The following is a 57223-nucleotide window of genomic DNA, read 5'->3' on the forward strand; positions in this document are numbered from 1 at the left end:
GATCGCCACAGCATGCGAGGCGAAGTCCGCAACCGCCGCGGCGCGATCAGCCGATCGCGCGTGCAGCACCACCCGGTGGCCCTGATCGAGCAGCGCTTGCGCCGCCGCCCGGCCAAGACCATCCGTGCTGCCTGTGATGAAGGCGATCGCCATGCGCAGCTCCCTTACTCCCTGGCAGAACGCAAGCCCGACATAGCGGCTCTCTGCGCGCCTAATCCCCTGCGATATTGTTTCGTCGCCGACCTTCTCCATCCAGTCAACGTTTTTGCCGCCGGAGGATCCCTGGATGGCGATCTGGGTCCCCTCCGTCGTCGGCGACGCCCCGTGTGACGTGAGGCATGGCCCGGCTTCGATCTCCTGGCTTCTTGCCGGTTGCCCCAAGGTCGTCATCGATGGCTGGCGAGTCGCCTCGGAACGCCGAAAAATCTCTTGATCGAAACCTCTGCGTGATCATGATTGATGCGGTTAGAGGATCATTTGAGGGTACAATGAGAAGGTTGCTACTTATTTCTTTTGTGCTTGCTGCTGATGTCATGGTCGGCCTTTGTACGGCTGCTGCACAATCAGCCGTTGACCTTTGTAACCGAGGAAGTGTCGACGAAGTGATCGCTGGTTGCAGCACAGCCATCAAACAGAATCCGAAGAGTCAAAACGTGTCGATCGCCTATCACAACCGTGGATCGGCTTGGAGCGCCAAGGGCGATTACGACAAAGCCATCGCTGATTTCGACAAAGCGCTAAGGTTGAATCCGAAGTTGGCGTCCTCTTACAGCAATCGTGGTCGAGCCTGGGCGATGAAGGGCGACTACGACAAAGCGATCCCCGATATGAACGAGTCGATTCGGCTGAACCCGAAGGATGCGGTCGCCTATCAAAATCGTGGCACGGTTTTCTACCACAAGGGCGACTACGACAAAGCAATCGCCGATTGGAACGAGTCAATTCGGTTGAACCCAAGGGAAGCGACGGCTTACAGCGGCCGTGGCTCGGCTTGGATGGGCAAGCGTGACTACGACAGAGCAATCGTTGACTTGAACGAGTCGATACGGTTGGACCCGAAGAATGCGATTGCTTACAGCAATCGTGGTCTGGCTTGGACCGGCAAGAGTGGTTACGAGAATGCGATTGCTGATTTGAACGAATCGATCCGGCTCAACCCGCGGAATGCGGTTAGCTACAGCGTTCGCGGTTTGGCTTGGAGCTTCAAGGGCGATTACGACAAGGCGATCGCCGATCTGACCGAATCGATTCGGTTAAATCCAAAGCTTGCCAATCCATACAATCATCGTGGAACGGCGTGGAGCAAGAAAGGCGATCTGGACAAAGCGATCAGTGATTACAAAGAAGCTGTTCGGCTGAACCCCGACTACGCGGTTGCACAGGAAAATCTCCAGTTAGCGTTAGACAGGAAACAACGAGCGGATTTACGCAACTCACCCGCTGAAGCAGCGGCACCAAATGATGTTGGGACGCCTCCTGCTGCGGCGCCTTCGGGCGGAAAACGTGTGGCGCTCGTTATCGGCAACAGCAAGTACAGAAATGTGCCAGCGCTCGATAACCCAACACGTGATGCAGAACTCTTCGCACGAACGCTGCGTAATGTTGGTTTTGACGAAGTGACGATCAAGCTCAATCTATCTCGGGCAGAGATGATGGCTGCGCTTAAAGATTTCCAGAAGACGGCTAAAATGTCTGACTGGGCGGCCATCTATTTCGCAGGGCACGGAATAGAGGTCGGTGGCGTCAACTATATGGTTCCGATTGACGCTCAAATGACAGACGAGAACAGCATCTCAAATCAAATGGTCAATATGGAATACCTGCTGAACGCCGCTGAAGTCAGCAAGAAACTGCGATTGGTTATTCTCGATGCATGTCGCAACAATCCATATGCAAAGCAGGTTGGTGTAGCATCGGCATCCCGGGGCATTGACGGGATTGGTTCTTCTGTCATTGGGCAGGGACTCGGTCGTATAGAGCCAGAACCCGGAACGCTGGTCGTCTACTCCGCGAAACATGGCGAATTTGCTCTTGATGGCGATGGCAAAAACAGTCCATTCGCAGAGGCGTTGGTGAAGAGAATGGAGCAGAAGCCTGCGATAGAGGTGCGAAGGCTGTTTGACTTCGTTAGAGAAGATGTCGTCGAGGTAACGCGTAAACAGCAGCAGCCATTTGCATACGGCTCCCTTTCCGCGAAAGACGATTTCTTCTTTCTCAGATGAGCTCAATGGCAGAGATCGTGGCGGCACTTGCTCGTGCCACCTCTCCGATAATCGCTAGTGAACATCCGGCAGAGCTGTCTTCAGTAGGTCGCCACCGAAGAGTTCGTAGATCAGCAGCGAGGTGACGTTGCATTGTCCTGCCGCTGGATTGTGCGCCGTCCATTGGCTGGCGGTCGACAACGACCATGCCTTGCGCAGCGCGCGTTGAATCTCGGCTGGCTCGAAGCTCATCGTCGTCACCCCAACGATCGGCGCCGTGCGCCAATTTCGGATTATGCGATGATTGCTTTCTGCCACTGTTTTGCCCGACGAGTCAAACCGGTTCGCTGCCAGGCGGAGCCCAACTCCATCCGCCCGTCATTGCGAGCGGCTTGTCCGCCGAAGCTCAAAGAGCGAAGGCGGAAGCGAAGCCATCCAGGATCTTTCCGCGGAGGGACTCTGGATTGCTTCCCGGAGCCTGTCATCGGGCCGCGCCTGGCGCGGACCCGTTGGCTCGCAATGACGGTGTCGAAGCAGATGCGCGTGACGATGTCGTTCCGGTCGCCGCCGGGCAAATCGCCGTTTTGGCGCCGGCTGCGCGACGATTGCCGCTTCCCGCTGAAATGCGCCGGCATGTCAAATTGTTAGCAGCATCCGCCGGGCAACGTGCCCTCCCCCCATTTCTACTGTGCATGGGGTTGTTTTCGACATTTCTTGTTTCGGCACCTTCGGATGCGCCCGCAGCAAAGAAAAAACCCGGCCTCGCGAAGGAGGCCGAGCTCTGTCGTCTTGCGACTTGCTCGAAAGATCAGCCGCGGGTGCGCGAGCGGATCATGAAGCTGTCGTAGGTGTATTCGGCGACCTGCCACCACAGATATTCGTCGGAGCGGTAGGCCTGCATGGCGTCGATCGACTTCTTGAAGTCGGCGTTCTTGGCCGAGATCTCCGCCCACAATTCGTTGGTCGCCTTGAGACAGGCTTCAAGCACCTCGTTGGTGAACGGACGCAGCTGGGTGCCGCCGGCAACCAGTCGCTTCAGCGCAGCCGGGTTCTGCATGTCGTAGCGCGCGGCCATCCAGCTGTTGGCGTTGGCCATCGCGTTGGTGAGGATCGCCTGGTAGTTCTTCGGCAGCGCATTCCACTTGTCGAGGTTGGTGAAGGCGTGCACCATCGGGCCGCCTTCCCAGAAGCCCGGATAGTAGTAGTACTTGGCGACCTTGGCGAAGCCGAGCTTCTCGTCATCGTAGGGGCCGACCCATTCGGCGCCGTCGATGGTGCCCTTCTCCAGCGCCGGATAGATGTCGCCGCCGGCGAGCTGCTGCGGCACCACACCGACCCTCTGAAGCACTTGGCCGGCGATGCCGCCGATGCGCATCTTCAGGCCGGAGAGATCCGCAACGGTCTTGATCTCCTTGCGGAACCAGCCGCCCATCTGGGCGCCGGTGTTGCCGCAGGCGAAGCCGATCACGTTCGACTTCTTGAAGAACTCGGTGCCGAGCTCCATGCCGCCGCCCTGGTACCACCAGGAGTTCTGCTGGCGCGCGTTGAGGCCGAAGGGCACCGAGGCGTAGATCGCAAAGGTCGGGTCCTTGCCGACATAGTAGTACGAGACGGTGTGGCACATCTCGACCGTACCGTTCGAGGTCGCGTCGAGCGCCTGGAGGCCGGGCACGATCTCGCCGGCGGCGAACACCTGGATCTGGAACTTGTTGTCAGTCATCTCGGCGACGTACTTCGCCACCTGCTCGCCGGCGCCATAGATGGTGTCGAGCGACTTCGGGAAGCTCGAGGTCAGGCGCCACTTGATCTCGGGCGAGGATTGCGCGATCGCCGGCGAGGCCACCGCGGCGGTCGCCGCCGCGCCTGCTGCCGACACTTTCAGGAAATCACGACGCTTCATCTTCAGGTCTCTCCTTGCTGGGGCGTTTCCCCGAACTTCCTCTTTGCCGCCGCTCATTCCGGCGACGCGCTTGGCCCGCGTCGAACCGAAGGGGCTTGACTGCTGTGGGCGTTTAACACGGAAGCCCCGCCTGCGGAACGCGACATTGGCATGACGGGGCTCTACGAAAGTCGCATGTCCCCAATGGATTGGCCGCGTCTCGCTCAGGCCGCCGCGATGACGCCCTTGAGCTGGTCCCGGACCTGGCCCGCAATGGCGCGGTAGATCGCCGCATGGGGACCGTCCGGCTCGCTGTCGACGACGGGATTGCCGGCGTCCGAAGTGGCGCGAATCGCCATGTGCAGGGGGATCTCGCCCAGGAACGGGACTCCGAGCTTCTCGGCCTCGTGGCGCGCCCCGCCATGGCCGAAGATGTCGGATTTCGTGCCGCAATGCGGGCACTGGAAGTAGCTCATGTTCTCGACGATGCCGAGCACGGGCACGTTGACCTTCCGGAACATCGCAAGCCCCCGCCGCGCGTCGATCAGCGACAGGTCCTGCGGGGTCGAGACGATCACGGCGCCCTTCAGCGGCACGTTCTGCGCCAGCGTCAGCTGGGCATCGCCGGTGCCGGGCGGCATGTCGACGACGAGCACGTCGAGCTCGCCCCATGCGACGTCGCGCAGCATCTGCGTCACCGCCGACATCACCATCGGACCGCGCCAGATCATCGCGGTCTCTTCCTCCACCAGGAAGCCGATCGACATGATCGCGAGGCCGAAGCGCCGGAGCGGAATCATCTTGCGCTCGGCGTTGAGCTCCGGCTTGTCGTGCAGGCCCGTCAGCCGCGGCACCGAGGGGCCGTAGATGTCCGCATCCAGAAGCCCGACCTTGAGGCCGAGGTCGCGCAGGCCCAGCGCCAGATTGAGCGCGGTGGTCGACTTGCCGACGCCGCCCTTGCCGGAGGCGACCGCGATCACCGCAGCGACGCCCGGAATCTCGGATTGCCGCGCCATCGGCGATTGACCGCCCTGCGGCGGCTTGTGGGCATGGACCGGCTGCACGCCGGGCGTGCCGCGGCTTGGGGTGGGCGGCGGAGGTGGTGCAGAGCCCGGCTTGCGCTCGGCGGTCAGCGCCACCATCACGGTGGTGACGCCGGGAATGGCGCGCACGGCGGCCTCGGCCTCGGCCCGGACGGACTCCCAGGCCCGCGCCTCCGCGGCGTCGACATTGATCGAGAAGAACACCTTGCCGTCAGAGGCGCTGATCGCGCTCAGCACATTGGCATTGGCGAGCGCGACCCCGCGCGGCGATTTGATCCGGGCGAGGCTGTCGAGAACCTGTTGCTGCGTCACGCTCAAAGCGCATCTCCATGAGTCCAAGATGTGCCCCATTAGAGCGGAAACGCCCAAAAGGCTACTGCCTGCCGATATCGTCAGCCATCTCGGCGGGCGCCGCCCCCTGCTCCATGGCCGCCTCGTAGTTCAGCTCGATCATCACCCCGTTGGGGTCGTGCACGAAGATCTGCCAGAGGTCGCCGCCGGGCACCTGGCGGGAGTCGAATTTCATCCCTTTGGACGTCAGTCGCTGCTTCATGCCCTCAAAACCGCGGCTGACGAAGGCGACGTGGTGAACAACGCCGGAATCCGGCTTTTGTGGCTCCGAGGTCGGGGAAATATCGACGAGGTGCACCACCGGCCTGCCCTCGCTGTACATCCAGGCCCCCGGGAAGGCGAAATTCGGCCGAGCGCCGTTTTCCAGGCCCAGCACGTCCTCGTAGAAGCGGACCGTCTCGGCCAGATTCCGGGTCCGGATGTTGAAATGATCGAGGACGCCAACGCTCACGCCGCCCATGCTTTCGCTCCCTTTTTTGAAGTCCTTAAGTCCCGCCATCCTAGCACAGGGGGCCGCCAAACGAAGCCGTTGCCCTCCCGGCCTAACGGTTTATGGTGCGCCTCCGATCCGCCCTCGCGGCGGAAGTTCCAGGGCGCCGATTTGGCGTCCCTCGCCCTGCAAGAACCGTAAAACCCAAACTACCGACAAGGTACCACACATGGCTAAAGTCGCTTTCCTCGGTCTTGGCGTCATGGGCTTCCCCATGGCCGGACACCTCGTGAAAAAAGGGGGCCACGAGGTCACCGTCTACAACCGCACCGCGGCCAAGGCGAAGGAATGGGCGGACAAGTTCGGCGGCAAGACCGCGGCGACCCCGAAGGCCGCCGCCGAGGGCCAGGATTTCGTGATGTGCTGCGTCGGCAACGACAATGACCTGCGCGCGGTCACGATCGGACCCGATGGCGCCTTCGCCGGCATGAAGAAGGGCGCGACCTTCGTCGACCACACCACCGCCTCCGCCGAAGTCGCGCGCGAGCTCGACGCGGCCGCCACCAAGGCCGGCTTCAAGTTCGTCGACGCTCCGGTCTCCGGCGGCCAGGCGGGCGCCGAGAACGGCGTGCTGACGGTGATGTGCGGCGGCGCCGAGGACGCCTATGCCGGCGCTGAGCCGGTGATCACCGGCGCCTATGCGCGGATGTGCAAACTGCTCGGGCCCGCCGGCTCCGGCCAGCTGACCAAGATGGTCAACCAGATCTGCATCGCGGGCCTGGTCCAGGGCCTCTCCGAGGGTATTCACTTCGCCAAGAAGAGTGGCCTCGACGTCGCCGCAGTGATCGAGACCATCTCCAAGGGGGCGGCGCAGTCGTGGCAGATGGAGAACCGCTACAAGACCATGAACGAGGGCAAGTACGATTTCGGCTTCGCGGTCGAATGGATGCGCAAGGACCTATCGATCTCGCTGGCCGAAGCCCGCCGCAACGGCGCCACCCTGCCGGTGACCGCGCTGGTCGACCAGTTCTACGCGGAAGTCGAGAAGATGGGCGGCAAACGCTGGGATACGTCCAGCCTGCTCGCGCGCCTCAACCGCTGACGCCTGACGATCTGAAACGACCTTGCTGATCGCGATCGCCGCCATCTTCGTCCTCGCCTATGCGGCGATCGCGCTCGAGCACCCGCTTCGCGTCAACAAGAGCGCCTCCGCGCTGCTCGGCGCGGGGCTGCTGTGGACCATCTATGCGGTTGCGACCGGCGACCACGCGCTGGTCGGCCGCCAGCTCGACGAGTCCGTCGGCTCCACCGCGCAGATCGTCTTCTTCCTGATCGGCGCCATGACCATCGTCGAGGTGATCGACGCCCATGACGGCTTCGAGGTCATCACCTCGCTGATCCGCACCACGAGCCAGGTGGCGCTGATCTGGCTGATCGGCTTCGTCACGTTCTTCCTGAGCGCGATCCTGGACAATCTGACGACCACCATCGTCATGATCTCGCTGATCCAGAAGCTGATCGCCCGTCGCGACGACCGCCTGCTGTTCGCCTCCCTCATCGTCATCGCCGCCAATGCGGGCGGCGCGTGGACCGTGATCGGCGACGTCACCACGACCATGCTGTGGATCGGCGGGCAGATCTCGCCGCTGAAGATCATGAGCGCGGTGTTCCTGCCCTCGCTCCTCAATCTGCTCGTGCCGCTCGTCTTCATCAGCTTCTCGCTCAAGGGCAAGACCATAGCGCCGCCGTCGAAGGACACCGGGCTGCTGGTCATCGACCGGTTCGAGCGCAACCTGATGTTCTATCTCGGGCTCGGCACCCTGATCGCGGTGCCGGTGTTCAAGGCAGTGACGCATCTGGCGCCGTTCATGGGCATCCTGTTCGGGCTCGGCGTGCTCTGGCTGGTCGGCGAGATCGTGCACCGCCACAAGGACGAGCATGTGCGCCAGCCCCTCACGCTGGTGCACGCGCTGGCACGGATCGACATGAGCTCGATCGTGTTCTTCGTCGGCATCCTGCTCGCGGTCGCCTGCCTCGATCACGCCGGCCTGCTCTCGATGCTGGCCAAATGGCTCGATGCCACCCTCGGCCGACAGGACGTCATCGTCGTCGCGCTCGGCCTGCTCAGCGCCATCATCGACAACGTGCCGCTGGTCGCCGCGACCATGGGCATGTACGACCTCGCGCATTATCCGCCGGACAGCTTCATCTGGGAGTTCATCGCCTATTGCGCCGGCACCGGCGGCTCGATCCTGATCATCGGCTCGGCCGCGGGGGTTGCCGCGATGGGGCTCGAGCGCATCGAGTTCCTCTGGTACGCCCGCCGCATCGCCGGCCCCGCGCTCGCCGGCTATCTGGCCGGTGCGGTGGTATACATCGCGCAGCACGCGGCGCTGCGTTGAGCCGTTCGGGCCGGATCCAGATTAACGCCTGGTTAACGTAATTCTTTAGCTCCTTAAGTCAGCTCTTAAGGATTTCTTGCCAGAGATAGACAATGCAGAAGGCCCGCGTCCGGCGTGGGCAGGAATCGTGTTGCTTGATGAGTAACCCCGCTGAAAAGCCTGAGGTTGTGCAGCTTCCGGCCGAGCCGGTAAGCGCTCCATCGGCGAGCAGCCGAAGGGCTGCGGCGCAGCGGGTGCGCGAGGCGCGCGATAAGTTAACGTCGACCAGCGGAACCCGGCCGGCCTTCGACGCCGAGATGCTGCGCCAATATGCCCAGACGCGGCTGTCGGCCTCCTATGTCGTGATGCTGCTGGTGGTTGCGACCGGCGTGCTGTTCGGACTGTGGATGCAGCCGATCCCTGCCGCGGCCTGGACCGCCGGCATGCTCTGCATCCACGGCGCGATGATCCGCAGCTGCCGGCGCTTCCTGACCGAGCCCGCCTCGCCGGCCGCGACGCGCGCCTGGCGGACGCGCTTCGTCGTGCTCGACCTGCTCTATGGCCTGTGCTGGATGGCGATCCTGATCCATCCCGTGCTCGACATGGTCACGGAAACACTGATGATGTTCCTGATGCTGCTGGTGATCGCAGTATCGAGCATGCTCGCCGCCAATCTGCCGATCGCCGCACTTGCCGCCACCGCACCGGTCGCAGTCGCCATGGCGCTGAGCTTTGCGGTGACCGGCTCGCTCGACAATTACATCCTGGCCGCGCTCGCGCTCGGCGCCGAAGGCTATTTCGTGCTGCTGGCGCATCGGCTGCATTCCTCGACCTTCGCCACGCTCGAGGCGCGCGCCGAGAAGGACGCGCTGATCGGCGAGCTCGAACAGGCCAAGGCGATCTCGGACGAAGCGCGCCACCGCGCCGAATCCGCCAATGTCGCCAAGTCGCGCTTCCTCGCGCAGATGAGCCACGAGCTGCGCACGCCGCTGAACGCCATCCTCGGCTTCTCCGAGGTCATGAAGAGCGAGATTTTTGGCGCGCACGCGGTGCCGGTCTACAAGGAGTACTCGGCCGACATCCACAATTCCGGCGTGCACCTGCTCAATCTCATCAACGAGATTCTCGATCTGTCGCGGATCGAGGCCGGCCGCTACGAGCTGAACGAGGAAGCCGTGTCGCTGGTCGGCATCGTCGCCGACTGTCACCATTTGATGAAGCTGCGCGCATCGAGCCGCGGCATTACCATCCACGAGGTGTTCGAGCAGGCCATGCCGCGGCTCTGGGCCGACGAGCGCGCGATCCGCCAGGTCGTGCTCAACCTGCTCTCCAACTCGATCAAGTTCACGCCGCAGGGCGGCGAGATCTGGCTCAAGGCCGGCTGGACCGCTTCGGGCGGACAATATCTCTCGGTGAGGGATACCGGCTCCGGCATCCCCGAGGACGAGATTCCGGTCGTGCTCGCTTCCTTCGGCCAGGGCTCCAACTCGATCAAATCGGCCGAACAGGGCGCGGGTCTTGGCCTGCCCATCGCCAAGAACCTGATCGACCTGCATGGCGGCACGTTCACGCTGAAATCGAAGCTGCGCATCGGCACCGAGGTGATTGTCACCTTCCCGCCGGAGCGCGTGATGAGCGCGCTCGCGCCGCTGTCGGATGATTCTCCACCGCTCCAGCCGGAGGGCTCCCTCGTGCCTGACGAGAAGCGCCGGCCGCGCCACAAGCCAATCATGAGCGCAGGCACGGGCTCTTAACGATATGCTTGCAGAAATGCCCGACGATCCCTCACTATATCCGAATGAGCAAAGAAACGCCGTGCGTCGCCGTCTGCATGATCGATCCCAAGACCAAGCTGTGCTTCGGCTGCGGCCGCACCTTGCCGGAGATCGCGCGCTGGCACGCCATGGAAAGCGCGGAGCGGCTCTCGGTTATGGCGCTGCTGCCGGCGCGCATGGCGGAGGCCGGCCTTGCGCCGATCGCGGGATCGCAGAAACGCGCCTGACCGGCCCGCGCGCATATGGAGGTGCGCGATGATCCGCTTCCTGCTCGTTCTCGTCATGCTCGCCGGCACCGCAGGTGCCGTCGTCGCCTATGGCGATCCCGATCAGATCGCGCGTGCGAGCCACAAGGTTTCGCACATCTTCCGCGCCCAGACCGCCGCGCCGGCCCCCGCCGTGCAGATCCACCGCGGCCAGGGCGGCGAATTCGCGCTGCGCGCGAAGATCAACGGCGTCGCCGCACCGATGGTGATCGACACCGGTGCGACCTCCGTGGTGCTGACCTGGGAAACCGCGAAAGCCATCGGGCTGCCGCTCGAGATGCTTGAATATGACGTCGACCTGGAGACCGCGGGCGGCCACACCAAGGCGGCCCGGCTGACGCTCGACCGCCTTGCCGTCGGCCACCTCGTCGAGAAATCGGTGCCGGCCCTCGTCGTGCAGCGCGGACAGATGAAGACCAATCTGCTCGGCATGAGCTTCCTCGACCGCCTGGAGAGCTGGGGCGTGCGCGCCGACAAGCTGATGCTCACCGGCTATCCCGAGCTCCAGAGCAGCCCCCGCCGCGCGCGGATGGCGGTCGACTAGATCGCCCACGCGAGCCGCCGCCCGCCTGCCGACAGGCTCGATTGCGCGGGGCTGCGCCCCATCCAGAACACGACTTCAGTCGGTGCGCCGCGAAAGCGCTCCGGGGTGGCATTTGCGCTATTTACAAACCGCCCAGTCGGTTTATACCCATCACATTCCCGGATCAGGGTGGACAGGCGCTGCTCCCGAAGGGACGCGGCCAAGTGGGAGACTGTGAATTATGACTGCAAGAGCCGCCTTACGCCGCACGATGCGCACCCTGCCCTTTACCGCTGTGTTCGCCGCAGGCAGCGCCTGCGCTGCCGACCTGTCGCCGCGCTATGCAGCGCCCGCCTCCGCCTATACGGCACCGCAGCCGGTATATTCGTGGACGGGTCTCTATGCGGGATTCAACGCCGGCTATGCCGAGAGCGGCGACGATGCCTTCAACAATCTCGTCGGCGCGAGTGGCGGCAAGGTCAAGGGCGCCGTCGGCGGCGTGCAAATCGGTTATAACTACCAGCTCTCGCCGATGTTCGTGGTCGGCATCGAGAACGACTTCGAAGGCGGAGACATCAAGAACCACGACGCGCTCAACAGCGCCGCAGTCAGCCTGCCCTGGTACATGACCGGCCGCGCCCGCGCCGGTATCGCGACGATGGATTCACGCCTGCTGTTCTTCGGGACCGCCGGTCTTGCCGCCGGCGAATTGAAGGACGGGCCGATCAACAAGATGAAGATGGGCTGGACGGCAGGCGGCGGCGTCGAATGGGCGTTCCTGCCGAAATGGTCGGCCAAGGCCGAATATCTCTACACCGAGTTCAAGCACGACGACCTGCCGGACTGGAACGCCGCGAAATTCCACTCTTTCCGCGTCGGCGTGAATTATCACTTCGACCTGTTCCGCTGAGACCGATCGATCGACGAAGAGCCGGATGTTGCGATCCGGCTCTTCACCTGGCGGCAGTTAGGCGGCCGCCTCAACCGGCGCACGCACACCGACGCGCGCGATCGCATCGCGCAGCACGTCGAGACCGGCGCCCGGCTTTACCCCCTGTTCGGCAAGATGGCGGCGGAAAGCGCGCGCGCCGGGCACGGCGTGGAATGCGCCGACGAAATGCCGTGTGATGGCGTGCAGGCGCGTGCCGCGCGCGAGCTGCGCCTCGATATAAGGCATCATCGCTTCGAGCGCGTCCTGCATCGTCGCATGCGGCGCCGCTTCGCCGAAGATATCGGAATCGACGGAGAGCAGCCGCCAGGGATCCTGATAGGCGGCGCGGCCGAGCATCACGCCATCGACATGTTCGAGATGTGCTACCGCCTCGTCGATGCCTGGGATGCCGCCATTGATGATGACGGGCACATCAGGCATCGCACGCTTGAACCGATAGACGCGCTCGTAGTCGAGCGGCGGGATGTCGCGGTTCTCCTTCGGTGACAGGCCGTTGAGCCAGGCTTTCCGGGCATGCACGATCAGCGCATCGCACCCCGTTGCGACCACCGCGCGCGCAAGCGTATCGAGCGCCGCTTCAGGGTCCTGGTCGTCGATCCCGATGCGGCATTTCACCGTGACGGGAACGCCGATCGCCTGCTTCATCGCATCGACACACCTCGCCACCAGCTCCGGCTCCGCCATGAGACAGGCGCCAAAGCGGCCATCCTTTACGCGATCGGACGGGCAACCGACATTGAGATTGATCTCGTCATAGCCGAACGCCTCGCCGATCCGCGCCGCCTGCGCGAGCTCGCGCGGATCCGAGCCGCCGAGCTGAAGCGCCACCGGGTGCTCCGACGCATCGAACCCGAGCAGCCGCTCCCGGTCGCCATGGATGACGGCGCCAGTGGTCAGCATCTCCGTATAGAGCAGCGCCCGCCGCGTGAGATGACGGTGGAACACCCGGCAATGCCGGTCGGTCCAGTCCATCATCGGGGCCACGGCGAATTTCCAGCGCAAGTCGTTCATTTCGTCGATCTATTTTGTACCCACTCGATCCTATAGGGGATTGGACCGACTGGGAAATCCAGCGCAAAGAAGCCTTGATATATTTTGCTTTTTTCCAGAATCATATCCCCCAGTTGGAAGCCAAAAAGCCCAATCTGCATTCTCAGTGCACACATGGTGCACACGAAAGCTCGAGTGCACACGCACGGCGGCGTTCACTCAGTGCCTCGCGAAATTGGCCCTTTGTTGCTGGTATCATTCCTTTCCTCCATTCACTTTGCAGCGCGAACGACACAAAGTAAGCGACAAGAACCACGCACATTCAACCGAACTCAGGAATCAGCTTTGGCAATGAAGTCAGCGTTGATCCAACGCTTCGAGGAGTAAATCACATGCGCCGCAACGTGAGCGCAGTTGAGGAAACGCCTCAATAAAGCGTGAGGGGCCTAACTAGATTGGATCACACAGCCTTACAACGACGTCGGACGCGAGCATTCCGTGACTGCGTTCGATTCCGCGCCCGCTCGGTCTGGATACGTCCTGAAAGCATTTAGTTATACTCATTTTGCGAAATGAGTATAACTCCACGGTTCGCGCATCGACGAATCTGGCCAGACAACGAGGCGCCGGCCCGGACATGGTCCGCAGCAGCGTGGTCTTACCCATGCCATTCTTGCCGAGCAGCGCCAGGATGCTGCCCGCGGGAATGCGCAGCGAGATGTCGCGCAGGAACGTCCCTCCGCCTGGCCCGGGATCGGCACCCAATTGGTCGGCACGCAGACGATGACGGCATCATGTCCGCGCTCGGGCATGCCGGACAGCGGATCGACGTATTTCGGAAGGAAGAGTTGATTGTCGTGACGCTTGGGGCTTTTCCTGAACCGGCCTACGCTGTGCTAAAGGAGCACCATCGTCGCAACGAGGTGGTTGCGTTCACTCGGCTGGTCCGGAACGCAGTGACCTGACGCTCCTGATCACGCCAGGAGACCCCGCATGAAGGCACTGACGTGCCCGCGACAGTATCCGCGCCTTCGGGCTTGCCGCATCTCGGGGGCCGCTCGGTTACGTGATCCGAACCCAGGCGCCATTGCTTGCTGATGACCTCACCGCAGCATCCATGAATTTCACGCCAGCGAGGCCGTCCTCGATGGTCGGGAAGATCACCGTCGGATCCTGGTTCTTTCCGGCCTCCGCTGCACGAATAGCCCGCGCCGCCTCGGCATAGATTGTTGCGAAACCTTCAAGGTAACCCTCGGGGTGGCCGGAGGGGATGCGGGTGACGCGGCCCGCCTCGACCAAGGCGCCGGCCCCGCCGCGGGTCAGAAGCTGCTTGGGCCGGCCGTAGGGCGTGAACCAGAGATGATTCGGATTTTCCTGCGCCCATTCGAGGCCGCCTTTGCTGCCGTAGACGCGCAGCGTGAGGCAGTTCTCGTTTCCGACGGCGACCTGACTCGCCCACAGCATGCCCTTGGCGCCGCCCTTCCACTTGAGGAGGATCTGGACGTCGTCATCGAGGCGCCGCCCCTCGACGAAGGTCGACAGCTGGGCGAACAGTTCGTCGAGCTCAAGCCCGGTGACGAAGCAGGCGAGATTGTAGGCGTGGGTGCCGATGTCGCCGATGCACCCGCCGGCGCCGGACCGGGTCGGGTCCGTACGCCACGCCGCCTGCTTGTGGCCGCTTGCCTCCAATCGCTCGGTCAGCCAATCCTGCAGATATTCGGCATGGACCAGCCGGATCTCGCCGAGGTCGCCATTTGCGACCATGGCGCGGGCCTGCCGGACCATGGGATAGCCCGTGTAGTTGTGCGTCACCACGAACACCTTGCCGCTCTTCCCGACGAGCGCCACCAGCTCCTCAGCCTCGGCGACGGTTGTCGTCAGCGGCTTGTCGCAGATGACATGAATGCCGGCTTCAAGGAAGGCCTTCGCGACCGGGCTGTGCATGTGGTTGGGGGTCACGATCGAGACCGCCTCGATGCCGTCCGCTCGCGCGGCTTCCGCCTTCGCCATCTCCTCGAAGGAGCCATAGGCGCGGTCGTCGGCGATACCGAGCTCCTTCGCGGAGGCTCTGGCGCGGACCGGATCTGAGGCGAGTGCGCCGGCAACGAGCTCGAACTGGTCGTCGATACGGGCCGCGATGCGGTGTACGGAACCGATAAAGGCTCCTTGGCCGCCACCGACCATGCCGAGCCGGATACGTCGATGACCGCCAGCTTCATTGCTTGCTTCGATAGCCATATTGTTCCCCTCGCTCAGGAGATGCCCAGCATCTTGCGGTTCGCCTGCTGGTCCGTGCCGGAACCTGCGAAATCGTCGAACGCTTTTTCGGTGACGCGGATGATATGGTTTTTGATGAACTCCGCGCCCTCGCGCGCACCTTGCTCAGGATGCTTCAGCGCGCATTCCCATTCGAGCACCGCCCAGCTCCCGTAATCGTATTGCGTGAGCTTCGCGAAGATGGCGCCGAAATCGACTTGGCCATCGCCCAGCGAGCGGAAGCGGCCGGCACGGTCGACCCAGCTTTGGAACCCGCCGTAGACACCCTGGCGGCCGGTCGGGTTGAACTCGGCGTCCTTGACATGGAAGGCTTTGATGCGCGCGTGGTAGATGTCGATGTAGTCGAGGTAGTCGAGCTGCTGCAGCACGAAGTGCGATGGGTCGTAGAGCAGGTTCGCGCGCTTATGGTTATTCACCCGATCGAGGAACATCTCGTAGGAGACACCGTCGTGCAAATCCTCGCCCGGGTGGATCTCGTAGGCGAGATCAACGCCGTGCTCGTCTGCATAGTCAAGGATCGGCCGCCAGCGCTTCGCGAGCTCGTCGAAGGCGGCCTCGACGAGGCCGGCCGGACGCTGTGGCCATGGATAGATGTAGGGCCAGGCAAGTGCGCCTGAGAAGGTCGCGTGCACCGTGAGCCCGAGACGCTTGGAGGCTAAGATCGCGCGCTTGACCTGGTCGACGGCCCATTCGGTGCGCGCCTTCGGATTGCCGCGGACCTCAGGTGCGGCGAAGCCGTCGAACGCCGTGTCATAGGCCGGATGAACGGCGACGAGCTGGCCCTGGAGATGGGTCGAGAGCTCAGTGATGGAAAGGCCGTGACGAGCTGCGATACCTTTCACCTCGTCGGCGTAGGTCTGCGACTCCGAGGCCTTCTTCAGATCGAACAGCCGCCCGTCCCAGCTCGGAATCTGAACCCCCTTGTAGCCAAGCGAGGCGGCCCAACCGCAGATCGAGTCGAAGGAGTTGAACGGCTCCGCGTCGGCAGCGAACTGAGCGAGGAATATCGCTGGTCCCTTGATCATCTTCATCGAATGCTTCCTTCTACCCTGGACGCGCCAGCAGCACGCGTCCGCTGAGTTCGATACCCCACCAAAACTCGCCTCTCCTTGCTGGTTCCAGGAGACAGAGCGGGCATTTCACCCCAATGCCCAGACCGGGCAATCGCATCTGGGGGACTGTCCCGCTTCAGAAGATCTCCCCGGCCCACAACGCCATCGCATCGACGTCGGACAGCGATGCCGGTCGCTCGACGCGCGAGCGCACTGCGATCTCCCCGCCTTCGACGCTGGCCTTGAGGATCGCGTGCTTCACCTCCAGCGCGTGGCTCGCCAGCGCGCCGGAGGAGCGGTGTGGCGTGCCACGCAGCACCGCACTTGCGAGTTCGGCGACGCCCAGGCAACGATAGTTGGCTTGGTTCGGCATGTGATCGGCCCAATTCGGCGAGCGCCAGTTGGGCTTGCCGAACGGCCGGTCGTCTGCAGGGACCGAGATCCAGTCGCCACCCTTCTCGGTGTATTGCACCGCGCCGCCGAAGAAGTTGGGGTCCGGCACGCGCAGCGAGCCTTCGGTGCCGTAAAGCTCGATCGGCGGATGTCCATGTTTCCAGACGTCCCAGCTCATCGCAAAGATGATGTCGGCGCCTGACTCGAAATGCAGCAGCGACATGACCGTTGTCGGAGTTTCAACCGCGACGGTCTTGCCGTTCATCGGCCCCTTCGAGGTGACGAGCCGCGTGGCGAAGCCGGCGCTCGCACGCCCCTGAACTAGTGCAACGGGACCCAACAGGTTGATGAGGGCCGCAAGGTAATAGGGCCCCATGTCGAGGATCGGTCCGCCGCCCGGCTTGAAGAAGAAGGTTGGATCGGGGTGCCAGTGCTCCATGCCATGCGACATCAGAAAGCAGGTGCCGTAGAGCACTTTGCCGATCCGACCCGTATCGACGAACTCGCGTGCTATCCGTCCGCCGCCGCCAAGGAAAGTATCCGGCGCGCAGCCGAGCTTCAAGCCGCGACGCGCCGCCTCCGCGACCAAGGTCGCGGCGTCGTTGGCCTCCACCGTGATCGGCTTTTCGCCGAACACGTGCTTGCCGGCGTCAAACGCCGCGCGGCTGACGCCGTAGTGCGCGTTCGGCGTGGTGAGATTGACGATGATCTGGATATCAGGACGTGCCAGCAGCGCCTCGATCGACAACGCCTCGATGCCGAACTGCGCCGCCTGGGCTTGCGCGGCCTCGGGCCGCAGGTCGGCACAGGCGATCAGCTCAAGATCGCGGAATTTCGGCAAGTTGTGCATGTAGATCATCGAGATGTTACCGCAACCGACGATGCCGACTCCGAGCTTGCTCATGATCTCCTCCCCGTTACGTCCAAGCGGCCACGGTCTCGCGCGCCCGGCGCGCGAACCGGGCGACGTCGCTCGGCTTGTCGTGTTCGGCGACGAACAGGGAGACCCCGGCCTCCGTCATCGCCGCGCGCAGCGCCGGCCAGTCCATGATGCCATGGCCGGGATCGGCCCATCCGTCCTCGTCGGCGCATTGTCCCGATGGCGCGAGATCCTTGATGTGGCAGGCGACCAGGCGCTGCGCATGCTTCTTGATCTCGGCGACCGGATCGCCGCCGCCGCGCACGATCCAAGCGAGATCGGCCTCCCAGACGAGGTCGGGGGCCTCCTCGAACAGGCATTCGAGATAGGTCTTGCCGCTACCGCTACGGCCATATTCCCAATGATGGTTGTGCCAGCCGAATTTGAGCCCCTCGCCGGTCACCGCCTTTCCGATGTCAGCAAGCTCGCGCCCAATGCTGCGCCATTCCTTTTCTCCGCCCTCGCGCTCGCCCAATGGTGGGGCCGGCGCAAAGATGGTCTCGATGCCGAGTCCCTTGCACATCCTCGCCGTGCCGACCGCGTCCGCGCGCAGCCGGTCGAGCCCGACATGGGCGCTCGGCGCAGTCATCCCGTGGACATCGAGGAGCCTCTTCAGCGTCTCGGGATCGTTGAACAGTCCGCCCCAGGGCTCCACCATCGTGTAGCCGAGGCTGGACAGCAGGGCGAACTGCGCCTCGAGCGGGGTGATGGAGCGGGCAGAATACAGCTGGATAGAAAATCGGTCGATCGGCTTGGTCATGTCTCGCTTTCGGCAGGTGGGGGATCTAGAGGCGCTGTCCGCTTGTCTCGTCGAACAGCGACAGTGCTTCGGCGGGAAACCGCAGCGCGAGCGTGTCGCCCTCGCGCATTTTCGCATCGGCGTCATGGCGGAAGGAGAAGGCGGTGCCATCGGCGAGGCGGCACCAGATCAGCGTGTCGGCGCCCATCGGCTCGACCATCTCGACGCGGGCGGATACTGCGGACGGATCGTCGGACGCAGCCAGCTCGATATGCTCGGGGCGGATGCCGAGAACGGCCGGCGCGTCGGTCGGTAAGCCGCGGAAGGCGTAGCCGTTCAGCTTGAGCCGGTTTGCTCCGGCGATGAATCCGGTCTCGCCGTCACACGCGATCCGGCCGGGAATGAAATTCATCGCGGGCGAGCCAACGAAAGAGGCGACAAACCGGTTGACGGGTTCGCGATAGATCTTCTTCGGCGTGTCGAGCTGCTGGATCACGCCACCCTGCATCACCGCGATCCGGTCCGCGAGCGTCAGCGCCTCGATCTGATCGTGCGTCACGTAGATCATCGTGGCGCCGAGCCGTGCATGCAGCCGCTTGATCTCGACCCTGAGCTCGGCGCGCAGCTGGGCGTCCAGATTGGAGAGCGGCTCGTCGAACAAATAGACGCCGGCATGGCGCACCAGCGCCCGTCCGATCGCGACACGCTGGCGCTGGCCGCCGGAGAGCTCGCTGGGACGGCGGTCGAGGAGGCTGTTGAGCTGCAGCATCCGCGCGGCCTCTCCGACGCGGCGCTCGATCTCGTCTCGCGGCGTGCCCGCGACCGTCAGCCCGAACGACATGTTCCGGCGCACGCTCATGCGCGGATACAGCGCGTAGCTCTGGAACACCATCGCGATGCCGCGATCCTTCGGTTCTGCCCAGGTGACATCGCGGCCGCCGATATGGATCTCGCCACCCCTGACGTCGATCAGCCCCGCGATCGCGTTGAGCAATGTCGACTTGCCGCAGCCGGACGGCCCAAGCAGCACGAGAAACTCGGACGCCTCGACATGGAGATTGAGGTTCTCCAGCACCTTCAGGCCGCCAAAGCCGATCTGCAGGCTCCTGATGTCGACATTCGATTTCTGCATGCTGTGTCAGCCTTTCACTGCGCCGGCGGCGATGCCGCGCACGAACCAGCGGCCAGAGCCGAAATAGACGGCGAGCGGCAACAGCGCGGTCAATAGTGTTGCCGCCATGTCGACATTGTAGGCGCGCTCGCCTTGCGTCGAATTGACGATGTTATTGAGCTGCACCGTCATTGGCAGATTGTCGCGGCCGGCGAAGACGAGCCCCAGGATGAAATCGTTCCAGATGCCGGTGGTCTGCAAGATCACCGCGACCACGATCATGGGGGTGGCCATCGGCATCATGATCCGCGCATAGATCTGGTAGAAGCCGGCGCCGTCGACGCGGGCGGCCTTGAACAACTCGACCGGCAGCGACGCGAAATAATTGCGAAACAGCAGGGTCATCGTGGGAAGGCCGAAGATCGTGTGAATGATCACGATGGTTGAGAGCGACTGTCCGAGCCCGGTGAAGGAGAACACGCGAACCAAGGGATAGATGAACACCTGATAGGGGATGAACGCGACCACCATCATTGTGCCGAACAGGATGTTGGCGCCGCGCACACGCCACAGCGACAGCGCATAGCCGGTGAGCGAGCCGACCAGGATAGAGATGACCACCGACGGCACCAGGATGCGCAGCGAGTTGAGAAAACCGATCTTAATGCCTTGGCAGGTCAGGCCGGTACAGGCCGACGTCCAGGCCTTGACCCACGCGTCGATGCTGGGAGCTACGGGCAAGGCCAGCAGATTGCCCTGTCGGATCTCCGCCATCGGCTTCAGCGAGGTGACGACCATCACATAGAGCGGCAGCAGGAAGTAGAGCGCGGTAATGAAGATGAAGGCATAGAGGCCCCAGCGCGCCGGGGTCATGCGCTTCGGCCGGCGAGCGGCGGGCAAGGGCTGAGCCGCCGCGGTCATCGCATTTCTCCCTTGCGCGTGCGCCAGTAGAGATAGGGCGCGACCACCGCGATCACCGTGAACAGCATGGTGGTGGCCGCCGCCGTCGCAAGACCGATATTGGCGCGTTCGAACAGATGATCCATGACGAATTTGGCGGGCACCTCCGAGGCGATGCCCGGCCCGCCATTGGTCATCGCGACCGAGAGGTCGTAAAGGCGCACCACAGCGGTCGACAGCAGCACCGCGGCGGTCGCAAAGCTTGCACCCATCATCGGAACGATGATCGACACATAGACCCGCCATTTCGGCAGGCCGTCGACTCGCGCCGCCTTCCAGATCTCCTCGTCGACGCCGCGTAGACCTGCGAGCATGATCGCCATCACCAGCCCCGAAGCCTGCCAGACGCCCGCAATGACCAGGCAATAGATTGCGGTCTCCTGCCGCACGATCCAGTCAAACGTCGCACCTTCGAAGCCCCAGCTGCGCAGCACATGCTGGATGCCCAGCGTCGGGTTGAGCAACCACTGCCAGACCAGGCCCGTTACGACGAAGGACATCGAATAGGGATAGAGATAGATCGAGCGGATCGTGTCCTCCGCACGCACCCGCTGATCGATCGCAACCGCCAGCAGGAAGCCGATCAAGAGCGCGAGCGACACGAACAGCACACCGTAGATAACGATGTTGTGGACCGAGGTGATCCAGCGGTCGTTGCTGAGCAACATCTCATATTGCCGAAGCCCGACGAAATTGTTGTTCGGCAGCATGCGCGAGTTGGTCAGCGACATCCAGACGGTCCAGCCGGTGGCGCCGATATAGACGACGAGCATCACCAACAGCGCCGGCAAGAGCGCGGAGATCGCGGAAAGTCGGGAGTTCAGCGAAAGACGCATCGGGTCGCCGGATTGAAGAGAGGTCGACGGGTAGGAAAGGCGGCCGACCGTTCGTCAGCCGCCTCTTGTGATGCATCACTCCTGGGACTTCAGCACCGCAGCGACCTTGGCGGAGAATTCATCGGCGCTCATATTGGTGTTCCAATATTGCGAGATGGCATCCTGCAGCGCACCCATCAGCGCCGGCGGCGCCAGCATGTCGCCGGACGGCATTTGCTGGGCCTTGTCTGCGACATAGCGCATGCCCTTTTGGGCACAAGCGTCGAGTGCGGACGTATCGACATCGCTACGCACCGGGATCGAGCCCTTCTTCAGCGCGAACTGTATCTGGGTCTCGGGCGTCAGCATCAGTCTTGCCAACGTCATCTGCGCCTTGGTGGTGGACGGGTCCTTCGCCTTCGGGAATACGAACACGTCGCCGCCCATCACATAACCGCCGCTGCCATTGGACAGCACCGTGCAGCCATAGTCCTTGTCGGCGACCTTGCCCGCCGCGACGAATTCGCCCTTGGCCCAGTCGCCCATGATCTGCATTCCGGCCTTGCCCTGGATGACGAGGTTGGTCGCGTCATTCCAGTTGCGGCCGGGCGCGCCGGCATCGACATAGTCCTTGAGCTTCTTGTAAGTGACGGCGACCGCCTTGAACTCGGGGCTCCGCGCCAGCGACGTGTCGCGCTTGCCGAGGATGCCGGTCCACATCTGTGCGCCGCCGACGCCGATCATGACCGAGTTGAACAGGTTTTGCTCCCAGTTCTTCTGGCCCGAGAAAGCCAGCGGGATCACCTTGCCGTCGGCCTTAAGCTTGTCGAGAATGGTGAGAGCGTCATTCCAGGTCTTCGGCTCGGCTGCGCCGACGGAGGCGAGCACAGCCTTGTTGTACCAGAGCCAATTCTGACCGTGGATATTGATCGGCACCGCATACATCTTGCCGTTGCGGGTCGCCGCGGCAACGATCGCGGCGGGCATCACGCCTTTCCAGTTGCCTTCGGTTGCGATCGCATCGATGTCGGCGAGCAGGCCGCCTTCCACCAACTCGTCGAACTGCTTGCCGGTGTTGAGCTGCATGGCGGTCGGCGGATTGCCGGCGACGGTGCGGCTGATCGCGGCATTTCGCGCGTTGGCGGCACCGGCCACGGCGCTATCGACCCAAGTCCCGCCGGCCTTGGTGAACTGATCGGCAAACACCTTCACCGCCGCGGCCTCACCGCCGGAGGTCCACCAGTGGATGACTTCGGCCTTCATCTCTTCTGCGGAGACCGGCACCGAGGCCCAGGCCGTGGCGACAATCGCCACCGATGCGAACAGCGTGCGCTTCATCATTCCCTCCCGGATCTGCCTTTGCAGGCTTGTGTTATTCGGCTTGCGGCCCTTGGGGCTCGTTATTGCTTTACGTGCCGAATGTAATCGATTACATTCTTATCGTAGCAGGATTCAAAGATTTTGCAAGTGCCGTTGTGACGATGAGATTGCGAGTCTCGATATGGCCAAGCGAACCAGGGTGACACGCCAAGGAGCGGTCAGGATCGCTGACGTTGCGCGGCTGGCAGGAGTCTCGGTTGCGACCGTCAGCCGGACGCTGGCGCGCCCGGAGGTCGTGATTGAGGAAACCCGCACACGCGTGCTCGCAGCGGTGCGCGACACCGGCTACATGCCGAACATTTCCGCAAGGAACCTGCGCGTCCGGAAGACCATGGTTGTGCTGGTGGCGGTGCCGGACATCGCCAACCCGTTCTTCGCTGAGGTTCTCCAGGGCATCGACGATACCCTGTCGGCCGCCGGCTACGGACTCATCATCGCCAATCTGGCCGGCTCGCCGGAGAAGGAGGCGCGCTACGTCGATCTGGTGTGCGCCGGCCAAGCCGACGGCGTGCTGCTCTTGTGCGGCCATGTGATGCGCAGCCCCGACCGCGACTTGCGCGACGCGCGCGTGCCGCTGGTTGCCGCCTGCGAGTACATCCCGCGAGAAAGCTTCCCGCAGGTCACAATCGATAATGTCGGCACGGCGCGCGAGGCGGTGCGACACCTGGTCGAGCTAGGCCACACAAGCATCGCCTATTTGTCGGGGCCGAACGCCAACATCCTGGAGCAGCAGCGTCTCGAAGGTTATCGGCAGGCCTTGCGCGAGGCGGGAATTGCGGTCGATCCGAGCTTGATCCTGCCCGGCGATTTCACCTTCCGCACCGGTGTCGAGGCCGGCCGGGCGCTGCTGGCGCTCGAGCCCGCGGCGCGTCCCACAGCGCTTTTTGCGGCCAATGACGAAATGGCGATCGGCCTGATCAAGACCGTGCACGCCGCCGGCCTCCAGATCCCGGACGATCTCTCCGTCGTCGGCTTCGACGGCATTGCCTATGCCGACTATTGCGAGCCGACCCTGACGACCATCGTCCAGCCCCGTCGCGACCTCGGAGCCACTGCCGCGGCCGAACTGATCGCGCTGATGACGACCGGCAAGGCCGGGCCGCGGAAGGACATTAAGCTTCCCGCCACGCTGATGCTGCGCGACAGCACGCGCTCGCCGCGGAAGAGTCCCGGCCATTCGTCCCGAGGCGCGAGGTCCGGCTAGGACGGCTACAATTCCCCTAGACCCAGCCAGAACACGCGGCAGATCACTGCCGACCGGACAGTGCTTATCGTCGCCCACCGGCCTTTCCACCGTTCGCACCGCCGACCGGATCATCACCATCGAACGCGGTCGTCTGGCGGAAGACGGTTCACACGAGCAATTGATCGGAAGCGGCGGTCGCCACGCGACCCTGCACCGTGCCAGACTGGAATCCATGACGTTCGCTAGACGGCTCAACACCCTCCCTGCGCAGGCCGGTCCGCAGATCTGACGAGCTGGCGTTTCTGCCGGCGGCGCTCGAGATCGTGGACCCCGCCATCTCCCGCCGATCCGCGATCTCTGCATCCATCGCGGCCGTCTTCCTGGGCGCAGATATGGGCGAGCGTCGAGACCATCGACATCATTGCTGTCGCGAATCCCCGACACCAATTTTGGTCCTCACTGGTATTCGCTACCTATTCGCAATCGGGCGAACAAAGAGCTCTACTCGAGAGGAGCGCGATCAACTCCTCGGTCGTACGACGATCACCCTGCCCTTGCGACCCAACTCTCTAGACGGCCCACGGATGGCAGATCACACCAAAGGACGTCCGCTCACACTTGCCCTCAATGGATTTTTCTGGATCTCCCGGTGCACATGTCGTGCACACGCCGTCCTCTAACCGCTTGAAAAACTTGAAGTCTCGTTCCAATCCATCATGGGCCAATTTCAGCAAACAACAGCCTAGAACCGCGCGACCAATCAAATATAGCCCGCTTTGCGCCAAGAGCGGCCCTGGCCGTCAACTCAAGTTCTCGTTGATCTACAAGCACAAATCTTCAAGTTCGACGGACTAATCCCGACGGTATACCCGCCGTATTTTTTTTGGTCTTGAATTCACAGGAAAATTTGGATGGCTCTGAGGGTTGGTACCTTCAGCAAGTATCGGAATCAATCGGGGCACTAGACGGACCTCAAGCTCGGAACGGCTCGCTCTTGTGCTTTCCCCGACTTGCAGCAGATACCGTCATCGGTCAATCGGACCGGCTTTCAATCTCAGGTTTGCGCCAACAGCGGCCACTCCTTCTCAGCTGGATAGAGCGTCGCCCTCCGAAGGCGCTCACGCCAAATGAAGCACTATGGAACGCGGTGAACAACCGCGACCTACTCTTGCGTGGGTAGGCCTCCAAGTCTTTATCGCTTTAGAAGTCTGGTGGCGCCGGTCGGCGCGTCGAAGACCTTGATGTACAATTCGCGCACCGCGCGGAGGACCTCTATTTCCTTGACGCCGGTGACGCTCATGATGGCGTCGTGCAAGACACCGTCAGTCCCGTGGTAAAGCAGGCGCGCCATAAGTTCTGGCTCTGAAAGTTTGATCTGACCGCTGTCGACGCCGTCGCGGACCGCAGCCGCGATCCGTGTAATAACTTTCTCATTGATCCGACGACAAAACTCCAGGGCCTGCGCATCGGCCGACCTGTAGATGACGCGATGGAGTTCCGCATGTTGAAGGGCGTGTCCGACAAGCTGTTCGAAGATTTTCCATAGGACGGCGTGCCAGTCGCGTTGCTTCCCGTCGTCGGCAAGCGCTGTCTCGGTAATTTCGAGGAAGCCTTCGACGTATTGCTCCCAGAGACTGCCAACGATCTGGTCCTTCGACTTGAAGTATAGATAGAACGTGCCCTTCGATACGCCTGCGCGCGCCGTGATGTCATCGACCGTCGTATTCGAGATGCCTTTTTTTGCAAATACACCGCGCGCTGCTTCCAGCAGTTCGCCTTTTCGCTCCTTCGGACGCTTGGTCGGTCTGGTTGATCGCGCTGCCACTTCTCAGCTTCCTTCCTGCACATGCAAATAGATCATACTGACCGTAAGTCATAATCTCTTGACTCGAACTGACCGTCGGTCATAATCCGGGGCGAGTACAAACTGACGATCAGTCATAATCCATTGCAGCAACGAATCCAACAGCCTGACGGCTGTGGGGAGCGCCGGCTGCTGGCCGACGCAAACGGATAGGGAAACGCATGAACGTGGACAGCTGGATTTGGGTTGCAGCCGGAATCGCCGGTGTCGGTGCCGTTCTGGCGCTGGTTGGTTACCTCAAGCGCGAACCTCTCCCGATGAACGACACTACGCGGAAGCGGGCACGCGGGTCATTCCTGCGGTTGTCGCAGGGGACGACGCACTATCTGGAAGAAGGCCCAGCTGATGGGGACGCCGTCATTCTGGTCCCGGGTGCAACGCTATCTCTTTGGATTTGGGATGGGCTGGCCGAGCGCCTTGCCGCCGCCGGATACCGGGTCATTCGCTATGACCTGCTTGGCCGTGGTTATTCCGATCGACCGAAGATCGTCTACGGACCGGATACATTTGATCGTCAGCTCGAAGATCTTCTCGCCGCGCTAAACGTGAAGGCGCCGGTCCATCTGGTCGGGCTCGCATTCGGTTGCCCGATTATTGCTGAGTTCACACGCCGGCATCCATCGGTAGTCAAGCAACTCTGCCTTCTCGCGCCAGATGGATTTGGCGTGGCGCTATCCTCCTCAAAGCGCCTCGTGCATCTGCCCCTTATCGGACCGTATTTCTTCAGGCTTGTTGGTGACAAAATGTTGGAGCAACGGCTGGCGGCATATTCACCGGATCCTGCGGTGATTGAGCGCGTGCGCGCACAATATTTGCCCGAACTGAAGTTCAAGGGATTCAAGCGCGCGCTGCTGTCGTCGATCCGCAACATGCCCATTCACGATGCGCGGTCGCTTTACCGCAAGGTGGATGCGCTTCTCAAAACGACATTGATTTGGGGCAAAGCAGACCGGGTGACACCAATGCCCGACAGCTCCGAACTCCTGAACGTATTTCCCAGGGCCGACCGTCATTTTCTCGACGGCATGGGCCATCTACCGCACCACGAGCAGCCGGATTTGACGGCGAAGCTGGTTCTGACAGCGCTTCGCGGCGACGCGGCAGTTACAGCATCGAGCAAACAAGCATTCGCATAGGAGGGAAGCGTGGTCCAATCAGATACCCAGACGACGCGCCAGTGCGACACGGAGCACCCGGAACATCTGAAGATTTCCGCCGCGTGTGAGCACATCGCCAGGGTCAAAGCGGGGCACCTAAATTCCGGGCAGGCTGCTGCCGCTGCACTCCACCGTGCCAGATCAGCAGTACAACTGAACGCTTTCATCTCGCTGGCCGAGCTGTCTGACATTTCTGTCGCGGCAGATTCGGCGAAAGACCTGCCGCTCGCCGGGTTGCCGATCGCGGTCAAAGACAATATCGACGTCGCCGGTCTTCCCTGTAGCGACGGCACCCCCGCGCTCAAGGACTGGCGGCCGCAGGCCGACGCCGCGGTCATCACGCGTCTGCGCGAAGCCGGAGCCGTCGTCATCGGCAAGGCGAACATGCATGAGTTAGCCGCCGGGATAACCTCCAACAATCAGTTTTTCGGTGCCGTTCGCAATCCCCATACGCCCGATCTGATCGCGGGCGGCAGCAGCGGTGGCAGCGCTGCGGCCGTGGCCTCCGGTATGGTTGCGGCGGCGCTCGGCACCGACACCGCCGGCTCATGCCGGATTCCAGCCTCGCTGTGCGGATGTGTCGGCTTTCGCCCCTCCATCGGCCGTTATCCGATGAGGGGCGTCATCCCGCTATCGACGACGCGCGACACCGTCGGGCTATTTACCCGCTCGGTTGCGGACACGCGGCTGCTCGATCGCGCGATCGCCGGTGATGCCATCGCGCCCAGGTCCGGCGATCTCACCGGTCGCCGCATTGGCGTCCCGAGAGCCTATTTCTTCGATAACCTTGATCCGACAACTGCGGCCGTGATCGAGAACGCTCTGGCGCTGCTGAAAGACGCCGGAGCTGTTCTTGTCGAGACTGAAGTGAAGAATGTCGCCCAGCTCAGCGGCCCGATTTCACTTCCGATTATCGCCTATGAAGCGTTGCGCGATATCGCGATGTATCTTAATCGTCATCGGTCGCCGATCACAGCATGGCAGATCGCTGAACAGGTCGCCGGATCGCTGGAGAAGTCGCTGCTCGCAAATGAGTTGTTCGGCGAACCTGTTCGCGACGAAGTCTATCGCGATATCCTCGCGACCGCTCGGCCAGCGTTGATCCACGCCTATCATGCCTGCTTCAACGAAAGCCGCATCGAGGCCCTCGTCCTCCCAACGACCGCGATTCCGGCGCGTCCGATCGGCGAGGATGAGACCGTGGAACTTTCGGGAGCACGTGTCCCGACGCTGCCAATCTATCTCCAGAACACCGATCCGTCGTCCGTCGCGGGGCTACCAAGCATTTCCGTGCCGGCAGGCCTGACAGCCTCCGGGCTACCGGTCGGAATCAGCTTTGACGCCCTTCCGGGACAAGACGAGACGCTGCTCGCGCTCGCGGAGGCATTTGACACCCTGCGACCAGCACTTCCCGCACCTGGAGTATTCTTCCGATGACCATCGATGCGTTGAAGCAGGAAGCCTGTGGTCTGATCGAAGGTCTAAAGACCGATCTCCTCGGCGTGAGCCATAAAATTCATGCCACCCCCGAAATCGCTTTCGAGGAGCGTTTCGCGTCACAACTGCTGTGCTCGGTCGCGGAGTCCGAGGGCATCCAGATGACGCGGGGCGCCTATGGCATCGAAACAGCCTTTGCCGGAGAATTCGGCAAAAGTGATGTACCGCGGGTCGCACTGATATCCGAGTACGACGCGCTCCCCGGGCTCGGGCATGCCTGCGGTCACAACGTCATCGCAACGGCAGGGCTCGGCGCCGTCCTCGCGCTTCACCGCATGCGGGAACGATTGCCCGGCGCGGTCAGATATTTGGGGACGCCCGCCGAGGAACGAGGCTGCGGCAAGGAAATCATGGCGCGCAACGGTGCATTCGAAGGCGTTGAAGCCGCGATGATGGTTCATCCTGCAGGCATCAACGTCAAAGCCCTCCGCTGCATCTGCATATCGGAGGCGACAGTTGTCTACACGGGACGCGCCGCGCATGCCGCGGTGTTTCCCGAAATGGGCCTGAACGCGCTCGATGCCATCACATTGTCCTATCAAGCGATCGCGCAACTGCGACAGCACATCCGTTCCTCGGAGCGCATCCACGGCGTCATCACCGCGGGCGGCGTCGCCCCGAATACCGTTCCCGATTCGACGACCGCCATCTATTTCGTGCGCGCTGCGGATGCTGAGGCGCTGGCGAAACTGAAGCCGCGCGTTCAGGCCTGCTTTGATGCTGGGGCGCTGGCCTCGGGCTGCACCGTTGACGTTCAATGGTCGCCGGTCGATTACCTCGACATGGTCGTCAATGAACCTTTGGCTGATGCCTATGTCAGCAATGCGACTAGACTTGGCCGCTGCGGATTCGTGCCTTACGAGCGGCTTCCGCTCGCCGGCTCCGATATGGCGAATGTGAGCCATCGGGTGCCGGTGCTGCACCCGCTCATCTCCATGTCCCCCCCGAACGTCATGCTACACGATCCCGAGTTTGCGATGTGGGCTCGTTCCGAGGAGGGCGACAAGGCAGCCATTGATGGTGCGAAAGCTCTCGCTATGACGGCGATCGACTATTTTTGTAGGCTTGAGCTCCGCGAAGATGTTTCTAACGCGTTCAAGCAGACGGCTTCTCATCGGCAACAAACCCTCGAGATCGCTTGCGGGGTTCCGGCAGCATACCTAAAGAGACGAACTTAGGTCAGCCGCCTGCTCAAGCTCACGACAAGAACTATTCTACTGCCGGCTGTGCTTCCGGCGGTACGAAAATGATTCGTCCCTGGCTCGACAATGCTAGGCTGGCGCCCCATGCCGCGTTATTGTTTTACCACGGACGATGCTATGGCGTCTGGTATTTTATCGGAGTGGGACTGCTTGAACCATCCTCCTACCCCACGGCGGCAACTACAGCTTTCGCGAGGAATTAGCGCAACGTCGCGGAATTCTTCGGTGGATCGGCGATAGATTCGTCCAATCGGATACTGGGGAGAGCTGTGGCGTAGGAATGGCGGAGAGAGTGTCAGTCAATCTCCGTTGAATATAAGCCGCTTTTCATGTCAGCAAAGGGCAAGCTACGGTCTGCAGCCCGGCGAACGGGCGGCGCCCCACTTCGCGCACGAGGCCGCGATAGATAAAGCCATCCGATTGCTACTCTCAAATTCCGTAGACGTCGCTATGAAGGTGTTCGACACCCGCTGCAAGCTGCCGACATGGTGGTAATTTGGCATTGTTGTCTTCGGAATGCCCTCTCAACGGCAGCCAATGCGGCACAAACCCGCAGAAGATCACCCGATACCAATCGGGAGCTGAGCATGTCCCAGTCAGTACACGTTCGAGCCTTTCGCGACCTTGTAGGCGACGGAGGCATCGTTGACGACCCAGAGCGGATCGCCACCTACACGTCGGACCAACGTCAGCTCTTCACTGGGGCGACGTTTGCCGTTCTGAAGCCGGCGACGACACAGCAAGTCGCCGACATCGTACGGCTGGCGACGCACCACGGTATCGGAATCGTTCCGCAAGGCGGCAACACCAGCTACTGCGGAGGCGCGACGCCCGACGCCTCCGGACGCCAAATCATCGTGAGCCTCGAGCGGATCGACAGGATTCGCGAACTCGATCCCGTCTCCATGAGCATCTCTGTCGATGCCGGCGTCATCCTGAAACACGTACAGGACGCCGCGGCGGCTGCCGGACTTCTGTTGCCGCTCAGCCTCGGCGCGGAAGGCAGTTGCCGGATCGGCGGCAACATCGGCACGAACGCCGGCGGACTGTCGGTGGTCAGGTACGGGATGACGCGCGATCTGCTGCTCGGGATCGAGGCGGTGCTGGCGGACGGCACGGTGGTCTCCGACATGCGCAAGCTGCGGAAGAACAATACCGGCTACGACGTCAAGCAGTGCTTCGTCGGAAGCGAGGGAACTCTCGGCATCGTCACCGGCGCAGTGTTGCGTCTCGCGCCTTTGCCGACGCGCCGCGCCACGGCCTGGCTGAAGCTCGCAAACGGCGCGCCGCTTGCCGCGCTTCTCGCCCTGGTCCGTCGCGAATCCTCAGACCTGCTGACCACGTTCGAATTCATGGCGGCCCGATCCATCGCGCTCGCAAGCGAAGCAATGACCGACCCGCCCTCCCTTCGAGCAGGCCCAGCAGGCGCCGTCCTCGTCGAGCTCGCCTCTTCCTCACGCCATCTCGATCTCGACGAACTGATGGAAGCCATTCTGGCCGAGGCGATCGAGTCCGGCTGGATCGAGGACGCATTGCTGGCGCAGAGCGGATCACAGCGGACCGCGATGTGGCGGCTCCGCGAGACCATCCCCGAGGGCGAGAAGCGCCGGAACGGATCGGTCAAGCACGACATCTCGGTACCGCTTTCCTCCATTCAGCACTTCCTCGATCAGGCCGGCTCGCAGGTGCGATCGTATGACGCCGACCTTAAACTGTCCGTCTACGGCCATGTCGGGGATGGCAATCTGCACTACAACGTGCTCGTTCCTCCCGACGTCGACCGGCTGGAGTTCACCAAGCGGATCGAAGGCAGCCTGTCGTTGCAACTCTACGACACCGCCGCGGCGCTCGGCGGCACGTTCAGCGCGGAACACGGCGTCGGTCGTTTCAAGAAGCACCTTCTGGAGCGGTACGGCGATCCTGGACGTATCGCGGCCATGCGCCGGATCAAGACCGCGTTTGATCCGGCGGACATCATGAACGCCGGCGCGGTCGTTTGCCCATTGGGAGAGAAGTCTGGCCGTTGAACGATCGGCCGGCGAGTTGCCGATGCTTTCCGAACGTCGGGCTTCGGCCGATGCACTCCGGCCTCTTGTCCATAAAGAAAGAGCCACTCCGAAGGAGTGGCTCAAGTTGGGGAGGAAACGCTCCTTAGGGATTGCAGGGCCTGATTTCCGGCTCGATGTTCAGATGGCGGCGATGTCCAGCTTCGAGCCGTCGACCAGACGCGACAGTCGGAACGGTGTGGGATCGACGCAAGGCGTGTCGTTGACGACGAGCTCTGCGGCCAGATAGCCGAGCCCCGGACCCAAACCGAAGCCGTGACCCGAGCAGCCCGCGGCAAGGACCAGGCCTTTCACCCCGTCCACCCGCGACACCACAGGCACTGCGTCCGGCGTGCAATCGACGAAGCCGCCCCAGGCGCTATCGATCTTGATTTCGCCGAGTTGGGGGAAGGTCTTCCGGACGCTCTCCACCACTTGGCTCACCAGCCATTTCAAGGGCGGAGGATCCAGCACGCGATTCTGTTCGAAGATCCGATCGTCGTTGGTCAGCAGCGCCGCCATCGAATCCGGCCCCGAAACGAACGATTGGCCGACACCAAGCCTGACGTTCTTCAGACGACGCATGAACTGCGGCATGAATTCCCGGCTGTACCGGATAGCCTGTGGCGTGATTTCGAGGTTCGCCTTGCCGCTGATCGCAAGCGTATAGCTGCCGTCCAGTCGGCGCGTGATCGTGCAATAGGGTGTGGAGACCGCCTCGCCTATGTTGGTTGTCGGGGTGGAACGCAGCGCGGTCTGCCGGATGCTCGCTTGGGGGAAACTGATCCCGAGCGGCCGAAGGAAGCGCGAGGACCAGGCGCCCGCGGCGCACAGCACCGCGCTGGTTCTGATATAGCCCTTCTCCGTGTGCACGCCCGCAATTCTGCCATTGGCCAGGTCGAGCCCCCGCGCGGCGCATCCCTGGTGGATCGTGGCGCCCAGAGTTCTGGCCCCCTCCGCGATAGCCGGCGCGGCGAGCGCAGGTTCGGCCTTGCCGTCCCGCTCCGAATAGGTCCCGCCGACCCATTTGTCGCGCGCTTCGGGGACGCGCTCGGCCACCTCTGCCCGGCTCAGCACGCGGGTGTCGACGTCGTACTCCCTGGCGACCTCGCGCCACTTTTCCCAGCCGGCGAGCACGGCCTCGTCATGGGTCGCATAGACGAGACCGCAGCGCCGAAATCCGAGGTCCCGATTGATATCGCGCGTGAGCTCGTCCCACAGCCGCATGGAGATCACCGAGAGCGGCAGTTCGCGCCGGTCGCGGTTCTGCTGGCGGCACCAACCCCAGTTTCGGCTCGATTGTTCACAGGCGACGTGGCCCTTCTCGAGCAGCGCCACCGAGAGTCCGCGCTTCGCCAGGTAATAGGCGGCCGTAGAGCCGAGGATGCCGCCGCCGACGATGACGACGTCGGCCTCGGCCGGGAGGCGCTCATCGCTGTGAATGCGCTCGACGTGGGGCGACATGTTTCAACGAACCTCGGCTGCCGGGAATGCGGAAGCAAAGTTCCGATCAGCCCTTCATCGCATCGGACGCTCGATAGAATGTGCTGAAATCATCCAAGACTTCGCAACATGTTCGGATTTTTGACCGCTTGAGTGATACGAACTGCTCAAGCGTGACCGAGTCCCAGTTCGGCGGAGGGCGTGCGAGCTGCTCGTCCGGTGGATTGCACTCGACGGCGTTGAAAATTCCCGTTTGCGGCGCGTGGTCGGCGGATACAGATAAATCAAAGCCGCTGCCATAATAGCCTCGTTTGAGAAGCCAGCAGAATGAGTCGTTCCTTGTACCTGTGCTGCTCCGAGACACTAAGCATGAACTCGGAAAGGATCCGTGCCTGCGTCAGGACGCTTCCTCGTCAATCGACCGATCATCGAAGCGACGAAAAAGGCGTAGCCACCCTCCCACGGAATTGCGCCTCCCACGGCTACCGCCAAACGCCATCAGCAAGCTTCGTTGCAAGCAGTACCATGTCCTGCTCGTTCCGACCCAAGCCATGGAGGACGATCACGTGCGGGCGGACGGGATCAGTGCCGATGATCAACTAACGGGTGTTGCACGCCAAACAATTCCTCATGCGTGTCTCACGGGCCGCGAAGCATGGCAAAGGCCGAGATGAAGCAGAGAAGACCGATTCCGGTTCCGACGGCCGGTCCCCAGAACCAAAAGCGGAGCGAAAGCACGACATACGCAGCGGCGACGACGATCGCTGTCAGTTGGAGGGATGGGCTGCGCGCGAAGGCGCGAAAGTGCATCTAGGCAATGGCGATCAAGCCGCCGCCAAACATCATGAGTGCAAGGCTGTGACTCAAGTTGAAGCCCATCCACGCATCCCAGAGATTGACCGATTCGTTAAGGGCCAGCCGCGCCTCCCGCATCGCCATGCGCACGCCGTCGTCAGTCGGTGTGAAGGTGCGGGGAACCCGCAAGTCCATCAACGTGAGCACCGCGTGATAGGTGCCGAGGGCGACGAAGACGGCAGCGCCGCTGAAGAGAAATGCTTGTGCCATGCTGTCAGCCTCCCGGCTCGTTTTGACGTGTCGCGGTGCCCGTCTCATCAGCCACCAACTTCGCACGGTCGACTGCAGCAAAGCGTCTTTACCGAGCGCCGGGGCGGTGCTAAGTAGTGCACGATCGTGCACTTTCCCATCCGGGTTGCACGATCGTGCAACGTTTGTCAAGTAGGTCATGTCCAAAGCCGATCAGACGCGAGAGCGCATTCTCAGCGAGGCGTTGCACCAAGGGACGATCCACGGCTTCTCGGTCGTCAGCCTAGCTGATGTGGCCGAGGCCATCGGGCTTTCAAAGAGCGCCGTCTTCAAACACTTCGGCGCCAAGGACGCGCTGCAGATGGCCGTCCTGGAGAAGCTCGCGGACGATTTTACCCGCATGGTGTGGGATCCGTCAGAGCGACTTCGGCCGGGCCGGCAACGTCTTGACCTCATATTCCAGCTTTGGCTGACTTGGGTCGACGGGAGCGCTGGCGGTGGAGGATGCGGGCTTATCCAGGCGCAGATCGAGTTCGACGATCAACCTGGCGAGCTCCGGGCATACCTGAAGAAACAGCAGCTTCGCTGGAATCGCGTCCTCGTTCGCGAATTTGGCGCCTTGGCCTCTCTCAGCCGCGAACAGGCCCAACAAGCCGCTTTTGAGTTCAGGAGCCTAGTGCTTGGCTATCACCAGTCCCGTCGACTGCTCAACGACGATGCCTCCCCCAAGCTCGCTCACCGCGCCTACCAGGCCTTGATTGCCCGTTCAGTTGGCGCAGGGCCCAGAAGAGCGAGGTAGACGATGAGCCCTGTGCCGCCCCCCCTCATGAATGAGCGGAATCCGGTTGCCGAACTCCTACTCGAGCGCCGAGCCAAAAAGAGCAAACCCAACGAGCGCGTAGACGGTCGCAAAGTGGCTCTCGCCATTGAAGGCGGCGGCATGCGGGCCATCGTCTCGGGGGCGATGGTCGCAGCTTTGGAAGAGCTCGATCTGCTTAACTCATTCGATGCGGTCTATGGATGTTCGGGTGGCGGGATCGCCGGGGCGTATTTTCTTGCACAGCAGGCGCGCCAGGCCACCACGATGTTCTACGACAACCTGAACGATCGTCGCTTCATCAATTTCCCTCGGCTTTGGGTCGGCAGACCCGTCATATCCCTGGAGTACTTGTTCGATCACGTTTGCATCCATGACCGCCCTCTCGCTGTCGGTCGGGTGCTGAACTCCCCAATTCCGCTGGTGCTCATAGGCGCGTCCCTGACAAAGCGGACGAGTGTCGCACTTCGGGACTTCGAGAACCCGCAATCGCTCTTTGGTGCACTGCGATCCAGCACCAGCATTCCGGTCTTTGCAGGCCCGCCTGTCGAATACCGAGGAGATCGTTTTGTTGACGGCTCCCTCTACGAGTCCATTCCATTCGGATCCGCCATCAGAAATGGCGCGACGGATGTTGTGGTGCTGCTGACGAGGCCTCGGGGAAATCTGCGAAACAAACCAGGGTTTCTGGAACGAAAACTTGTGGCACCGCATCTTGGACGAATCCATCCGACGATTGCGGAGCAATACCTTTCACGAGCTCAACACTATCAGTCGGAACTCGATGAGATCGAACAACGGAGCAAGGGTATCGGACCCGTCAGCCTCTTGCCAATTCAACTCGACGATACTGGCCCCATCATCCGTCAGCTGGAAAAATCCCGCCCGAGGCTAGTGCGCGGAGCCATGGCAGGCTTCCGAGCGGTTTATCGCGCTCTCAATATTCCTGTGCTAGAGATCACCTCACCAATTGCGTACATGCGCTCGCGGCGCCGCATTTTCGCAGCAAAAGTGAACGAGGACGTTTGAACCCAAAAAAGCCAACCAAGAAGATTGGCGTCCGGGCGGCCCGGCAGGGTCTTGGAGTGCTTGGGCTCGCGGGTGGGGTCGAGGTCGAGCTTGATGAAAAGAGACATAGCGACAGCCTTTCTTTCGTGGGGAACGGGACGGCGACGAGTAACCGCGCCTGGGTCAACGAGGCCCGACCCGCGAAGGCCGATCGACGGCGACAAGCGTCTGTTCCGATCGCAGGGAGACGGTCTAGCCTTCGACGTCGTGAGCGGTGCCGGCGCCCATGGATGTTCCGGGTTCGAGCAGCACGACCTCACAGATGTCGTCCAGCGCGACAGGGCAATGCTCGACCCCATGGGGGACCACGATGAACTCGCCTTGCTCGATGATCTCGTCCCGATCGCGGAATTTCATCAGCAGGCGGCCCTTGTGCACCAAAAAGAGTTCATCACTGCTCCTATGAAAGCGCCAGGCGAACTCGCCCGCGAACTTGGCGAGCTTGATCTGCATGTCGTTGATCTGACCGGCGATCTTCGGAGACCAGGTCTCCTTGAACTGCCCGAACGAGCTGGCCAGGTTCTTCTTGTGGAGCGGCGAGAGATGCCGATTGAGCGCGGCCACGTCGCGAATGATGGCCCCGAGCTGGCGAGCGACGTCCTTGTCGCCCGCCGGATACTTGCCGTCCAACGCGGCCGTGCCGATGGTGAAGCCGGCGGCGCCTGCCTCCTTCAGGGTGGCGATCCGCTCCGGCGTATCAATCGAGCCGGCCACATAGACGGGCTTGGACACCGCCGCGCACACCGTTTTGATGAGGGCCGGGACGTCTTCCCTGGAGCGATAGGCGAGCAGGTCGAGGCCGTGCACGCCCTCCCGCGCGGCAAGCGCCTTTGCGCTCTCGACGATCTCCTCGATGCTCCCTTCGAGAACGCTCGGGTGACCCGTGATCCGACCCGGGAAGGGACAGTATTGAATGTCCGTGCCCGCAAGGATCGGCAGGACGTCGTCAACGCGTGTGCCGCCGAGCAAGACGTCAACGCCGATTTCGACCGCCGCCTTCGCCGAAACGATTTCACTCTGCAGGTCGAGTGAAACGACTTCGAGGTAGGAGGTCGCGCCGTCTGCCTTGATGGCCTGGTTGAGATCTTTGAGCCGATCGATCGTCAGGCCAATGTCCTTGAAGCCAATGTGACGAACGCCGAGGCTCAGGGCGGTCTTGAGCTGTTCGGAGGCGTCCTCGACCGTGCGATCGTTGCGCGTCAGCATGAAGATGAAGCGAAGGCCCATTAGACTACCCCTTCTTTGGTCTTGATTTGCGCGGCGATGAGCCGTCGCGCGTAAGCCAGCGCGGTCTCGAGACTTCCGGTGTCGGCGATGCCTCGGCCTGCAATGTCGAACGCCGTGCCGTGGTCAGGGCTCGTACGGACGAACGGCAGGCCGAGCGTGATGTTCACACCCTTTTCGAGGCCGAGATATTTCACGGGGATCAGGCCCTGATCGTGATATTGGGCCACGACCACATCGAAGCGGCCCTTGCGCGCCTGCATGTAGACGGTGTCGCCGGGCCACGGGCCGCTGGCGTCGATGCCCTCTGCGCGCGCAGCCTCGATCGCGGGACCAATGATCCGGATTTCCTCGTCGCCGAAGAGACCACCCTCCCCGGCATGGGGGTTGAGCCCTGCGACCGCAACGCGCGGCGCCGCGATCCCGAGCGCCTTTCCGCCCTGGTTTGCAAGCCGGATCGCCGACATCTGCGCTTCGAAATCCGCTTCGTCGATGGCCTTGCGCAGCGACGTGTGGATGGTGACTAAAACAGTGCGGATATCGTCGTTGGCCAGCATCATCGCTACGCGCTTCGCACCGCCATATTCGGCGAGGATTTCGGTGTGCCCGGGATAGCGAATGCCCGCGCTTGCCATTGCCTCTTTGTTGATTGGCGCCGTGACGATGCCGCTGACTTTGCCGGTTTTGGCTGCCGCGATGGCGGCGACGACGGCGTCGAAGGAAGCTTGGCCGGACATCGCGCTGACGCTCCCGAGCGGAGGCGGCGCGATGATTTGCGTCGCCTCGACGACCTCGATGGACCGCGGCTCAGAGCGCGCTTCTTGAGGTTCGGCGATGCGCTTGACCTTGAGGCCGAGGCCCAGACGACGGACGATATTTTCCATCACGACCGAGCTGCCGAAGACGACCACGCTTTCAGCGCCTTTTGCCAATGTCTTCGCCACGATCTCCGGGCCGATGCCTGAGGCATCGCCCATGGTGATGGCGAGGGGAGCGATTTGGGTCATTACAGAACCTTTTCTGATACCGAGGCGCGGGCGCGGAGCCGCGCGACCGCACGACGTAGCGTATCGTCGTCGCCAAACCCGCCTGCCTTCATGGCGATGAGCAGCTCTCGTCCATTCTCGAGGGACGCGCGGCCAAGCGGAAACCCTGGCTCGAGCTCTTGCAGAATCTCGAGCGCAGAGATGTCCAGGCCATCGAGGATCGCTTCCATCGTATCCCCGCCAGTGGCCATCACCACGTCGCAAGGCTCATCGACGACCCTTCGAGCCGCGGCCTGCGCAATGTCGCGCAGGATGGAATTGGGGTGGTCGATACGTTCCACCGGAGCTCGTAACACAGCAACACCGCGCTCGATCCCGATCCGATCGGCCTGACGATGGCTGCGCGGGTTCGCGCTGCCGACAACAACAAGAATCTCGCTGCCCCCGGTCAGCGTCACGTCAGAGGCAACCTGAACCGGCGCAAGCCGCTTCGCCAAAGCCAGGGCCATGCCCGGAGAACCCACCCACAGGATCGACTCCGGATCCGGGAATGCCGCAATCTTTACGTCGAGTTCGTCCTGTGTCGCAGCATCAAGGATGACGACATTGCAGATTGAGGACGGGACGAGTTCAACCAGCCGCGAGTGGCGCGCCGGATGGACGGGATCGCGACCATAGCCGGTCTCCGCGACCGGGATGCCATCGACAAGCTGAACGCCGCTGACGGTCGTACGCCCTGCACCCGGGAACGCAGGTGCGAAGACCAGCATCTTGCGGCCGCTTGCGGTGAAGGCCGCTTCCATCTCGGCCCTGACGTGGCCGCGAAGGGTCGAGTCCACGGTCTTGTAGAGGACATCCCGTGAAGCGAGTTGCTCGGCAAGGTCCGACACTCGCCCTGCGGCTTGCAGGGCAGAGGCGGATCGCGATCCGCTATCGACCGCGACGATCGCCGCCTCCTCTGGCGGTAGCCGGCGTCGGCCGACAACGGCGCGCAGGCCCCGCTCGACAAACGGACCGGCCCCATCCGCGGCGCTGGTCAGGTCGTCGGCAAGAATACCGATTGTGTATTGGCCATTGGTTCGCATGGGTCAATTATGCGAACCAAGTCCAGCATGAAAAGCGATAGTTTCTGCTCATGATTGGTGATATTATATCACCAATGAAGCGGTCAGAAGTACCTTCCTTGGACGACTTACGTGCGTTCGAAACCACGGCGCGCCTCGGGTCTGTCCGCTTGGCCGCAGACAGCCTCGCCTTGACCCACGGAGCCGTGAGCCGCCGCATCACCAAGCTGTCCGAAGACCTTGGCTTCAAACTCTTCGAAAAAAGCGGACGTGGCTTGCGCCTCACTGCCGCAGGAGAGGCGCTCAACCTCACGCTCGGCCGGTTCTTCACCGAGTTGGCGACAACCGTTGTGAGCTTGCGTGCTGCCAACGCTCGGCAGAATTCCCTCGTTCTCTCATGCGAGCCTTCGGTGGCAATGCGCTGGCTTATTCCACGACTTGCGAACTTTCAGGCCGTCCATCCCGACATCGCTCTCCACCTTTCCGTCGCCGGCGGCCCTGTCGAGTTTCGCCGCGACCGGATCGATCTCGCCATACGCCGGCTCGACTTTGCGCTTCCAGATGTCTGGCATGTCCGGCGCCTTTTTCCCGAAAAGGTTGGACCGGTCATGAGTCCTCAACTCGCGTCGGCGTTTGCTTCCGGGGAGTACATCGCCTTGGGATCAAAGACCCGGCCGGACGCCTGGTCGCGCTGGCTTTCCAGCCACCCGTCAGGGCGGCGCCCCACGGAGATTCGCTTTTACGACCACCACTTCCTGATCGTTGAAGCCGCATCCGCCGGGCTGGGTGTTGCGCTCAGCCCTTGGGTCCTTGCTACCGACGACGTCGATAGAGGGCGGCTCATCGCACCTGCCGGTTTCGATGCCGACGAAAGCCACTACGGGCTCATCTGGACAGGAGAACCTGAACTGTCAGGGACAGCACACCATCTTGCTCAATGGCTGCAAGAACAGGTGCAAAATTTCGTTTAAAGCCGTGATGGCATCGGGTTTGATAGTCCAGCCCCGATGACGTCTGTGATCTAGTTTAGCCTGCGATCTTGATGAGCGCCCGCTCCATGGTTGCTAGGAAGAGGTCAACATGCTCGGCGTGGCAAACGAGCGGAGGGCGCACTTTAAGGGTATCTTCATTGGCACCGGTCGTGCTGATAAGCACGCCGTCATCCCGCATTGTGTTGACCAGGTCCAAAGCCATCGCACGCCGACCTGCCGGCGGGGTCCCCTCAGCCCCTATGTCGACGCCGAAGAAAAGACCAGCATTTCGTATGGCGCGAATTTCATGTTGCTGCTTTGCGAGCTTCTCCAGTCCGCTGCGGAGGCGCGCGCTCATCGCAAGGGCCCTTTGCGGAATTTGGTCGCGCTGCAAGATCGTTAGCACGGCGTCCGCTGTTGCCATCCCGACTGTGTTTCCGGCGAATGTGTTCGAGTAGCGAGAGGTGGCACCAAATTGGTCCATCCATGTTCTGCGACCAACGACAGCGCCAATCGGGAATCCGTTGCCCATCGGCTTGCCGAGGGTAACAAGATCCGGAACGATCCCATGTCGCTCGAAGCCCCACATACCGGCGCCAGTTCGTCCGAAGCCTGGTTGAACTTCGTCGGCAATGACGAGACCACCGGCCTCGTGCACCGCCGCAACTCCGCTCGCGATGAATCCAGGAGGATCTACCCATACGCCATCGCTGGAGAAAATGCTGTCGATGAGCAGGGCCGCAACGCCCATGCCACGACGGTTCAGATCCATTATGGCCGAACGAATCTGGCTCTCGAAGAACTCCGCAGCCTGGGCTTCCGGTATGCCCGCCGGCCCGGGTAAAGACACCATCCGCACGAACGGGCTGAGCTTGACTGCGTCACCCAGGTTCGGCGAAACCGCGGCGGTCGCAGCACTAGTGCCGTGATACGCATAGGTGGAAACGATCACGCCTTCATTGCCGCTCGCACATCGCGCAATGCGAAGCGCCAGATCGTTGGATTCACTCCCCGTGCAGGTAAACACCACGCGGTCGAGCTCGTTCGGGAAAGTACCGACGAGCCGCTCGGCATAGTCGACAAGCTTTGGCTCGAGATAGCGCGTATTGGCGCTTATTCGGCCCGCCTGCTCAGCCATTGCAGCATTTACTTCCGGGTGGCAATGGCCGAGACACGGCACGTTGTTGTAGAAGTCGAGATAAGCCCGCTCGTCGGGATCGTACAGCCACATACCTTCGCCGCGAACGAAGTGCACGGGCCGGCGGTACTGGAGCCGATAAGAAGCGCCCAGAACCTTGTCACGACGAGCAATGAGCTCGGATTCGCGGCTGGGAAGGTTTGATTCGCCAGGTCTGTAGCGGTTGGGCATGAGATCTGTGGACATGTGCTGCTACCTGTTTGAAAGAGTACTACGGTTACTTCGCAATTTTACGCCCCTGTCGCTCGAGCGAACCGAAGCGGCGTTACGGTAAGGACGACGATACCGCCGCCAGGACTGCCGCCTCGCCCAATGCGACATCAAGAGGCGCCAGGATAGAAAGGCCGTGCTCGGCACGCGCGACGTTCTTTTTGATGTAGGGGGCGTCGGCCGGAAAAAGGTGGGCGCGCCAGTGATTGACCAGGATCAATGCACTTTGTCGCGCCCGCATCAGTCCGATGAGGAGCCTTGCTTCCAGTCTTGAAAGCGCAATGACAGAGGCATAGCCGGCAATGAGATGTTCCGCGCCACCAAGAGGAAGAGTCGGATCTGAGACGACATGACTTGCCGCGATCGCCAGATCCTGGATCCTGGGGTTCCAGCAGCCATCACCAAAATCGATGAAGCCCAGTCCCGGGCCAGTCACAATCGTATTGAACGGGCTGGGATCGTTATGAGTGACCTGCCAGACGACGTTGGAGATTTGTGGCTCAACAAACTCCAGATACTCCGCCATGGCGGCGCGAACGCTATCGGCAACGCTCCCGCTTGGTAGGTACTGCTCTAGTTCCATCAGCCGCGACCAGCATCCGACATGCCAAAGAACGGGCCGATGGGCTGCAAGCACGTCGACTTGCGCAAGCGCCAAATCAAGCCGAGCGAGGGCGCAGCCAGTCCGAAAAAGCAGCTCGGGAGTGGGCACCACCTGGTGCAGCGGAATGCCCTCGATCCGGGTCTGCAGGTACCCGCATATCCCCTCTTCCTCAAACATCAATGCGCCGCTGCTCGTGCGCAGCACTGCGGGTGCAACGAAGCCCGCGGCCTCCTGCAATCCTGCCATGGCCGAGGTCTGAAAACGAAAGCTGTCGACCGCCTCCGGTCTGGTCGACGTCTTCAGGATGCACCGCCCGCCGTCCGGGACGTCGACTTCAACGGTGCGCTCGACCTCGGAGGACAACGTCGCGATTGATCCGGTCACTCCGTAGTGACGCTTCAGCAGTGTCGCCGACATGTCCGGTCCGGAGGAGTCGGACCGCATAGCCAGGGCTGCGGCAGCCGCGCGAAAATAGGTTTCGGTTGACGTTGACGCGCTGGAAAGATGGCCTGCTCTCGCAGCCACCGGTCCAGTGTACGGACCGGGTTCTCCATTGGGCACCAGCTCACTATGAGCATCCAATCGGAGAAGTCCTGATCTGATCGTGTTCTTCATGCTGGGCATGGTGGAGCGCTCCAATCGCGAAGCCTCGCTGTTTCTATGCCTGGTCTTGAAGGCGGCCTCTGACGGCAGTTCGCACAAGAATGGATTGGAAATTGACCAGTGTGCGGTGGCAATCAAAGGTCACGTATTTCGGCTGGAAGCGATCCATGTCCTTGGCTCCTATCCATCTGGCTTCTTGACCCGAGCATAGCCGCGGGCATCTGGCAGGATGTGCCGCAATAAAAGGTCATTTGGCAGAAGGCCCCGGCGTCTACCGCAAACCCAGCACGACGTTCCGCGGGACCGTTCGGCCAGCATCGGGCATCTCATTCGGGACGGCTACGATCTCGCTGCCCCTTGGCGGCACAGACTTTGCGGCAGCGTTCACCGGTAAAACCCGAGGACGGCCTTGGTCTCCAGATACTCCTCCATGCCCTCACGGCCGTATTCCCGGCCGTTGCCGGAGCGCTTGTAGCCGCCAAAAGGTGCGTTGGGGTCCCAGTCAGGATAGTTGAGATGCACTTGACCCGACTGGATCCGCCTGGCGACGGTCCGCACCTTCTCAGTATCGGTGCCCTGCACATGGGCGCCGAGGCCGTAGACGGTGTCGTTGGCGATCGCGATCGCCTCGTCCACGGTGTCGTAGGGAATGATCGACAGCACCGGGCCGAAGATCTCCTCCTGCGCGATCCTCATGTCGCGACGGACGTCCGAGAAGATGGTGGGCCGCGCATAGAGGCCAATCTCAAGTTCGCCGGGCCGCCCCGGCCCGCCGATGACGAGCTTGGCGCCTTGCTCCAGGCCGACATCGATCATGGTCTGCACGCGCTCGAACTGCGGCCGATTGGCGATCGGGCCATGGGTCGTGCTTTCCGCAAGGGGATCGCCGACCACCAGCTCTGAAGTAGCTGCCGCCGCCAACGTCTCGACCTTTTCCATGTGTGAGCGAGGCACGAGCATGCGGGTCGGTGCGCTGCAGGATTGGCCGAGATTGCGGAAGGCGGCACTGATGCCGAGCGGAACAGCACGGCTGAGATCGGCATCCGGCAAGATGATGTTTGGCGACTTGCCGCCGAGTTCCTGGGCGACGCGCTTGACGGTGGGCGCTGCCGCTTGCGCGACGAGAACGCCAGCGCGTGTCGAGCCGGTGATCGAGATCATGTCCACCTGCGGATGCGCCGCCAGACGAGCGCCGACGATCGGACCTGTTCCATTGACGAGGTTGAAGACGCCGGGCGGACAACCGGCATCGTCCATCAGCTCGGCGAACAGCAAGGCACTCAGCGGCGATAATTCGCTCGGCTTCAACACCACCGTGCAACCCGCCGCTAGCGCGGGGCCGACCTTGGCGGTGATCTGGTAGAGAGGCCAGTTCCAGGGGGTGATGAGACCGCACACCCCAATGGCCTCGCGCATGATCGCGGTGCTGCCGCGCGGGGTGACGAACGGATAGTTCGCAAGATTGTCGCGTGCGACGCGGATATGTTCGGCGGCCAGCGGCACCTGGGCGCGACGCGCATAGGTGATGGCAGCTCCCATCTCGCACGTAAGCGCCTGCGCGAACAGCTCCAGCCGCTGCAGCAGCAAAGCGTGAATCCGGTCGAGCAGTGCCGCTCTCTCAGCAGGCGGCGTCGTGGACCAGCCGGCGAAGGCTCGTCTTGCGGCTGCGATGGCGCAGTCCACATCATCGTCATCGCCGAGCGCGACCTCAGCAATCGGCTGCTCCGTCGCCGGATTGACGACGGTTGCTGCTGCCGCGACTGATCCGATCGGCTTCCGCCATTCTCCGTCGATGTAGAATTTTCCGGGGAAGCCGGCTTCCGTCAGGTGTCGAAGGGGAGAGGTCATTGGAAGCGATCCTTGATCCGGTAATAGGCGCCGATAAGCGGCAGGAACCAGGGGGCCGAGGTGGCCGGGAATGGCCGGCCAGCCCTACCAGCCGCGCATGCGCGGCCACCGCGCTTCGATTACGTCGCTGCCGGCGGAGACGACGTTGTACAACTCGTGTTGCGACGCCGTCGCACAGGCGTGATTGGGCAGGATGCGGACCTTCGCGCCGATCGGAAGATTGGGCAAAGCGTGCGCCGACCCGGGCCTGATGGCGAGGATCCCGTGCTCCTGGCTCGCTTGCGAAACGATCAGGTCGGGATAGATCTTGCCGGCCACGTCGCAAACCAGACCGTATCCCTGATCGACCCGCTGCGCCGCGGTGCCGCGGTCGCGCGACAGCGCCATCCACCCCGCATCGACCAAAATCGAGCCCCTCTCGGGTTTCGTGCCGATCACGGTGGCGAGCACCGAGACGGCGATGTCATCGGTCGTGCAGACGCCGACGCCGTGCATCACCAGATCGAAGAACATGTAGACGCCGGCCCGCATTTCCGTGACGCCGGTCAGGTCTTCGGCAAAATGGGCGGTCGGCGTCGAGCCGACGCTGATGACAGGGCACTCATGCCCCGCCGCGCGCAACCTCTCCGCCGCAGCGACGGCCACGGCCCTTTCGTTCTCCGCAGCCGCCACGAGGGTTTCAGGCGCGCAGAGACCATAGGATTCGCCGGCATGGGTGAGAATGCCTACAAGGTCGGCGCCGGCATCGGCCACGGCGGCTGCGACGGCGATGAGCTTGGAATCCTCAGCGGTCAGCCCGCCACGGTGACCATCGCAGTCGATCTCGATGAAGGCGGATGGTGTCACACCAGCGGTACGACCGGCTGCGCCAAGCATGGCCGCCTGCTCCGGCGAATCGAGCAGAACCTTGAGATCGACGCCTGCTTTCCGCAGACGCATCGCTCTTTCAGCTGTGTGGGGCGCCAGACCCACGGCATAAGTCATGTCGCGAAAGCCGTGCTGCGCGAAGTACTCTGCCTCGGCCAAGGTGGAGACAGTGATTGGTCCTGGTCCGGACGGATAGGCGCATTGGGCGACGTCAATGGATTTCGCGGTTTTCATATGGGGACGCAGCACGACGCCACGCGCAGCCATGCGAGACGACAGGCGGTCGAGATTGCGATGCAGCCGGTCCTTGTCGAGCAGGAGGGCCGGTGTTGCCAGCGCACCGACCGCTGCGGCCGTCTCGCCGTTCCGGATGTCCGTTGCGCGCATCTCCGGCTGTGGCATTTCGATCTCTCCTAGCCGAACGATTGATTGGCGAGCGCGAAGGTGCGCGCCGGCCCGAGTGCCGGCGGCTGCGCTCCCAGGATCATTGTTGTTGCATCACTGACCCGCTGCAGGCCGATGCTCTCGAGCCACTCCCCAAATTGCGATGTAGCGGAGGTGTCTATGCGGGCGAAACGACGTCCGAGATCTGCCAGCGCGGCCTCGATCAGCGCGCGTGCATCGGCCGGACATTCGGCTACGACAGGCCCAATGACATGCCCACGGCCGAAAAGCCGAGAGATGGCGTAGCCGCGAGCTATGCCATCACGCTGCAGGAGATAGCCGTCACCGCTCCGGATGAGCCGATCCAGCATCCGTCGCCTCTCCAAACCGGTAGCCGCGCGATCAAGCTGCGCGACTGCCTCGAAATCCGATGTCGCCATTGACCTGACGAGGCCCGACCGCAGCGACTCGTGGCTTCCACTTGGAATTCCCTGGTGCTGATGGATGATCCCTGTCGGCACAAAGCCGCGGCGGCGATAAAGCGTGACGCCTTCGGCCGTCGAATTCAGTGCGATGGTCCGTGGATGGGCCCACGCCAGCAACGCGTCCATGAGCCGGGCCCCATAGCCACGGCCCTGAGCGGCTTTTGCGACGATGATCATGCCGGCGGAGGCATGAGTCTCGCCGTACGGCCACCAGGCCGCGGTCCCGATCACCGTCCCAGCGCGCTCCAGAACAAAGCCATGGCCCAGCTGCAGCGCGACGTCCCAATCCTCGATCCGGTAGGGCCAGGACATCTCTTGCGAGAGATTCAGGGCGCCTTCCAGATGCGATCTGGCGAAGGGAAGCAGGACCACATCCTCATTGTCGCGGTGCCCGACTGGATAAGCTGCGGCTGTCATGATCGGTCGACGTCTCTTACTCCGGTTGCCAGCCCATCGCCAGCGCGGGACAGCGTGAGGCCATCTCATGAGCCCCGCGCAGTTAACAGCGTAACTTGGGTCCGACAGCATTACGCAGCCGGACTGGCGCAAAATTCGGCATAGAATTTCATTGATGATGCGGCAGCAGGATCAATCTGCTGCCAGCGGCAGGCGCCCTCTCGGAGGGCGCAATCACGCTTTCCAGTCCAGAACGATCTTGCCGCAATTGCCACTCCGCATGATCTCAAATCCGGTCCTGAACTCTGCGACCGGCAAGCGGTGCGTTATGATCTTTCGGATGTCGAGACCGCTTTCGAGCATTGCGAGCATCTTGTGCCAGGTCTCGAACATCTCTCGACCGTAGATGCCCTTGACGGTAAGCATCTTGAAGACAAGCTTGGTCCAGTCGACCGTCGCGGGCCGAGCGGGGATGCCGAGCATGGCAATCTTGCCGCCCATCACAAGATTTTCGACCAATTGATCGAAGGCAGCGGGAGCACCACTCATCTCGAGCCCCACATCGAAGCCTTCCTTCATGCCCAGGCGCTGCGTCACGGACCGAAGATCTTCCTTCGTCACGTCGATGGGAACAACGTCAGCGACATCCGATGCCAATGCCAAGCGGCGCGGATTGACATCGGTGATCACGACGTGCCGCGCACCGACGTGCCGGGCAACTGCAGCGCTCATGATACCGATAGGACCTGCTCCGGTGATGAGCACATCCTCGCCCACGAGGTCGAACGACAGCGCGGTGTGGACGGCGTTGCCCAGCGGATCGAGGATAGCCCCGATCTCGTCGTCGATCGCGTCTGGGAGCGGCACGACATTGAAGGCGGGCAAACGCAGATATTCGGCAAAGGCTCCGGGAATGTTGACGCCGATTCCCTTGGTTTCAGGATCCAGGTGAAACCGCCCTCCACGCGCAGCTCTGCTGCTCGTGCCGACGACATGGCCCTCACCCGAAACGCGCTGCCCAATCGCGAACTTCGTGACGTTCGCGCCGACCTCGGCGATCTCGCCTGCATACTCATGGCCGACGACCATCGGGACAGGGACGGTACGCTGCGCCCACTCATCCCAAGCGTAGATATGGATATCCGTGCCGCAGATCCCGGTCTTGTTGACCTTGATGAGAACGTCATTCGGTCCGATCTGCGGGATCCCCCGTTCGTCGAGCCAGAGCCCCGGTTCGGCGGCTGCTTTGACAATAGCTTTCATGAGAGCACCTTTGTAACCATCAAATCACGCCAAGCGCTTTGCCGGCGTCGGTGAAGGCGTCGACGGCCAGTTCAACGTCCTCTTCGGTCAGGGCGGCGGACATCTGTGTCCTGATCCGCGCCTTTCCTTTGGGGACGACGGGATAGAAGAACGCGGCGACGTAGATGCCGCGCTCATCCAGCGCTGCTGCCATCTCCTGCGCCAGGCGTGCGTCCTGCAGCATGACTGGAATGATTGGCGTTTCTCCGGCGAGCAGCTCGAATCCGGCCTTCTCCAATCCCGACCGAAAGCGCCGCGTATGCGCAGCAAGAAGCTGCCGTCGGTCGTCGGCTGTTTCCGCGATCTGGATCGCCTTGATCGATCCCGCTGCCACTACCGGGGCGAGGCTGTTGGAGAAGAGATATGGACGCGCTCGCTGCCGAAGCAGATCGACGACGGGTTGCGACGCCGCAACAAAGCCGCCCATCGCGCCACCCAGGCTCTTGCCGAGCGTTCCCGTGACGATATCGACCTGCTCGCTTGTGCCTGTCAGCGTCGGCGTGCCGCGGCCGGCTTCGCCGAGATGACCGGTGGCATGGCAGTCATCGACCATGACGACGGCGCCGTACCTCTCGGCCAAGGCGCAAATGGCGGGGAGCTTGGCCACGTATCCGTCCATCGAGAACACGCCGTCCGTGGCGATCAATTTGAACCGGGCTCCGTCCCTGTCCGCCTCCTTGAGCCGATCCTCGAGCTCGTTTATGTCGCCGTTGCCGAAGCGGTAGCGCCTCGCCTTGCAAAGACGCACTCCGTCGATAATGGAAGCGTGATTGAGAGAGTCTGAAATGATGGCGTCGTCGGCCTCAAGAAGCGGCTCGAAGACCCCGCCATTGGCGTCGAAGCAGGCCGCGAACAGGATGGCGTCATCCTTGTCCAGATAGCGAGCGATCATGCGCTCGAGTTCGCGGTGCAGCGTTTGCGTACCGCAGATGAAGCGCACGGATGCCATGCCAAACCCGAACTCATCCAGGCCTCGCTTTGCGGCTGCGATGACTTCGGGATGATCGGCGAGACCCAGATAGTTGTTGGCGCAAAGATTGACGAGTTCGCGCTCAGAGGACTGCGAAACGACACGGATTCGGCCGGCCTGGGCGCTTGTGATGACCCGCTCGCGCTTGTAGAGGCCCTCCGCTTGGATTTGCGAAACAAGCTCGCGAATCCGGCCTTCTAGGGTCGGCGCCATAGTACCCCCATCCTCGCTGCCGCAAATTGGACGATCATGATAATGCAAACTCTCCCCGGAGCATGAGCAAGATGCGCTCGAAGTGGCTGGGATCATGTGGCTTGAGGAGCGCAGCCTGCCGAGGCAGGTGTACATCCCAGAGGCGCGACAGCCAAAACCGGAATGCCGCAGCGCGCTGCATCGCAGGAAGGAGCTTCTGTTCGGAGGAAGTCAGCGGCCGGGCGCTCTCATAAGCACCCAGAAAAGCGGCGGCTCGCTCCACATTGTGGCGGCGGGTGAGGCCATCGACGCACCAGTCGTTGAGGCACACCGCTATATCGAACAGAAACGTGTCGCATCCGGCGAAATAGAAATCAATGACGCCGGACAGGCGCCCCCTCTCGAACAACACGTTGTCGCGAAACAGATCGGCGTGGATCGGCCCCCTGGGGAGTTGCCTGTAGGTCGAGGACAAAGCGAGCTCGTTCTGAAAGGCCAATTCAGTCGAGAGCAGCGAGCGCGGTCCGGCAGATACGCGGCGGCGGAGCACCGACACGACCTCGTTCCACCATTGAAGACCGCGCGGATTGGCTTGGCGTCGTGGGTAATCACTCCCGGCCAAGTGCAGGCGCGCAAGGCACTCCCCGACGGAACTGCAATGGGCGGCGGTAGGTTCTGCCGCGCTTGCACCAGGAAGCCTGTTGACAACCACGGCGGGCCGCTCCCTCAGAGAGTGAAGCATAACGCCATGTGCATCATCAACCGGATCCGGGACGGGCATGCCTCGAACCGCGAGATGCTTCATCAAGTGCAGGTAAAAAGGCAATTGCTCGAATGTGAGACGCTCAAACAAGGTGAGCACATACCTTGCGCCATCCGTTTCGACGAAATAGTTCGTGTTCTCAATTCCGCTGGTGACGCCGCGAACGGCAAGCGGCGCGCCAAGACCCAGCGCTCGAAAGAACGCAGCAACCTCGTCGAACGACAACTCGGTAAAAACGGCCATCGTGCAGCAGCTCCCGGTCCGGACTCGTCTGTTCAGCTGCCCTGCACGACGTCGGCGATGTAGTTCTTGACCGCCTCTGCATTTGCCGGAAGGACTCTGACCCGTTTCGGCAAATCTTCGATGCCATCGAAACGTTGCGGGCGATCCGGATCGCGGCCTAACGCTTCCCTGATCGTCGCGGCGAATTTGATTGGCAGCGCAGTTTCGAGCACGATCATCGGCTCCTCGGGGGAGCCGTGCATACGCGCGACCGTCACACCATCTGCAGTGTGGGGGTCGATCATAGTGTCATAGCGCTCCCACGTGTCACGGATCGTCGCCAGCCGATCGGCATGGGTGCTCCTGCCGCTCCGAAAGCCGAAACGCGTTGCCGCGTCGGCGAAGTAGGGATCTCCGCTTAGATCGAACGCCCCGCGTTCCCTGAGTTGATCTTCAAACAGTAGTTTGGTCCGACTGGCGTCGCGACCGAGCAGGTCGAACACGAAACGCTCGAGATTGGAGGCCTTGGAAATATCCATCGAGGGGCTCGATGTTTCAAGCGTGTCAGCCCGGCTTCGAACGCGATACACGCCGGTGCGGAAAAACTCGTCAAGCACGTCGTTCTCGTTGGTCGCAAGGACGAGGCGGGATATTGGAAGGCCCATCATGCGCCCGACGTGACCGGCGCAGATGTTTCCGAAGTTTCCTGATGGCACGGCAAAGCTTGCACCCGCCGACTGCGGCTCGGTCGCCTGCAGATACCCATAAAAGTAATAGACGACCTGCGCCAGCAGCCTCGCCCAGTTGATCGAATTCACCGCGCCGATCTTGTATCGCTGCTTGAATTCCAGATCGCCGGACACGCGCTTGACGATGTCCTGGCAGTCATCGAACACACCATCGATGGCGATGTTGTGGATATTGTCATCCTGGAGGCTGAACATCTGAGCTTGCTGAAATGCGCTCATCCGCGCGCGGGGTGACAGCATGAAGACACGCACCCCCTTCTTGCCACGCATGGCGTATTCTGCAGCGCTGCCGGTGTCGCCGCTGGTCGCGCCCAGAATGTTCAACTCCTCATGCCGACGCGCCAGTTCGTACTCGAGCAGATTGCCGAGCAACTGCATGGCCATGTCCTTGAACGCCAGCGTCGGACCGTTCGACAAGCCCTGGAGGTAAAGGCCGTTCTCCAGCTTTCGCAGCGGCGCGATCTTCGAGCTTCCAAAGACCTCCGGCGTATAGGTCCTCTCGCAAATGGCTTTCAGGTCAGCGGGCGGGATATCGCTGATGTAGAGCGACAGAACCTCGAAAGCCAGGCTCGGGTAGGACAAGGTACGCCACGCATCCAGCGTCGCGTCATCCACACGAGGGTAGGTCTGGGGTATGTACAGCCCGCCATCCGCGGCGAGGCCTTCAAGCAAGGTCTCAGAGAACTGCATGCGGCCCGAATGGCCGCGTGTGGAGACGTAGTGCATCGATTCTTTTCTTTCGAGAGGCGGCGGCGCCCCTAATTTGGACGATATGCTGCTGGCCCTCAGCGGCTGGCACGCCACAGCGCAATGCGATCACGCATGCGATAGCTTTGGATGAAGGCAGGCATGAACCAGGGATTGCCTCGATAGAACGGGATGAAGGTCGGAGGGCGGAAGTCAAAGGCCGTGCGTGCCCGCTCCTCATGCCCCATCAGCTTGTGGGCCGCGTGCATACCGACCCATGGCGCCCAGACCACGCCAGAGCCGCAGAAGCCAGTAGCGTAGACGACATTGTCCTTCTCGAAGATGCGGGGAATCATGTCGCGGTTCATTGCGACATTGCCGAACCAGCTGTGCGAGAGGCGAACACTCTCCAGTTCCGGAAACAGATTGACCAGGCCCTTGCGCAGAAGCAGCTTCGGAGCCACGGGATCGCCGACGCGGGAACTGTCGCGGCCACCGAGCAGAATGCGTTTGCCGTCCGGCGAAGGCCGGTAATAGAAGCCAACCTCCCGATTTTCGATAATCATCATCCGTTTCGGCATCAGCCGCGCCATGACCTCGGGCGCAAGCTCCTCGGTCGCAATGATCCGGCTGCGAACCGGCACCAGCCTGCGGCGCAGGAAGGGCACGGCAGCATCGGTATAACCGTTCGTGCAGACCAGCACCTGACGTGCCTGCACCGAGCCGGCCGAAGTGACGACGCGGAATCCGGCGCTATCTCTTTCGATCGAGATCACGGGCGTGCGCGCGTGGACTGTCAATCCGGAAGCGAGCGCGACCCGCAGGAGCTCGGCGTGGAATTTGGCCGGATGCAGTCCGCCGATGTCCATCCGAACCGTGCCGCCGCGATAGACATCCGTGCCGATGTACTTTCGCTGCTCGGCATAGGGCACTGTGTAAGCCTCGATCCCCAGCCTCTTCGCGAGCCTCTCCGCGGTCCGCGCCATGGATTCGTATTGTTCATAGCCGAATGCCCCCTTGAACTGTCCCACCGGCTGGAAGTCGCAGGCAAGTCCTTCCGTCTTGATGAAATCGTACAGGAATTCGCGCGCGCTCTTGCCTTCGGCCTCGATCGCCAGCGCCCGGTCCTCCCCGAACCGCCGCGTAAGCGTCGCGAAATCCGGCCGAATGGATCCGCTGGTGATGCCGCCGTTGCGCGTAGAAGCTCCCTCTCCCGGATCCATTGCATCGAACGCCGCGACGGAGCGTCCTCCGCGCGCCAGCACCAGACCAGCCGAGAGTCCGGCATAGCCCGCGCCCACGATCAGCACGTCGAGTTTCTTGGACAGTGGCTGTCGAGGCAGCGGTTTGAGCGGGGCGGCCTCCCACCAATAGGGCGTCGCCTTCTCGTCAACTCTCGGCGCATGCATGGCGTTTGCTTCTCTTATGACATCTATGTTCAGCCGCGGCTTGGTTCACATTGATCAAAAATTGTCGTTTCGCACGTCGAGGGCATCTCGCAAGCCATCGCCGATGAAGTTGAAGCTCGTCACGGCGATCGTGATCGCGGCACCGGGAATGATCGCAAGCCACGGAGCGCTCGCCAGATATTGCTGCGCGCCATTGAGCATGTTGCCCCAGCTCGGCAGCGGCGGCTGGATGCCGTAGCCCAGGAAGCTGATATAGGCTTCAAGAAGGATCGCGCGGGCGACCGCGAGGCTTGCGGCGACGATGATCGGGCCCATCGCATTGGGCAGGACCTCGCGGAACATGATATGCCCTCGGCTCAGTCCCACCATACGCGCCGCCTGGACAAACTCGCGCTCGCGCAGCGAGCGGACCTCGGCCTCGACGATGCGCGCAGTCTCCATCCAGCTCGTGACGGCAATGATCACGGTAATCATCACCGGACTCGGCCGCAGCGTCGCGGCCAGCGCCAGCACGAGGAAGATCGAGGGATAAGAGAGGAAGCCGTCCACCATGCGCATCAGCGCCGCCCCGACCCAGCCGCCGCGATAGCCGGCCGTCACGCCGACGAGTGTTCCGATGAGTGTTGACAGCAACATCGCCGAGAATCCCACCAGCAGCGAAACCCGCCCGGCCATCAACAGCCGCACAGCCAGATCACGCCCCAACGGATCCGTGCCGAGGTAATGCTGACCGGTGAGCGGCGGAGCAAAGCGGGCACGCAGGTCGATGTGGAGCGAGTCGTAGGGCAGAGCATAGGGCCCAATGGCGCACGCCAGCACGAGCAGGGTGATCATCGCGATCCCGATGAGCGCCAGATGATGTCGCATGAAGCGATAGACCGCGCGGCTGTGCCACCAGCGGGTCGGAGCTGCGTCGGCTACGATGGCGGTCATATCTGCTAGCTCCTCTAGTCTGTCGTGAGTCCGCAGGCTCAGGCCAGGCGAATGCGCGGATCGACGGTGGCGATCACGATGTCTGCGATCAGATTGCCCAGCACGACCAGGATGGCCGAGAAGATCAACAGCCCCATCACGACCGGATAGTCACTGTAACCGAGACTATCGAGAAACAGCCGGCCCATTCCGGGCCACGTAAAGATCGTCTCCGTAACCAATGCGCCGGTCAGAATGCTGGGCAGCTGCATTCCTGCCAGCGTGATCATCGGTAGCAATGCGTTGCCGACGACATGCTTCAGCAGGATGCGGCGCTCGCTGACGCCCTTGGCGCGCGCGGTCTTGACGAAATCCTGACTTAGCGCATCCAGTGTCGCCGTCCGCATGTAGCGGCTCCAGACCGCGACATGAACCAGCGACAGCACCAGGCTCGGCAAAATCAGGTGGTGCAGATAGTCCAGCACCGAGCCGTCGCCGATCGTGTACATGTTGCCTGCAGGAACCCACCCGAGCTTCAGGGTGAAGATATAGATGCCGATGAGACCGAACCAGAAAGTCGGGACCGACAAGGCGACCATGGCGCCGACGGTCGCGCAGTAGTCAAACAGGGAATAGCGGTGGGTGGCGCCTCGGATTCCGATCCAGGCACCGACCGCGATCGCAAATGCGGTGGATGTCCCCATGAGCAGCAGCGTCGCCAGCAGGTGCCGACCAATCACCGCCAGCACCGAGGAGCCGTCGCGGAACGAGTGTCCCCAATCGCCCTGGAGCAGCCGCCAGGCCCAATCGAGATACTGGATCCATAGCGGCCGGTTCAACCCGAGCTGCGCTGCGAGCCGCTCCACGTCCTTCTGCGTCATGCCCGGATCGAGCCCGAACTGCGCCAGAGGACCACCCGGCATGAGGTTGAGAACCGTAAAGCCGATGATCGAGACGATCACCAGCAGCACGATGCTCTGCGAGAAACGATTGAGCAGGAACCCGGACATTGGAGTCACCATGTTGGCTTTGCAGCATCACTCCAGCGCCGGCCTCGGCCTCCCGGGCCTAGGCCGGCAGCACATCAGCTCGCCCAATACCAGGCCAGCGCATTCCAGGATTCCGTGCGCGTATTGCCGTTCGGCACGAAACCGTTGATCCCCTTCTTGAGGCCTTCGACCGCATTGGTCTGATACAGCGGCAGGAAAGGCAGGTCGCGACGCACGAGTTCCTGTACCCGGAAGTAGATCGCGCGCCGCGCTTCCGGATCGAAGGTGCGTGCGCCCTTGTCGAGCAGGGCATCGACCTCCGGGTTTGTAAATTGTGCATTGTTCGAGCCGCGGCCGCCCTTCGCGGCGATCGACCGCGAGTGCAAGCGGTTGGTCACGTCGGGGTCTGCGCCGATCAAATAGGTGCTGCCGACGATGACGGAATCGAATTTCGATTGCCCCCAGAACTCGCCCCACATCACCGCGGCGGGCAGGTTCGATATCTTCATCTCGACCCCCAGCTGAGCAAACGTTTGCTGCAGATACTGCTGCACCTGTTCGCGGAGGGGATCGCCCGACGTGGTCGAATTGGTAAAGGACAGGCGAACGCCGTTCTTGGCACGAATGCCGTCCGCGCCTTTTGCCCAGCCGGCTTGATCGAGGATCTTGCCCGCGCGATTCACATCAAATTGGTGCAGGGGCAGATTGGGGTTGAAGAAGAAGGACTGCCTCGGCATGAACGTCTCGGTCGGACTAGGCACCCCGTAATACAGCCCCTGAATGATCGCCTCCTTGTCGATCGCCGCGTAGAGCGCCTCGCGAACGGCAAGCTCCTTGAACTGCGGGCGCTCGAGATTCAGATAGAAGGATTCGAACGCGGTCCTTGGAACGAGCGTCACCGTGCGGTTCGGCAACGTCTTGGCTTCCCCGTAATGATCGGGCGTGATGTAAGGCTGACCTACGAGATCAATGTCGCCGCTCTTGAACTGGGTGTAGAGGACGGTGAGATCGGGAATGTATTTGAAGACCAGCTTTTCGATGTGCGGGCCTTCACCGAAATAGTCGGGGTTCGCCACGAGCTCGAGATGATCGCCGGCGACCCGCTGCCCCCACTTGAACGGACCGGTGCCGACCGGCGCCTGATTGAAGGCGGCGTTGTTCGGATTGGACTCCTTCCCGAGGATGTGCTTGGGGACGATGAAGGTTTCGGTCAGGAAGGACAAATACGGCGCAAAGGCCTCTTCCATCCGCCACGAGATCTCCGTCGGCGAGATCACGGTGATGTCGCGCACGAGAGCATGGCCGGCCGTGCGCCAGCTGCGGAAGTTGGGATTCATGATCAGCTCGAGCGTGAACTTCACGTCCTCGGAGCTGAACGGCGTGCCGTCGTGCCAGCGCGCATCATCACGCAAACGAATGCGCCAGTTGAGACCGTCCTGCGAAATGCCGCCGTTCTTCTGATCCGGCACCTCCAGGGCAAGGTTGGGGCGGATGACGCCCTGAGGATCGATGCGGAACAGCGCGTCGAAGACCGAGAAATGCACGCCGTCATCGACTTCAATATGTGCCATCAGCGGATTGAAGACGGTCGGCTCTTGTCCAAGCCCGACGACCACGCGGCCGGTCGGTTTCGCCGTAGTAGTACGTGCGAAGGCAGGCTGGCCCAGCAAATTTGATCCCGCGAGGCCAGTTGCCCCCGCGATCATCAACTGGAGTGCGCTACGCCGCGAATAGATCGGTGCAGTCTTTGCTTCAGTCATGACCCCTCCTCATTTGTGGCTGTGTCCGGCCAATGTCGATTGGCTTCCGATGGCGCGGGCGCTGCTTTGCTGCTCGCCGGGGATGGCAGCGACCAGTTCCCGTGTGTAGGCGGATATCGGGCTCAGGAAGATCTGCGACGGCGGCCCATGCTCGACGATCTGCCCTCGATGCATGACCGCGATTTCATCGCAGATCTGGCTGGCCACGCGCAGATCGTGCGTGATGAAGATCATCGATACGCCGGTCTCCCGCTGGATCTGGTCCAACAGCTTCAAGATCTGCGCCTGGATCGATACGTCGAGCGCTGAAACGGCCTCGTCAGCGATCAGCAGCTTCGGCTTGAACATCAGCGCCCGAGCGATTCCGATGCGCTGACGTTGGCCGCCCGAGAACTCGTGGGGATAACGATCGAAGGTTCCCGCATCCAGGCCGACATGGGCCAGAAGCTCTCGTGCCTGCTCACATGCGTCCTTGCGCGGCACTCCATGCGCGATCGGACCAACCGTCAGTATTTGCCCGACCGTTGATCGCGGATTGAGCGAGGCAAATGGATCCTGGAAAATCATCTGGATCTTTGGCCGAAGCGGCCGAAACTGGGCTTCGGATAGCCGGGCAACGTCGCCTCCCTCGAACAGGATAGAGCCGCTGTCACTGTCGAGGAGCTTGA

52 protein-coding genes and 1 pseudogene (2 of these 53 running past the window's edge) are annotated in these 57223 nt (G+C 62.2%); 18 read left to right on the plus strand and 35 right to left on the minus strand.

The genetic code is table 11. The features are described 5' to 3' along the window. A protein-coding gene (locus A3M7_RS0114260) for an SDR family NAD(P)-dependent oxidoreductase (protein ID WP_027544551.1) crosses the window boundary here: on the minus strand, positions 1 to 153 show its 5' end (the start). 621 nt of this gene lie to the left of the window's left edge; the window shows 153 of its 774 coding nt (coding positions 1-153); its start codon is at positions 151 to 153; its stop codon lies off the left edge, out of view. A gap of 299 nt (positions 154 to 452) precedes the next feature. Between A3M7_RS0114260 and A3M7_RS44110 the strand changes: the two genes are divergently transcribed. Continuing rightward, positions 453 to 2222 carry a tetratricopeptide repeat protein gene (locus A3M7_RS44110; RefSeq protein ID WP_245284248.1) on the plus strand — a complete coding sequence of 590 codons (1770 nt, stop codon included), beginning with the start codon at positions 453 to 455 and terminating at the stop codon, positions 2220 to 2222. 54 nt (positions 2223 to 2276) lie between these two features. On the opposite strand, the gene A3M7_RS48510 is transcribed toward A3M7_RS44110, so the two are convergent. After that, positions 2277 to 2453, minus strand: coding sequence for a hypothetical protein (locus A3M7_RS48510; RefSeq protein ID WP_156936874.1), 177 nt, complete (start codon positions 2451 to 2453; stop codon positions 2277 to 2279). Positions 2454 to 2710: 257 nt separating this feature from the next. Between A3M7_RS48510 and A3M7_RS48515 the strand changes: the two genes are divergently transcribed. Continuing rightward, positions 2711 to 3049, plus strand: coding sequence for a hypothetical protein (locus tag A3M7_RS48515; protein WP_156936875.1), 339 nt, complete (start codon positions 2711 to 2713; stop codon positions 3047 to 3049). Here A3M7_RS48515 and A3M7_RS0114280 read toward each other — a convergent pair. From A3M7_RS0114280 to A3M7_RS0114290, 3 genes are all read right to left on the minus strand, one after another. Continuing rightward, the gene (locus tag A3M7_RS0114280) at positions 3010 to 4101 is read right to left on the minus strand and encodes a TRAP transporter substrate-binding protein (protein WP_027544552.1); all 1092 of its coding nucleotides are present in this window, start codon (positions 4099 to 4101) and stop codon (positions 3010 to 3012) included. The two genes, A3M7_RS48515 and A3M7_RS0114280, sit on opposite strands and share 40 nt — an antisense overlap. A 203-nt stretch (positions 4102 to 4304) precedes the next feature. Continuing rightward, positions 4305 to 5441, minus strand: a complete 1137-nt coding sequence (locus A3M7_RS0114285) for an Mrp/NBP35 family ATP-binding protein (RefSeq protein ID WP_027544553.1) — start codon at positions 5439 to 5441, stop codon at positions 4305 to 4307. A gap of 55 nt (positions 5442 to 5496) precedes the next feature. Beyond that, positions 5497 to 5934, minus strand: a complete 438-nt coding sequence (locus A3M7_RS0114290; protein WP_027544554.1) for a VOC family protein — start codon at positions 5932 to 5934, stop codon at positions 5497 to 5499. Between the two features lie 199 nt (positions 5935 to 6133). Here A3M7_RS0114290 and A3M7_RS0114295 point away from each other — a divergent pair, with 199 nt between their 5' ends. The 6 genes from A3M7_RS0114295 (at position 6134) to A3M7_RS0114320 (ending at position 11759) form a co-directional block, all read left to right on the plus strand. Further along, positions 6134 to 7006 carry an NAD(P)-dependent oxidoreductase gene (locus tag A3M7_RS0114295; protein WP_027544555.1) on the plus strand — a complete coding sequence of 291 codons (873 nt, stop codon included), beginning with the start codon at positions 6134 to 6136 and terminating at the stop codon, positions 7004 to 7006. Between the two features lie 22 nt (positions 7007 to 7028). Continuing rightward, positions 7029 to 8306: a sodium:proton antiporter NhaD gene (nhaD, locus tag A3M7_RS0114300; RefSeq protein ID WP_027544556.1), complete on the plus strand. Its 1278-nt coding sequence runs from the start codon at positions 7029 to 7031 to the stop codon at positions 8304 to 8306. Positions 8307 to 8443: 137 nt separating this feature from the next. After that, entirely contained in the window at positions 8444 to 10039 is a 1596-nt protein-coding gene (locus tag A3M7_RS0114305; protein ID WP_027544557.1) for a HAMP domain-containing sensor histidine kinase, read from the plus strand. Positions 10040 to 10083: 44 nt separating this feature from the next. Then, positions 10084 to 10287 (plus strand): DUF1289 domain-containing protein, encoded by a 204-nt coding sequence (locus A3M7_RS0114310; protein WP_027544558.1) that lies wholly within the window; start codon positions 10084 to 10086, stop codon positions 10285 to 10287. Positions 10288 to 10315: 28 nt separating this feature from the next. Beyond that, complete coding sequence (locus A3M7_RS0114315) at positions 10316 to 10870, plus strand: TIGR02281 family clan AA aspartic protease (protein ID WP_025576432.1); 555 nt, start codon at positions 10316 to 10318, stop codon at positions 10868 to 10870. A 220-nt stretch (positions 10871 to 11090) separates the two neighbouring features. Beyond that, entirely contained in the window at positions 11091 to 11759 is a 669-nt protein-coding gene (locus A3M7_RS0114320; protein ID WP_027544559.1) for an outer membrane protein, read from the plus strand. 57 nt (positions 11760 to 11816) lie between these two features. Here the strand turns inward: A3M7_RS0114320 and dusA are convergent, their stop codons facing one another. The 10 genes from dusA to A3M7_RS0114375 all read right to left on the minus strand — a co-directional run bounded on the left by dusA (position 11817) and on the right by A3M7_RS0114375 (position 22395). After that, the gene (gene dusA, locus A3M7_RS0114325) at positions 11817 to 12812 is read right to left on the minus strand and encodes a tRNA dihydrouridine(20/20a) synthase DusA (RefSeq protein ID WP_084302151.1); all 996 of its coding nucleotides are present in this window, start codon (positions 12810 to 12812) and stop codon (positions 11817 to 11819) included. A gap of 429 nt (positions 12813 to 13241) precedes the next feature. Next, on the minus strand, positions 13242 to 13556 hold the full coding sequence (locus tag A3M7_RS51235; protein ID WP_371090187.1) for an ATP-binding cassette domain-containing protein: 315 nt from the start codon (positions 13554 to 13556) through the stop codon (positions 13242 to 13244). Positions 13557 to 13853: 297 nt separating this feature from the next. Beyond that, positions 13854 to 15029, minus strand: coding sequence for a Gfo/Idh/MocA family protein (locus tag A3M7_RS0114340; protein WP_027544561.1), 1176 nt, complete (start codon positions 15027 to 15029; stop codon positions 13854 to 13856). 14 nt (positions 15030 to 15043) lie between these two features. Beyond that, a complete protein-coding gene (locus A3M7_RS0114345) occupies positions 15044 to 16099 on the minus strand; it encodes a sugar phosphate isomerase/epimerase (RefSeq protein WP_027544562.1) in 1056 nt (351 codons plus the stop codon). 157 nt (positions 16100 to 16256) lie between these two features. Beyond that, positions 16257 to 17417, minus strand: a complete 1161-nt coding sequence (locus A3M7_RS0114350; RefSeq protein ID WP_027544563.1) for a Gfo/Idh/MocA family protein — start codon at positions 17415 to 17417, stop codon at positions 16257 to 16259. Between the two features lie 13 nt (positions 17418 to 17430). Further along, complete coding sequence (locus A3M7_RS0114355) at positions 17431 to 18192, minus strand: sugar phosphate isomerase/epimerase (RefSeq protein ID WP_049823400.1); 762 nt, start codon at positions 18190 to 18192, stop codon at positions 17431 to 17433. 25 nt (positions 18193 to 18217) lie between these two features. Further along, on the minus strand, positions 18218 to 19303 hold the full coding sequence (locus A3M7_RS0114360; RefSeq protein ID WP_027544565.1) for an ABC transporter ATP-binding protein: 1086 nt from the start codon (positions 19301 to 19303) through the stop codon (positions 18218 to 18220). A 6-nt stretch (positions 19304 to 19309) separates the two neighbouring features. Further along, the gene (locus A3M7_RS0114365) at positions 19310 to 20203 is read right to left on the minus strand and encodes a carbohydrate ABC transporter permease (protein ID WP_027544566.1); all 894 of its coding nucleotides are present in this window, start codon (positions 20201 to 20203) and stop codon (positions 19310 to 19312) included. Continuing rightward, the gene (locus A3M7_RS0114370; RefSeq protein WP_049823401.1) at positions 20200 to 21078 is read right to left on the minus strand and encodes a carbohydrate ABC transporter permease; all 879 of its coding nucleotides are present in this window, start codon (positions 21076 to 21078) and stop codon (positions 20200 to 20202) included. The genes A3M7_RS0114365 and A3M7_RS0114370 overlap by 4 nt, the downstream gene beginning before the upstream one ends. A 75-nt stretch (positions 21079 to 21153) precedes the next feature. Next, entirely contained in the window at positions 21154 to 22395 is a 1242-nt protein-coding gene (locus A3M7_RS0114375; protein ID WP_198033746.1) for an ABC transporter substrate-binding protein, read from the minus strand. Between the two features lie 163 nt (positions 22396 to 22558). On the opposite strand from A3M7_RS0114375, the gene A3M7_RS44115 reads away from it, so the two are divergent. Next, a complete protein-coding gene (locus A3M7_RS44115; protein ID WP_049823402.1) occupies positions 22559 to 23641 on the plus strand; it encodes a LacI family DNA-binding transcriptional regulator in 1083 nt (360 codons plus the stop codon). A 30-nt stretch (positions 23642 to 23671) separates the two neighbouring features. Further along, a pseudogene (locus A3M7_RS50450) lies at positions 23672 to 23912 on the plus strand (hypothetical protein); the annotation flags it as partial. 903 nt (positions 23913 to 24815) lie between these two features. Here the strand turns inward: A3M7_RS50450 and A3M7_RS0114390 are convergent. Next, a complete protein-coding gene (locus A3M7_RS0114390; protein WP_027544570.1) occupies positions 24816 to 25448 on the minus strand; it encodes a TetR/AcrR family transcriptional regulator in 633 nt (210 codons plus the stop codon). A gap of 200 nt (positions 25449 to 25648) precedes the next feature. On the opposite strand from A3M7_RS0114390, the gene A3M7_RS44120 reads away from it, so the two are divergent. The 4 genes from A3M7_RS44120 (at position 25649) to A3M7_RS0114410 (ending at position 31370) form a co-directional block, all read left to right on the plus strand. Then, the gene (locus A3M7_RS44120) at positions 25649 to 26623 is read left to right on the plus strand and encodes an alpha/beta fold hydrolase (protein ID WP_049823403.1); all 975 of its coding nucleotides are present in this window, start codon (positions 25649 to 25651) and stop codon (positions 26621 to 26623) included. A gap of 9 nt (positions 26624 to 26632) precedes the next feature. Next, entirely contained in the window at positions 26633 to 28081 is a 1449-nt protein-coding gene (locus tag A3M7_RS44125; protein WP_084302155.1) for an amidase family protein, read from the plus strand. Then, on the plus strand, positions 28078 to 29319 hold the full coding sequence (locus A3M7_RS44130; RefSeq protein WP_049823405.1) for a M20 family metallopeptidase: 1242 nt from the start codon (positions 28078 to 28080) through the stop codon (positions 29317 to 29319). Before A3M7_RS44125 ends, A3M7_RS44130 begins: the two co-directional genes overlap by 4 nt. Positions 29320 to 29828: 509 nt before the next feature. After that, positions 29829 to 31370, plus strand: coding sequence for an FAD-binding oxidoreductase (locus tag A3M7_RS0114410; RefSeq protein WP_245284245.1), 1542 nt, complete (start codon positions 29829 to 29831; stop codon positions 31368 to 31370). Between the two features lie 159 nt (positions 31371 to 31529). Here the strand turns inward: A3M7_RS0114410 and A3M7_RS0114415 are convergent, their stop codons facing one another. After that, on the minus strand, positions 31530 to 32852 hold the full coding sequence (locus A3M7_RS0114415) for an FAD-binding oxidoreductase (protein ID WP_027544572.1): 1323 nt from the start codon (positions 32850 to 32852) through the stop codon (positions 31530 to 31532). 789 nt (positions 32853 to 33641) lie between these two features. Next, the gene (locus A3M7_RS44135; RefSeq protein ID WP_049823406.1) at positions 33642 to 33896 is read right to left on the minus strand and encodes a hypothetical protein; all 255 of its coding nucleotides are present in this window, start codon (positions 33894 to 33896) and stop codon (positions 33642 to 33644) included. Between the two features lie 178 nt (positions 33897 to 34074). Between A3M7_RS44135 and A3M7_RS0114435 the strand changes: the two genes are divergently transcribed. Next, positions 34075 to 34674 carry a TetR/AcrR family transcriptional regulator gene (locus A3M7_RS0114435; protein ID WP_027544574.1) on the plus strand — a complete coding sequence of 200 codons (600 nt, stop codon included), beginning with the start codon at positions 34075 to 34077 and terminating at the stop codon, positions 34672 to 34674. Positions 34675 to 34677: 3 nt separating this feature from the next. Beyond that, positions 34678 to 35721, plus strand: coding sequence for a patatin-like phospholipase family protein (locus A3M7_RS44140; protein ID WP_084302156.1), 1044 nt, complete (start codon positions 34678 to 34680; stop codon positions 35719 to 35721). Between the two features lie 231 nt (positions 35722 to 35952). On the opposite strand, the gene A3M7_RS51240 is transcribed toward A3M7_RS44140, so the two are convergent. The 3 genes from A3M7_RS51240 to A3M7_RS0114455 are packed head-to-tail and all read right to left on the minus strand — an operon-like array spanning position 35953 to position 39055. Further along, positions 35953 to 36966 carry a cupin domain-containing protein gene (locus A3M7_RS51240; RefSeq protein ID WP_371090188.1) on the minus strand — a complete coding sequence of 338 codons (1014 nt, stop codon included), beginning with the start codon at positions 36964 to 36966 and terminating at the stop codon, positions 35953 to 35955. A gap of 20 nt (positions 36967 to 36986) precedes the next feature. Continuing rightward, positions 36987 to 37991: a 4-hydroxythreonine-4-phosphate dehydrogenase PdxA gene (pdxA, locus tag A3M7_RS0114450; RefSeq protein WP_027544576.1), complete on the minus strand. Its 1005-nt coding sequence runs from the start codon at positions 37989 to 37991 to the stop codon at positions 36987 to 36989. After that, entirely contained in the window at positions 37991 to 39055 is a 1065-nt protein-coding gene (locus A3M7_RS0114455) for a four-carbon acid sugar kinase family protein (RefSeq protein ID WP_027544577.1), read from the minus strand. The genes pdxA and A3M7_RS0114455 overlap by 1 nt, the downstream gene beginning before the upstream one ends. A 98-nt stretch (positions 39056 to 39153) precedes the next feature. Between A3M7_RS0114455 and A3M7_RS0114460 the strand changes: the two genes are divergently transcribed. Beyond that, positions 39154 to 40005, plus strand: a complete 852-nt coding sequence (locus tag A3M7_RS0114460) for a LysR family transcriptional regulator (protein WP_245284246.1) — start codon at positions 39154 to 39156, stop codon at positions 40003 to 40005. 55 nt (positions 40006 to 40060) lie between these two features. Here the strand turns inward: A3M7_RS0114460 and A3M7_RS0114465 are convergent, their stop codons facing one another. Both A3M7_RS0114465 and A3M7_RS44145 read right to left on the minus strand, forming a co-directional pair. Next, positions 40061 to 41389 (minus strand): aspartate aminotransferase family protein, encoded by a 1329-nt coding sequence (locus tag A3M7_RS0114465; RefSeq protein ID WP_027544579.1) that lies wholly within the window; start codon positions 41387 to 41389, stop codon positions 40061 to 40063. A gap of 79 nt (positions 41390 to 41468) precedes the next feature. Beyond that, positions 41469 to 42434, minus strand: coding sequence for a phosphotransferase enzyme family protein (locus A3M7_RS44145; protein WP_049823418.1), 966 nt, complete (start codon positions 42432 to 42434; stop codon positions 41469 to 41471). Positions 42435 to 42621: 187 nt separating this feature from the next. On the opposite strand from A3M7_RS44145, the gene A3M7_RS49625 reads away from it, so the two are divergent. Beyond that, on the plus strand, positions 42622 to 42831 hold the full coding sequence (locus A3M7_RS49625) for a hypothetical protein (RefSeq protein ID WP_027544580.1): 210 nt from the start codon (positions 42622 to 42624) through the stop codon (positions 42829 to 42831). Between the two features lie 173 nt (positions 42832 to 43004). Here the strand turns inward: A3M7_RS49625 and A3M7_RS0114480 are convergent, their stop codons facing one another. The 12 genes from A3M7_RS0114480 to A3M7_RS44150 all read right to left on the minus strand — a co-directional run. Further along, on the minus strand, positions 43005 to 44468 hold the full coding sequence (locus A3M7_RS0114480; protein WP_027544581.1) for an aldehyde dehydrogenase family protein: 1464 nt from the start codon (positions 44466 to 44468) through the stop codon (positions 43005 to 43007). Between the two features lie 84 nt (positions 44469 to 44552). Beyond that, positions 44553 to 45722 (minus strand): alanine racemase, encoded by a 1170-nt coding sequence (locus tag A3M7_RS0114485; protein WP_027544582.1) that lies wholly within the window; start codon positions 45720 to 45722, stop codon positions 44553 to 44555. Between the two features lie 26 nt (positions 45723 to 45748). Continuing rightward, positions 45749 to 46621, minus strand: a complete 873-nt coding sequence (locus A3M7_RS0114490) for a GNAT family N-acetyltransferase (RefSeq protein ID WP_049823409.1) — start codon at positions 46619 to 46621, stop codon at positions 45749 to 45751. A gap of 213 nt (positions 46622 to 46834) precedes the next feature. Next, the gene (gene tdh / locus A3M7_RS0114495; protein ID WP_027544584.1) at positions 46835 to 47863 is read right to left on the minus strand and encodes an L-threonine 3-dehydrogenase; all 1029 of its coding nucleotides are present in this window, start codon (positions 47861 to 47863) and stop codon (positions 46835 to 46837) included. 19 nt (positions 47864 to 47882) lie between these two features. Next, a complete protein-coding gene (locus A3M7_RS0114500; protein WP_027544585.1) occupies positions 47883 to 49085 on the minus strand; it encodes a glycine C-acetyltransferase in 1203 nt (400 codons plus the stop codon). A gap of 34 nt (positions 49086 to 49119) precedes the next feature. Next, positions 49120 to 50070 carry a homoserine kinase gene (locus tag A3M7_RS0114505; RefSeq protein ID WP_027544586.1) on the minus strand — a complete coding sequence of 317 codons (951 nt, stop codon included), beginning with the start codon at positions 50068 to 50070 and terminating at the stop codon, positions 49120 to 49122. A 32-nt stretch (positions 50071 to 50102) separates the two neighbouring features. Next, positions 50103 to 51524 (minus strand): threonine synthase, encoded by a 1422-nt coding sequence (gene thrC / locus A3M7_RS0114510; protein WP_027544587.1) that lies wholly within the window; start codon positions 51522 to 51524, stop codon positions 50103 to 50105. A 59-nt stretch (positions 51525 to 51583) separates the two neighbouring features. Then, positions 51584 to 52894, minus strand: a complete 1311-nt coding sequence (locus tag A3M7_RS0114515; protein ID WP_027544588.1) for an FAD-binding oxidoreductase — start codon at positions 52892 to 52894, stop codon at positions 51584 to 51586. Between the two features lie 54 nt (positions 52895 to 52948). After that, a complete protein-coding gene (locus A3M7_RS0114520) occupies positions 52949 to 53827 on the minus strand; it encodes an ABC transporter permease (RefSeq protein ID WP_027544589.1) in 879 nt (292 codons plus the stop codon). A gap of 38 nt (positions 53828 to 53865) precedes the next feature. Next, complete coding sequence (locus tag A3M7_RS0114525) at positions 53866 to 54816, minus strand: ABC transporter permease (protein ID WP_027544590.1); 951 nt, start codon at positions 54814 to 54816, stop codon at positions 53866 to 53868. Positions 54817 to 54890: 74 nt separating this feature from the next. Beyond that, complete coding sequence (locus A3M7_RS0114530) at positions 54891 to 56555, minus strand: peptide ABC transporter substrate-binding protein (RefSeq protein WP_027544591.1); 1665 nt, start codon at positions 56553 to 56555, stop codon at positions 54891 to 54893. 9 nt (positions 56556 to 56564) lie between these two features. After that, positions 56565 to 57223, minus strand: the end of a protein-coding gene (locus A3M7_RS44150) for an ABC transporter ATP-binding protein (RefSeq protein ID WP_049823410.1). 1030 nt of this gene lie beyond the right edge of the window; only the last 659 of its 1689 coding nucleotides appear in the window; the start codon falls outside the window, past its right edge; the stop codon is at positions 56565 to 56567.

The sequence above is a fragment of the Bradyrhizobium sp. WSM2254 genome (assembly GCF_000472645.1).
Lineage (GTDB): Bacteria > Pseudomonadota > Alphaproteobacteria > Rhizobiales > Xanthobacteraceae > Bradyrhizobium > Bradyrhizobium niftali.

Bases quoted from the DNA above. Each gene is read 5' to 3' on its own strand.
- A3M7_RS44110 (WP_245284248.1), top strand. From the start codon at position 453: ATGATTGATGCGGTTAGAGGATCATTTGAGGGTACAATGAGAAGGTTG.
- A3M7_RS48510 (WP_156936874.1), bottom strand. From the start codon at position 2,453: ATGAGCTTCGAGCCAGCCGAGATTCAACGCGCGCTGCGCAAGGCATGG.
- A3M7_RS0114280 (WP_027544552.1), bottom strand. From the start codon at position 4,101: ATGAAGCGTCGTGATTTCCTGAAAGTGTCGGCAGCAGGCGCGGCGGCG.
- A3M7_RS0114290 (WP_027544554.1), bottom strand. From the start codon at position 5,934: ATGGGCGGCGTGAGCGTTGGCGTCCTCGATCATTTCAACATCCGGACC.
- A3M7_RS0114295 (WP_027544555.1), top strand. From the start codon at position 6,134: ATGGCTAAAGTCGCTTTCCTCGGTCTTGGCGTCATGGGCTTCCCCATG.
- A3M7_RS0114305 (WP_027544557.1), top strand. From the start codon at position 8,444: ATGAGTAACCCCGCTGAAAAGCCTGAGGTTGTGCAGCTTCCGGCCGAG.
- A3M7_RS0114310 (WP_027544558.1), top strand. From the start codon at position 10,084: ATGAGCAAAGAAACGCCGTGCGTCGCCGTCTGCATGATCGATCCCAAG.
- A3M7_RS0114315 (WP_025576432.1), top strand. From the start codon at position 10,316: ATGATCCGCTTCCTGCTCGTTCTCGTCATGCTCGCCGGCACCGCAGGT.
- A3M7_RS0114320 (WP_027544559.1), top strand. From the start codon at position 11,091: ATGACTGCAAGAGCCGCCTTACGCCGCACGATGCGCACCCTGCCCTTT.
- dusA (WP_084302151.1), bottom strand. From the start codon at position 12,812: ATGAACGACTTGCGCTGGAAATTCGCCGTGGCCCCGATGATGGACTGG.
- A3M7_RS0114340 (WP_027544561.1), bottom strand. From the start codon at position 15,029: ATGGCTATCGAAGCAAGCAATGAAGCTGGCGGTCATCGACGTATCCGG.
- A3M7_RS0114345 (WP_027544562.1), bottom strand. From the start codon at position 16,099: ATGAAGATGATCAAGGGACCAGCGATATTCCTCGCTCAGTTCGCTGCC.
- A3M7_RS0114350 (WP_027544563.1), bottom strand. From the start codon at position 17,417: ATGAGCAAGCTCGGAGTCGGCATCGTCGGTTGCGGTAACATCTCGATG.
- A3M7_RS0114355 (WP_049823400.1), bottom strand. From the start codon at position 18,192: ATGACCAAGCCGATCGACCGATTTTCTATCCAGCTGTATTCTGCCCGC.
- A3M7_RS0114360 (WP_027544565.1), bottom strand. From the start codon at position 19,303: ATGCAGAAATCGAATGTCGACATCAGGAGCCTGCAGATCGGCTTTGGC.
- A3M7_RS0114365 (WP_027544566.1), bottom strand. From the start codon at position 20,203: ATGACCGCGGCGGCTCAGCCCTTGCCCGCCGCTCGCCGGCCGAAGCGC.
- A3M7_RS0114370 (WP_049823401.1), bottom strand. From the start codon at position 21,078: ATGCGTCTTTCGCTGAACTCCCGACTTTCCGCGATCTCCGCGCTCTTG.
- A3M7_RS0114375 (WP_198033746.1), bottom strand. From the start codon at position 22,395: ATGAAGCGCACGCTGTTCGCATCGGTGGCGATTGTCGCCACGGCCTGG.
- A3M7_RS44115 (WP_049823402.1), top strand. From the start codon at position 22,559: ATGGCCAAGCGAACCAGGGTGACACGCCAAGGAGCGGTCAGGATCGCT.
- A3M7_RS44120 (WP_049823403.1), top strand. From the start codon at position 25,649: ATGAACGTGGACAGCTGGATTTGGGTTGCAGCCGGAATCGCCGGTGTC.
- A3M7_RS44130 (WP_049823405.1), top strand. From the start codon at position 28,078: ATGACCATCGATGCGTTGAAGCAGGAAGCCTGTGGTCTGATCGAAGGT.
- A3M7_RS0114410 (WP_245284245.1), top strand. From the start codon at position 29,829: ATGGTGGTAATTTGGCATTGTTGTCTTCGGAATGCCCTCTCAACGGCA.
- A3M7_RS0114415 (WP_027544572.1), bottom strand. From the start codon at position 32,852: ATGTCGCCCCACGTCGAGCGCATTCACAGCGATGAGCGCCTCCCGGCC.
- A3M7_RS44135 (WP_049823406.1), bottom strand. From the start codon at position 33,896: ATGGCACAAGCATTTCTCTTCAGCGGCGCTGCCGTCTTCGTCGCCCTC.
- A3M7_RS0114435 (WP_027544574.1), top strand. From the start codon at position 34,075: ATGTCCAAAGCCGATCAGACGCGAGAGCGCATTCTCAGCGAGGCGTTG.
- A3M7_RS44140 (WP_084302156.1), top strand. From the start codon at position 34,678: ATGAGCCCTGTGCCGCCCCCCCTCATGAATGAGCGGAATCCGGTTGCC.
- A3M7_RS51240 (WP_371090188.1), bottom strand. From the start codon at position 36,966: ATGCTGACGCGCAACGATCGCACGGTCGAGGACGCCTCCGAACAGCTC.
- pdxA (WP_027544576.1), bottom strand. From the start codon at position 37,991: ATGACCCAAATCGCTCCCCTCGCCATCACCATGGGCGATGCCTCAGGC.
- A3M7_RS0114455 (WP_027544577.1), bottom strand. From the start codon at position 39,055: ATGCGAACCAATGGCCAATACACAATCGGTATTCTTGCCGACGACCTG.
- A3M7_RS0114465 (WP_027544579.1), bottom strand. From the start codon at position 41,389: ATGTCCACAGATCTCATGCCCAACCGCTACAGACCTGGCGAATCAAAC.
- A3M7_RS44145 (WP_049823418.1), bottom strand. From the start codon at position 42,434: ATGTCGGCGACACTGCTGAAGCGTCACTACGGAGTGACCGGATCAATC.
- A3M7_RS0114480 (WP_027544581.1), bottom strand. From the start codon at position 44,468: ATGACCTCTCCCCTTCGACACCTGACGGAAGCCGGCTTCCCCGGAAAA.
- A3M7_RS0114485 (WP_027544582.1), bottom strand. From the start codon at position 45,722: ATGCGCGCAACGGACATCCGGAACGGCGAGACGGCCGCAGCGGTCGGT.
- A3M7_RS0114490 (WP_049823409.1), bottom strand. From the start codon at position 46,621: ATGACAGCCGCAGCTTATCCAGTCGGGCACCGCGACAATGAGGATGTG.
- tdh (WP_027544584.1), bottom strand. From the start codon at position 47,863: ATGAAAGCTATTGTCAAAGCAGCCGCCGAACCGGGGCTCTGGCTCGAC.
- A3M7_RS0114500 (WP_027544585.1), bottom strand. From the start codon at position 49,085: ATGGCGCCGACCCTAGAAGGCCGGATTCGCGAGCTTGTTTCGCAAATC.
- A3M7_RS0114505 (WP_027544586.1), bottom strand. From the start codon at position 50,070: ATGGCCGTTTTTACCGAGTTGTCGTTCGACGAGGTTGCTGCGTTCTTT.
- thrC (WP_027544587.1), bottom strand. From the start codon at position 51,524: ATGCACTACGTCTCCACACGCGGCCATTCGGGCCGCATGCAGTTCTCT.
- A3M7_RS0114515 (WP_027544588.1), bottom strand. From the start codon at position 52,894: ATGCATGCGCCGAGAGTTGACGAGAAGGCGACGCCCTATTGGTGGGAG.
- A3M7_RS0114520 (WP_027544589.1), bottom strand. From the start codon at position 53,827: ATGACCGCCATCGTAGCCGACGCAGCTCCGACCCGCTGGTGGCACAGC.
- A3M7_RS0114525 (WP_027544590.1), bottom strand. From the start codon at position 54,816: ATGTCCGGGTTCCTGCTCAATCGTTTCTCGCAGAGCATCGTGCTGCTG.
- A3M7_RS0114530 (WP_027544591.1), bottom strand. From the start codon at position 56,555: ATGACTGAAGCAAAGACTGCACCGATCTATTCGCGGCGTAGCGCACTC.